Below are 55,851 nucleotides of genomic sequence, written 5' to 3'. Positions count from 1 at the left end.
CTCCGCATAAGGTTCAAAGCTGTAGGTATAAGCGTGCGCTGGCACGTCGCAGGTTAGGCCCGGATAGCGATTTTCCCGCCAGGTGCCGCCCAGCCGCCCGGCCTTTTCATATACGGTGAAATCTTCCCCCGCCTGGCGCAGGCGAATGGCGGCAAGGATGCCCGCCATGCCCGCTCCAATAACGGCGAAGCGCAGACCTTTGCGGCCCTGATCGATGGTCAAGTCACTCTCCTGTCGGTTATGTTTCTGACCATCATGATGATGCGACGGGCAACGCCGCACATCATGCAAATGGATCAGGTCTTGACCGACAGGCGAAGATCAGCCCCGCGCCGCCTTCCGCCCGGCCTGACGCCCGAAGAAAGTGCAGTCGGCAAGGCTGAGGCCAGAGCTATAACCATGACCCCATGCCGGAAGACCCGAAGTACAGCGCCCCGCCGCGAACAGGCCCGCCACCGGCGCGCCCGTCCGATCCAGCACCTCGCCATCGGTCGATGTCCTTAAGCCGCCCAGCGTGAAGAAGCTGAAATAGCTAGTCGCGAAATTCAGCTCCAGCGCCACGAACGGTCCCTGATCCAGCGGCGTCAGGATCGGCGCGCGCTTATGGAACAGCGGATCACGCCCCTCCCGCGCATGGGCGTTGTAGAAGGCCATGGTCGCGGACAACGTGCCCGGCGCCATTTCCAGTTCCGCTTCCACCTCTTCCCAGCTGTCGCCAGTCCCCGCGATCGTCATCCCCGCCATGGGCAACGGCTCGTCAAAATGGGCGATGTCGAGCAACAGGTAGACCCTGTCCCCCAACTGGTCGATCGCAGCGCGACTGACCCGGCCGTGATAGCAATCCTCATTGATGAAGCGTTGCCCCGCCTGATTGACGAACACGCCATAGGCCTGCGGTTCGGGCATGGTCCAGGGACAGGTGGTGAAGAACTGTTCCATATGGACGGCATCGCCACCCGCGCTGACGCCCAGTTCGATGCCCACGCCATCATCCTGATCGCCGATCGGGCTGCTGATCTTGAAGGTTTCCGCGCAATAGCGGCGGCGCATATCCTCGTTGAAGGCAAAGCCGCCTGTGCAGAGGATAACGCCCTTCGCCGCACGGACGAAGCGATTGACATTATCGATGCGCACGATGACGCCCACGACCCGCCGATCGTCATCCTGCACCAACGCCACCGCCCGCGCGTCCGTCGTCACCTCAACGCCAAGCGCCTTCGCCCGAGCCTCCAGCAGGTCGATGAGCGGCCGACCACCGCCCCAACCCATATGGGCGATCACATGCCCACGCGGGGCAGGCTTCGCTATCTCGCAAAAGGGCCATGCCGCTTCGCTACCCGACCAGATCAGGGTGGAATCGTCGGTAGGTTCGATATGCTTTCCGGGCAGATAATTGCCGCGATAGGGGATGCCCTGCTCCTTCAGCCAGGCATAGTGATTGAGCGACTCCTGCGCATAAAGATCGCACTTCGCCTCATCCGCGCACGGCCCGCCCGCCGCCTTCAGATAGGCGGCCATATCCTCCGTGCTGTCCTCAAACCCCGCCGCGCGCTGGGCATCCGTGCCGCCGCCGATATAAATCTCACCGCCCGACAGTGCCGACGCGCCGCCACTGCCCGAACCGCGCTCGAACAGCATCACCCGCGCGCTTGCCGCCGCCGCTTCGATTGCCGCGCACGCACCCGTCGCGCCAAAGCCGATCACCGCGACGTCGGTTTCGAAATCCCACCGCTCAACCTTGCTGGCGGGATAGGGGCGATGAAGCGAAATGTCGGTCACGAAAAGCTGTCCTCTCCTTATGCGATCGAGATCAGAAGGCCTTTGTCTGCCCCCCATCCACCATCAGCGTTTGGCCGGTGATATAACCTGCCGCGTCGCTTGCCAAGAAAACGGCGGCCGCGCCAATATCTTTTTCGCAATCGCCAATACGCTTCAGTGATACCTTGCTGATCTGCGTATCATAGTCTGCGGGCGCCCATTCTTTCCAGGCCATCACGCCCGGTGAATTGGCGAACGGGCAAATGATGTTCACCCGCACCGCCTCCGCGCCCCATTCGCTCGCCGCGACCTTGGAAATGGCGCGGATCGCTTCCTTCGCGGCGCAGTAAGACCCCTGCGTCGGAATAGCATCGAACGCCGCGCCGGTGGCGAAGTTGATGACCGATCCCTTGGCTTTAACCAGATGCGGATAGGCTTCGCGCATCAGCACGAAAGTCGGCCAAAAGCCGGTGTCGAAAGCAAGTTCCATCGCCTCATCGGTCGTTTCGGCCATCGGCAACTGGCGCGAAGCCTGCGCCGCGTTCACCAGCACATCCAAACCGCCGAAATGCCCGATCGCCGCCTCGATGATCTTCGGCAACTCCGCCCGCTGCGCCAGGTCGACGGCCAGGAAATGCGCCTCGCCCCCCAGTGCGCGCAACTCGGCCTCGGTCGCGCGGCCAAGCTCCTCCTCCCGATCAACGATCAGGACACGCGCCCCGGCCTTGACGAAGGCGGTTGCCACACCCTTGGCCACCCCGCGCGCGCCGCCGGTTACGATCGCTGCCTTGCCTTCCAGTGCCTTCATGTCCTGCTCCGATCCGCTCTCATTATGCGAAGTAAGCCCCGCCATTCACCGTCACGATGCTGCCGGTGGCAAAGCTGCCGTCATCGCCAGCCAGAAACGCCACGGCGCCCGCAATCTCGTCCGGATGGGCCAGACGCTTCATCAGGCTGTCCGCCGCGATCATGTCCTTCATTTCAGTAGGCAGCGTTGCGTAGATCGGCGTCTCGGTAGCACCGGGATTGACCGCATTAACCCGGATGCCGCGATCCGCCAGCTCCCGCGCCATCGCCCGCGTCATGCCCAGAACCGCCGCCTTGGCCGCGCAATAAGGGATAGGTCCATCGCCCTTCACGCCAGACGTCGATCCGATGTTGACGATGCTGCCGCCAGTCCCCTGTTCCGCCATCAACCGAACCGCCGCCCGGCTGCATTTGAACGTCCCGTCCAACGTCACGGCCAGCACCCCGGACCAGCCCTCATCCTCGCAATGGATCGTCTGATCGACGAAGGTCGTCGGCGCATCGCCTCGCGCAATTTGCTCAGCCCGCTCCCCCTGCGCCGCATAATAGCGGTCCATGCCGTCGCCCGCCGCGCTACCCCGCCCGGCATTGTTGACCAGCACATCGACGCCACCCAGCGCCTCCTTCACCTGCGCGAAGGCTGCATCCACCGAAGCGCTGTCCGCCACGTTGCAGGCAATCCCCACATGCGGCGCAGGCAGCACCGCGCCAGCCGCCGCCGCATCCAGGTCAAGTATCGCGACCGTCGCCCCTTCGGCAGCGAGCCGCCGCGCAATAGCCGCACCAATCCCCTGCGCGCCGCCGGTCACGACAGCGCGCTTTCCCTTCAGCCGTTCCATGGCGATCAATCCTCTACTTCAGGACGCCAGGCGACGCCGTTCACATGCGCGCCACCATCGGCAAAGAGGGTGTTGCCACTCATATAGCCGCCGCCCTCGCTAGCGAGGAACACCGCGATCGGACCAATATCCGCTTCCGCGTCGCCAAAGCGCCCGGCCGGAACCTGTTGCAGGATCGCCTGCGTCATCTCCGGATTGGCCGCGAAATAATCCTGCGCCTGCGGACTCGTCGCCGAAGGACAGATGGTGTTGCAGGTGATGCCGAACGGCCCCCACTCCACCGCCGCCGTCCGGGTCAGCGCCCGCATCGCTTCCTTGCTGGCATTATAGGCGACCGTGAACATATGCGCATTGACGCCGTTCAGCGATCCCAGATTGATGACCCGGCCAAACCCTTGAGCCTTCATGATCGGGAAAGCGGCCTTCATCGCCCAGAACACGGCATAATAGTTGAGGGCGAAGGAACCCTCCATCTCCTCATCCGTGTGCTTCTCGATCCGCTTGGGAAAGCTCGCGCCCGCATTGTTCACCAATATGTCGAGCCGTCCGAACCGCTGGTGCGCGGCCTCGACCATGGCTTCCACCTCGGCCCGCTGCGTCACGTCCGTACGGATGAAAAAGGCGTCGATACCATGCGTGTCGCGCAGATATTGCGCCTCTTCCTCGCCCTGATCTGCCTTGCGCTGAGCGATCGCGACATTCGCCCCGGCAGCGGCCAGCGCCCGCACGATGCCCTGACCAACACCCTGCCCACCCCCGGTGATGAGCGCCGTGCGCCCTTCCAGTAGCTTTGCCATATTATCTCTCCTTATAGTCTTGTGACCCTACCCGCCGCTCATGCGTCCAGCAGCGCATAATCCAGATAACCGACCCGATCGTCGCCACTGCCCGTGTAGAAGCTGGCCTTGTTGGCCTTATTGAGCGCAGCCCCCGTCTGGAAACGCTCCACCAGATCGGGGTTGGCGATGTAGAGATAGCCGAACGACACAGCCTCGGCCTTCCCCTCTGCGACCACCGCCGAAGCCTTCTCCAGGTTCAGGCCGCCATTCTCGATCACCGCGCCGCTCCAATTGGCGCGGACCAGCTCCAGCGCGTCCTGCCCTTCCAGCGGAATGTGGATCAGATGGCAGTAGGCCAGCCCCATGCCGTCGATAGCGTTCAACAACGCCGCATAGGTTTCATGCGGGTTCGCATCATCCATGCCGTTGAACTTGACGCCCGGACAGATGCGGAAGCCGACCCGGCCCGCACCCACGGCACTGGCGAGCGCCTCCAGCAACTCCACCACGAAACGAATGCGGTTCTCCACCGACCCGCCATAGCGGTCGGTCCGGTGATTGCTGTTCGATGACAGAAACTGCATCGGCAGGTATCCGCTGGCGCAATGCAGCTCGATCCCGTCCAGACCAGCGGCGATCGCGTTGCGCGCCGCCGTCACATATTCCGCAATGACGCCGGGAATCTCATCCGTTTCCAGCGCGCGCGGCACGACCGTTTCCACCGGAACGCCATCGGGGCCGGGGATCTTGTCCGGGCACTGAATGGCCGAAGGCGAAATCGTCTCTGCGTCCGCATCCTTGTTCGCCTGCACGGCGGCGCGGCCGACATGCATCAGCTGCATGACGATCTTTCCGCCCCCGCCATGCACGGCGTCGGCGACCTTGCGCCATCCTTCGACCTGCGCCTCACTATGGATGCCGGGCGTGCGCCAATATCCCTTGCCAACGGGCGAAGGCTGCGTCCCCTCCGTCACGATCAGCCCGGCGCTGGCGCGCTGGCGGTAATATTCGACCATGATGTCGGTCGGCACGTCGCCCGGTCCTGCCCGGTCGCGCGTCATCGGCGCCATGACGATCCGGTTGGACAGCGCAATGTCACCCAATGTCACGGGCGAGAAAATATCCGTCATGTTGATCAGCTCCGTACGCGCGGCTTGGGCAGCGGAGCGCCGCGCCGCATCGTTTCAATGAATTTTTCCAGCGGCGCGGGCGCATCGACCGGGCCGTCATGCGGCTGCCCATGCCGGTCCCAATAGCTTTTCCAGCTCGGGAACAGGTCGTGGAAGCTGCCATGATAGGGCTGCACGCCCGGCCAGCGCATCTTGCGATCACCGATCGGCGGCTTGTTGAGGTCAGTCGCATACCAATAAAGCGGCAAGCGGCGGCGGAAATACCAGCGGCCGTCGATCCGCTCATATTTGTCGAAATACATCATCTGCATGATGACCCATTCGGCGCCGGTCTCATGCTCATTCTTCGAATAGACGACGCCCTGCGCATGGTCGGGATCATCGAAATCGATAATGTGGCCGCCAATATGATGGGACGTGCCATCAAACTGCATCGAATGGGTTTCGTCGAACCAGTCGCGCAGCGCCTTCCGCCCCTGCTTGCCGCCGCCGACCTTCACATCTTCGGGGAACAGATTCACCCAGGCATCCGAGTCGCGCATGTCCAGCGCCAGCGAATATTTCGCGGCCAACTGCCGGATCGCATCCAGCGATTCCAACCGGTCTATGCGCGCAATCAGGCTCTCGTCCGCCACCCTCTCGATCCTTTCTATTTAGACCGTTTGTTTCCGCTTTCTCCCTGCCTCTGGAAATGCCAGAATAGCTCAAAGGTCATGACAAAACGGCTCAACACAAAACATCTGTCCCGTCCGGTGGCGACCCGTGTTCCCGTCGCCATCGCCCGCGATCTGCTGCGGCTGGTGGCGGAAATCGGCGTCGATCCCGCCGATCTTCTACGGCAGGCGAGCCTGTCCCACCTCATAGGGCCGCCGATCGGCGGAACCGCCGCGCAGCGCGGGCTTTCGCAGGATGATTTCACCCGCCTCTATGCCCATTGCACCTGGGCGCTCGATGCACAGGCAGCCCGTCAGGAAGGACGCGAGCCTCTGACCAAGGCGGGGGTGGACATGCTCTGCCACTGCATCATCACCTGCCGCACCTTGGCGGATGTGATTGATCGCACGGATCGCTTTTCCGAGCTTATCGGGCCGCGCGCAGGGCGGCTGCGGCTGAAGGTCGATGACGGCGTCGCACGGCTCGACATGGCGACCCCGCGCCATATCCGCAACGCCAGCGCCTATGTGTCCGACCTTGCGGGCCTTTCCACCTATTACCGGCTATTCGGCTGGCTGATCGGCGAGGATATCCCGCTGCTGGGCGCGGCAATGCGCTACCCGCCCCTGCTGGACGAACAGACCATTTCCTACCTCATGCCCGTACCCATGCAGCATGGCGCGCCCGAAAACAGCCTGCGTTTCCCGGCCAGCTATCTCGACCGCCCAGTGCTCCGCAGCCATCATGAACTGGAGCATCTGCTCGAACGCTTCCCCTTTGACGTCGAACAGCCGCAATCGCTCGACGCCCCGCTCTCCGAACGCATCCAGCACCTCTTCAGCGCCATGCTCGGAAGTGGCGAGGCGCCCGCAACCGCGTCCCAACTTGCCCGCCAGTTCAGCATCAGCGTCGCCACCCTGAAACGCCGCCTCGCCGATGAAGGCACCTCGCTCGTGCAGCTGAAGACAGAGGCCCGCCGCGCCCTCGCAACCCGGCTGCTGGACGACCCCCGCCTAACCATCACCGAAGTCGGCCGCCGCACCCAGTTCAGCGACACCGGCGCCTTCCGCCGCGCCTTCCAGCAATGGACCGGATCATCGCCTAGCCGCTGGCGCGAACTGCGCCAGGGCGGCGCGGCAGCTGATCGATAATGAGCGATCACAAAAGCGAATAGCAATAGTTACCGTCCGTCGATGGGAAATTCAGTCAACTCCGCCGATGATCCGCTTCGTGCGCATTAGCGCCCGCCACTACGCATATGCGGGTAAAATAGCGCCTAATGTTGTAAAAAGCGCATTGATCAAATGTTTTTTTCACCTATCCTGCGCGCCAAAGCTGCTCCCCGCATGACGGGTAAGCGGTACAAGGATTCGGAAAGGAAAGAGGATGCTGCTCAAGGACAAGGTCGTGATCGTCAGTGGCGTTGGCCCCGGCATGGGTCAGGCGCTGGCCCGGATAGCCGCAGCCGAAGGCGCGAGCGTCGTACTCGCCGCCCGTAACCAGGCCTTCCTCGATGAAGTGTGCAGCGACATCAAGGCAAAGGGCGGCAAGGCCATCGCCGTCACCTGCGACGTCAGCGATGAAGCCCAGTGCAAGACGCTGGCCGAACGCGCCGCCGCCGAATTTGGCGGGCGCGTCCACGGCCTCGTCAACAGCGCCTATTTCCACGGCGACTGGTGCTTTGTCGATAATGCCGACCTGGGCGACTTCGCCAAGGCGTTCGACGTCAACTGCCTCGGCGCCCTCCGCCTCACACGCGCCTGCGTCCCCTATCTGCGCGACGGCGGCGCGGTCGTGAACGTGTCCACCATGGCGACGGTCAATCCCTATGGCACCGAGGGCGGCATGGAAATGCCCTATGCGGCTGCGAAGGGCGCGCTCAACACGCTGAGCAAATATATGGCGTCCGACCTTGGCCGCCACGGCATCCGCGTCAACACCTGCCGCATGGGTTGGATTCATGGCGAGCCGGTCGAAGGCTTCATCGCCTCGCAGGTCGACGCCGGTTTCAAGCGTGATGACGTGATCGCAGGCGTTACCAAGAATATCCCCATCGGTATCATCCCGCCGGAAGATGACTGCGCCCGCGCCGTGCTGATGATGATCTCCGACTATTCGCGCGTCGTCAGCGGAGCATCGCTCGACGTCAACGGCGGCCAGTGGATGGCGCCATAATCCTCAAGGAGGTGCGCCCATGTTCAAATGCATTGCGCTGCTGAAACGCAGGCCGGATCTCTCGCGCGAAGACTTTATCGCTTATTATGAAACACATCACGCGCCCCTGATCCGGCGCCTGCTGCCGGACATAGTCGATTATCGGCGCAACTATGTGCAGTTGGAAGGCGCGTTCCTGTTCCCCGGCGCGGCGCCGATCGACTTCGACGTGATCACCGAAATCTGGCTCGCCGACCGCGCTGCCTATGACCGCTTCATCACCGCCGCCGTGCAAGAGGATATCGCCAACCAGATCGCGCAGGATGAGGAAAACTTCCTCGACCGCACGGCAACGCGCATGCTGGTGGTAGACGAAAAAGGCGCAGGCATGCCCCCCGCCCCCACCCCGCAAGCATTATTGGACGAGCGGGAAATCATACGCGGCCTGTCCCGCTTCGCCCGCATCCTCGACAACAAGCAATGGGACCGCTTGAGCGACGTTTTCGCGCAGGACATCAGCTTCGACTATGGCACCGGCGGCGACCAGCACGGCATGGCGGCGCTCACCGCCAACATGCGCCGCTTCCTCGACCGCTGCGGCGGCACGCAGCATCTCATCGGCAGCATCCTGGTCGATGTCGATGGCGACCGCGCGACGACCCGATCCTATGTGCAGGCCCGGCATCAGCGGGTGAACGACCCCGCCGGACCCATATTCGATTCCAACGGCGAATATGTCGATCAGTGGGAAAGGCGAGACGAAGGCTGGCGCATCGTCCGCCGCGACGCCATCTGGGCCGCGCATACGGGCGACCCGATGATCCTGCACGCTGAACCGGGCAATCTCGGCTGACACCCAACTTCCCCTCTCCCCTTTAGGGGAGAGGGTGGCGAGCGCAGCGAAGCCGGGAGAGGGACCTGCTCATTCCCCTCTCCCCAACCCTCTCCCCTAAGGGGAGAGGGAGCAAGTCGCTTGGACACAACCAACCATCTCAACTCACGCCACCTCGGCAAAGGGCAGGCACACGCTGTCGAACCCCAGCACATGCGCAACACGGCCCAATCCAACCCACGCCGCCACGCTATGCGCCAGGTCGACAATCTCCTCATCGGAAAACAGCGCATGCGCCCGCTCCCAGAAATCCTCATCCTGCGCGATCGACTTCGGCTCCTGCGCAAAGCGTTCGGCAAATTCAATCGCCGTCCGCTCGCGAGGACTGAAGACAGGCGACGTCCGCCAATTCTCGACCGCCGCATAAAAGTCCTCATCCGGCGCTGATCCATTGTCGGCAACCGTATGCCCCGGCCGCTGCCCCGATGCGGCAAACATCGATTGAACGTCCCGCGCCGCTCGGAACTGCTGGCAGATAACACAACCGTTGATCTGCGCCGTCCGTGACCGCGCACCTTCAAACTCTCGCAGCGACAACAGGCTGTGCTGATACACCGCTTTCGAAAATCCGCCCGCCGCACCCATGATCTCGCGCGCATAATTGCGCGATGCATAGCCATAGGGGTCGGCGGCATCCTGCTCGGGTAAGTCGATACGGATCATGGCATCTCTCCTTATGTCGCTGTCTTGTCGTTCACCCGCCCGCTATTCAATCCACGCCCGGCGCACCGGGAAATTGTGCATAATATTGCCCGGTCAGCATGCCGCCATCCACGGCAATCTCCGCGCCCGCCAGATAGGACGCCTCGTCGCTCGCCAGGAACAGGGTCGCGCGCGCCACTTCCTCGGGCGCGCCGACCCGTTGCAGCGGCACATTGCCGAACCGCTCGCTCACCTTTTCCCGCGTCGATCCGTCATGATTGGTCATCACCGTATCGACGCCGCCCGGATGCACCGAATTGACGCGAATGCCCCGATGGCCAAGCTCCAGCGCGGCGACACGGGTCAGCCCCCGCACGCCCCATTTGCTGGACGAATAGGCGGCAAGCCCGTTCGCGCCCTTCATGCCATCGACGGAGGAAATGTTGACGATCGCGCCCTTGCCACGGGCGATCATCCCCGGCGCAACGGCCTTGATGCCCAGAAATTCGCCGGTCAAATTGACCTTCAACACCCGCTCATATTCGGCAAGGCTCGTGTCCAGCAGCGTGCGGAACAGCAATATGCCCGCATTGTTCACCAATATATCGACCGGCCCAAGATCGGCTTCAACAGCGCCAACCAGTTCGGCCCAGCCCTGCTCACTCGTCACGTCATGATGATAGAAGCGCGCTGCGTCGCCCAGTTCGGTCGCCAGTTGCGTGCCCACCTCATCCAGCACGTCGGTGATGGCGACCTTCGCGCCCTCCTCGACAAAGAGGCGGCTGGTGGCGGCACCCATGCCGCGAGCGCCCCCGGTGATGATCGCAACCTTACCCTGCAAACGGCCCATGGCGCACTGCCTCTCCAACAAATTTTCCGCGCCGCGATACGCATTTTGACGTCTTTTCTTCGCAGGCATCTAGATACGCGTTGGTAAACCGGCGCAAGAACAAGGGCAACCGGAATCGGGCTTTGCTATCTGGATGGCGCCCTGATCAAGTTGGGGAAGGCTAGGGCGCTCGTCGATCCAAAGTGGCGATAGCCAATGGCTTATTGCGTCTTTCTCAGTTTCGCGCAGAGGCGCAGAGGACGCCGAGCGAGTTTCTCTCGGCGGCCTCTGCGTCTCTGCGCGAAATATCTCTATTTTCTGGTACACGCGGAGACGCGGAGACGCAGAGATAGCGCCTCCCGCTAAAGCCTTACTATAACGGCGCCATCTTCAACCCGAAGCCGGAATGAAAGCAGCCAAAGTCGCCCGCGCAACCCCTTCGCGTCTCCGCGTCTCCGCGTGAACCCCCATGACTCCGCTTAAAGCAGGGCTTAGCCATCGCCCCCTTTAGTGATCGACAGCCTCAGGGCGAAAGTGAACAAGGGGCAGTACCGATTTAAGGCACGATGCTACAAAGCGGACGACGATGAACAGCACTCTAAAAGAGGCTTGGGAAACTGATGAAGCTTAAATCAGCACTGGTTGAACCGGAATGAGGTGGCCTTTGGCTCTATTCGCCTTATCCACAGCGGCTTGCGATAATCGCCCCGATCAGTGGGACGCATTCGTCTATCCTGACCGTGACGATCTCACGAAGCATGAGGAAATAGCGGGGTTCAAAACCTTCGAGCTTTGCCAGCAGGCCGCAATTGGACGGTTAAGAAGTTTATCTGATCCCGATGCGGGCGATTATGAATGCGGGTACAGGTGCGAGCCGCGCGCCGATCTAGACGGAATCAATGTGTGCGAAGAAACCCGGAAATAAACCGGGTTTGCGAGGTCAGCTTCGCCCCAAGTATAACGGCAGGGACCGCAATCGCGCCCCTGCCCTCACGACATCAAGCCCCAGCGGGCATCTCACCCCAGGCCAGATAACGCGGCGTGCCATCCTCGCCAATCTCTTCGGTCAGGATGGACGTGACGCGGCTCACCGACTCCGCGATCCACCAGCGCCCGTCCTGTTTGCGGTAAACATCCTGATATTCCACCGCGAGCCGGGTCACCGATCGCGTGGCAAGGATGATCGTCCGGAAATTGAGCGACCACAGCCCACGCGCTTCATCCGCGCTCACCAATTCAATATCCGCATTGGTCGCATGGTGAATGTCATAAACGCCGCCTGCCATCGCCATTTTCTGGAATATGGCGATGAACTCGTCGCGATCCGTGAATAGCGGGAAATTTTGGTAATCCAGCCTTATGCCCTGCGGCAGAAACGTCTCACGCAACTCGTCCACCAGCTTCAGGTCGCAGGCGCGCAGGTAACGCGCCTTCAACTGACGGATGGCGTTGACGTCCTCCAATGCCGTCACGCGGGCGGCAAGCTCTTCCAGATTGATCGACATGATACTCTCCTCAGGGGTTGAACCTCCCCCCGTTTTTCTGCGGTTGGACAGATCGACCGTCCCGACCTGTTTTTAGGGCGCTTCTCGCGTAATCTTTGCGATGCCAGCCTCATATTTCAAGTTATGGACGGATACCGACGTTTCCACCCGCTGGACGCCCGGCATCGGCCGGATGCGCTCCGTCACCAGGTCGTTCAATTGCTCGATATTGGTGAATAACCCCATCGCCAACAGACTATAACGGCCCAGCAGAACGATGACGCAGGTGATTTCCGGAATGTCGGATAGACGGCGCGCCAATTCCGACACATGGGATGGATCGGCATCGATCCCCAGCATGCAAAGGTTGGGCGACCCCGCCATGCGGAAATCGGTGACGACGGTGAACTGGATCAGCCCTTCATTCTGCAACCGCTTGACGCGTGTACGAATGGTGCCCTCCGTCACGCCCAGTTCGGCGGCGATGGCGCGGTTGGAAATGCGCGCGTCGCGGGCGAGCTTTTCGACGATCCCCTGGTCCAGCTTGTCCAGGCGTGCCCAATCAGCCTTCCCGGTCACAGCGGCACCACGTTGAATTCATATTTCACGATATCCACCGCCACCCCTGATGTGATGTGAACGACCCCCTCCACGCTGGCGATATGCTCAAACAACATCTCCTGCACCTCGCCAAAATCCCGCAGCGCGACGAGCAATTCCACATCATGGTCGCCGCTCATGACATTGACGCTCAGCACTTCGGGAAGATCGGCCAGATCGCGGCCGACCTCCTGAACATTGCGGCCCTGGACCTTCACGCCCAGGGCGATGATCACATTATAGCCATGGGCCGCAAAATCGGTGACGGCAACGACGCGCATCGCTTTCCCGTCGTCCATCTTTTGCAGCCGGGCTGAAATCGTGGCAGCGGTAACGGACAGCCGTTCGGCAATTTCCTGATTGGTTGCGCGGCCGTTGGTCCGGAGTATCTCTATGATATTCGTATCGAGAGTATCCAGCGATGGCGGCGTCGTTTTCCGCCCGCTCCTGATCTGCATTCTTGCCCCGCCTTCAAAAATGTAGCCGGTTCAATAGCGCGCACTTGCGGGCAGCACCAGTGTCAAAGCTGATGCCGCCGCAATTTGCGCGGCTATCTACCGCTCATCCTACCGTGTTTCGGCGGGATGCAGCGCCTTACGAAGGGCAGCGATCGCGTCGCGCTTCATCTGGCGGACTGGCGCGGCGTCGGGCGTCACGTCAAAACCATGATAGGCCCCCGGATAGACGTGCAGTTCCGCCGCGACGCCGGCTTCGATCAGCCGCCGGGCATAATCCATGTCCTCCACCAGGAAGAGATCGAGCGCGCCCACGCAGATGAAGGCGGGCGGCAAACCAGCCAGGCTCTCCGCCCGCGCGGGGGCCGCGTAGGGCGATACGTCCGCCGATCCGGGCTCCTTACCCAGCAGGGATCGCCAGCCAAAGGCGTTGGCCTGCGGCGTCCACACGAATGCGCCCAGATGTTCGGGCTGGCGAGTGATGCAGGTACGGTCGTCCAGCATCGGATAGATCAGGTTCTGGTGCGCGATCGCCGGGCCACCCCGGTCACGTGCCAGCAGCGCGAGGGCCGCAGCCAACCCGCCGCCCGCGCTTTCGCCGCGAATGGCGATCCTCTTGAGATCGACGCCTAACTTGGCCGCGCCGTCATGCAGCCATTGCAGCGCCGCGTAACAATCCTCGACCGCGCCCGGCGCCACCGTCTCCGGCGCGAGCCGATAATCAACCGAAACGACGAGGGCGGAAGCGGAAAGCGTAAGCTCGATGTTGGAAAGGTGATTGGTACGCACCGACCCCAGCACATAGCCGCCACCATGGATGTGCAGGATCGCGGGCAGAGTCCCTTGCGCATCGGCCGGACGATAAATCCTGACCAGCAGCTCATGCCCATCGGGCGCCGCAATCCGCTCCTCCCGCCATTCAACACCACTATCCTGCGGCTCGGGCGCCATCGCCGTCATCTGCTCCATACCCTCGCGGATCGCAGGCAGGCTCTCTGCCGTGATGTCCAGCGCCGGCATGAAATCCAACCCCGGCAACAGGGTGGGGTCGATCAAGTCACGCATCATACTCTCCTATTTTTCCTATTTTTCCTATTTCTTGTTTTTCAGTGCGTTCTTTTCACCACTTCCTTCACGCAATCCACCGCCCACTTTGCCCGTTGATGGGCGTTGAAGCCTTTGTCGATGGCGTATTGCTGGGGTATTTCGACGCTGATTGGGGTGTTGGGGTTGAGGGCGTGGAGGAACGCTGGGATGTTGAACGCGCCTTGTCCGGGGAGTTGGCGCTGGATGCCGGCTTCGCGTTCGAGTTCGCTGGGATCGATGGTTGTTGGGCCGTCGGAGATCTGGGCGATGGCGATGGCGGGATGGGCAAGGAGGGGGAAGCTGGTTTGGGGTTCGGGTCCACGCATGATGTGGAGGAGGTCGGCTGTGACCTTGATGTCGGATCGGCCGGAGCGGGCTATTTCGTCGAGGGCGGCGCTTAGGCTTTGGACCTGGGAGGGGGGATAAAATTCGATAGCGAGCGCGATGTCGAACTTTGCGGCGAGTTCGGCGAGTTCGTCGAGCCTTTCGGTGCGGCGGATGGGATCGCGATCGTAGCAGAGCACATTGGCAAGCGGCGCGCCGAGCGCTGCGCCGGTTTCGAGCGCGGGGGCGAAGCTGGCGGGATCGGTGCGGCCTGCCATGGTGAAGGGGTAGAGGAGGTCGACGCTGACCCCGGTGGCGGCGAGCGCGGCGCGGGTCTGGCGCAGCGCTTGCGGGTCGCGCACCAGGTCGTAGCTGGGCATGGCGGGCAACACCTCCATGGAATGGAGGAACGGGCAGATGCCTTGGCAGCCCACCTCTGCGGCGATCTCGGCAAGCTGCCAGGGGGTGGTGTCGGTGACGGTGATATGGTCGAGCGACAGGCGTCTATCGGCCATATCCTCTCCTCTTGTTGGTTGGCTGGCCTGCCGGGGTGGCCTCGTGCGGCCGCCCCGGCATGGGGTCAGGCGCGTTCTTTCAGCATGTCGAGCGCGACATCGACGATCATGTCTTCCTGTCCGCCGACCATCTTGCGACGGCCGAGTTCAACCAGGATGGCGCGGGTGTCGAGGCCATAGGTTTCGGCGGCCTTTTCCGCGTGGCGCAGGAAGGAGGAATAGACCCCGGCATAGCCAAGCGCGAGGGTTTCGCGATCGACCCGGACCGGCCGGTCCTGCAAGGGACGAACGAGGTCCTCGGCCGCGTCCATCAGCGCATTGACGTCGCAGCCATGATTCCAGCCCTTGCGCTCGGCAGCGGCAATGAACACTTCGAGCGGCGCGTTGCCAGCGCCCGCGCCCATGCCGGTGAGCGACGCGTCGATCCGCACCGCACCGCATTGGGCGGCGACGATCGAGTTGGCGACGCCAAGCGAGAGATTATGGTGGGCGTGGATGCCGCGCTGGGTCTCGGGCTTCAACACCCGGTCATAGGCTTCGAACCGGGCCTTGACCCCGTCCATGTCGAGCGCGCCGCCGCTGTCGGTCACATAGACGCACTGCGCGCCATAGCTTTCCATGAGCAGGGCTTGGCTAGCGAGCTTGTCCGGCTCGATCATATGGCTCATCATCAGGAAGCCTGAGACGTCCATGCCAAGATCGCGGGCAATGCCGATATGCTGCTTGGAGACGTCCGCCTCGGTGCAATGGGTCGCGACCCGCACCGAGCGCACGCCGATATCATAGGCGCGGCGCAGTTCCTCGACCGTGCCGACGCCGGGCAGGATCAGCGTGGTGAGCACCGACTTGGTCAGCACCGAGGCGACCGCTTCGAGCCATTCCCAATCGGTATGCGCGCCAAAGCCATAGTTGAAGCTCGCGCCATTGAGGCCGTCGCCATGGGCGACCTCGATCGCGTCGACGCCTGCATCGTCCAGCGCCTTGGCGATCGATTTCACATGGTCGATGCCATACATGTGGCGGATGGCGTGCATGCCATCGCGCAGGGTGACGTCCTGGATATAGAGCTTGTCGCCCGCCTCGACGTTGAATGTGCTGGTCATGTCTTGATACTCCGTGGGCGCGCGCTTCAAGCGGCGACCGTCTTGCCCTGGGCGATGCGCTGCGCGAGCAGCTCGCCGGTCGCCTTGGCGGCGGCGGTCATGATGTCGAGATTGCCCGAATAGCTGGGGAGATAGTCGCCCGCCCCTTCGACCTCGAGCAGGATCATGGTCTTGATCCCGGTGAACTCGCCGCGGCCAGGAATCGTGAGCTTGTTATTGTCGCCAAAGCGCTCGAACTGCACGTCCTGCTTGAGGCGATAGCCTGGCACATAGGCCTGCACCTTTTTCACCATCGCTTCGACCGAGGCGCGGATGGTTTCCTCGTCGGCGCCTTCGGACAAAGTGAACACCGTGTCGCGCATGATCATCGGCGGTTCGGCGGGATTGAGGATGATGATCGCCTTGCCCTGCGCCGCGCCGCCGACCTTTTCGATGGCGCCAGCAGTCGTGCGGGTGAACTCGTCGATATTGGCGCGGGTGCCAGGGCCTGCCGAGCGCGAGGAGACCGAGGCCACGATCTCGGCATAATGCACCGTCGCGACCTGGCTGACGGCGGCGACCATCGGGATCGTTGCCTGGCCGCCACAGGTCACCATGTTGACGTTCCCGGCGTCGAGATTGGCTTCACCATTGACCGTGGGGATGGTGTAGGGGCCGATCGCGGCGGGGGTGAGGTCGACGACCTGCTTGCCGTCCTTGCGCAGCGCTTCGTCATGCACCTTGTGGGCGTAGGCCGAGGTTGCGTCGAACACGATGCCGATCTCGGGGTAAACGTCCATCTTCATGAGGCCTTCAAGCCCCTCATGGGTGGTGGCGACGCCGCGCTCGCGCGCCATGGCGAGCCCTTCGGACGCCTCGTCGATGCCGACCACGGCCACCAGCTCCATATTCTGCGGATATTTGATCATCTTGATCATGAGGTCGGTGCCGATATTGCCCGACCCGATGATCGCCGCCTTGACCTTGCCCGTCATCAGATACTCCTCACAGCATCGCGTGCCAGCGATACCCTCTTCATAAATCTTCAGATAAAGCGCGCGGTGCAGCTGCCAACCCCGTGGAGCTGCATCTCGAACACATCTCCCGCCTGTGCCGGTTCGAGCGGCACCAGGCTCCCTGACAATATCACATCGCCGGCGTCGAGCGTTACCCCATAGGCGCCGAGCGTATTGGCGAGCCAGGCGACCGCTTGCGCTGGCGAACCCTGCACCGCATGGCCATGGCCTTCGGAGAGCGGCTGCCCGTTCTTGGTCACGGTGACGTGGAGATTGGGGAGGTCATGGTCACGCGGGTTCGCGCGGGCCTCGCCCAGCACATAGACACCGCAGGAGGCATTGTCGGCAACGGTGTCGACGATGCCGATCTTCCAGTCCTGGATGCGGCTGTCGACGATCTCGAAACAGGGGACGATGCTCTGTGTCGCGGCGATCACGTCCTCGGCCGTGACGCCCGGCCCCTTGAGGCTGTCTTTCAGGATGAAGCCGATCTCGGCCTCGGCGCGCGGCGCGATCAGGCCGTTTGCCGCGACATCGATATCGCCCTCGATAAACATCCGGTCGGTCAGGAAACCGAAATCGGGCTGGTGCACGCCCAGCATGTCCTGCACGGCCTTGGAGGTAACGCCGATCTTCTTGCCGATGACCTTTTCGCCGTCCGCCTTGCGCTTGTCGAGCGCGCCCAGCGAGATCGCATAGGCATCATCGATCGTCAGCTCAGGGTGCCGCGCGATGAGCGGCGGCACGGTGCGCTTGTCCCGCAGCGCGCGGTAGAGCTCGTCCGCCAATGTTTCGTTCAGCGTCTCGCTCACAGATAGGCTCCGTCCTGGAAGATGAGGGGATCGACCGCGTCGGACAGACGCACCGCCTTGACCCGGGCGATGACGATGCTGTGGGTGCCAAAGGGGGTCATGCTCTCGATCGTGCAGGAGAGGTTGGCCTGCGCTTCATCGAGGATGGGGAGGCCATGGGCATCGGGGGTCCATTGCCCCACGCCAAAGCGTGCCTCGCGCGCCACCGCACCTCCGAATGCTGCCGACACTTCGCGCTGGTGGCGCGAGAGGAGGTTGATGCTGACCGGGCAGCCGGGCGAGAGATGGGCGTGGATGCCGGCCGTCTGGTTGACGCAGACGAGCACGGCGGGCGGGTCCATGGTAAGCGAGGTGATCGAGGTTGCGGCCATGCCGACCGGCGTCTTGCCCTCGCCCAGCGCGGTGACGATCGCCACGCCCGAGGGCAGGCGGCGCATCGCGCCCTTCAGACCAGCGGTGACATCGACGGGCTCTGGAACAGGCACGGATTGCGCAGGAGCAGCGTCAGCCATTCTTCAGGAAGTCCAGTGAGTAGCGGTTGAACTCTTCTGTCCGCTCGACCTGCACCCAATGGCCGGTCTGCGAGAAGGTGAGGCAGCGAACGTCAGGGCAGGCGTCGAGGAAGAGACGCGCGTGGCTTTCGGGGCAGAATTCGTCATTGAGGCCCCAGAGGACGAAGATGGGCTGGGTGACCTCGCCCAGGCGCGGCCCAAGGTCGGGGGTCTTGACGCGGGCGAGCACATCCTTGGGCTGGGTGCGCGCGACCGCGAAGCGTTCCTCGACCAGCGCGTCGGTGATGTGGTGCGCGGACGAGGGATGCATGAGGTTGCCGATCAGGCGGCGCTGTTCCTCGATGTTGAATTCAGGGCTGCCAAAGCCCGAGCGCATCTTGGCGATGCCGGGCATGGTGAAATAGCTTGATTGTTCAGCCACGCAGCCCGGCGCCATCAGGACGAGCTTGCCGATGGTGAACTCGGGATGGTCGAGCGCGATCTGGAGGGCGATGCCGCCGCCCAGCGAGTTGCCGATGAGGTGGCCGCCGCTGATCCCATGCTGGCCAAGCGCATCGAGCAGGGTCTGGGTAAACAGCTCGAGCGGATAGTCGGTCTCGGGCTTGGACGAGGCGCCATAGCCGATGAGGTCGGGCAGGATGACGCGATAGCCCGCATCGGCGAACACTTGCGCATTGTTGCGGAAGTTGGACGCGCCCGACGCGCCGGGACCGCTGCCATGGATGAAGATGACGATGGGCGCATTGGCTGGCGCGCCCGCAATTTCCGCGATCGAAATCTCATAGCCGCCCGCAACATTGTAGCTCTTGCGGATCAATTCACTGCCCATGGGCAATCCTCTTTTTTTGCCTGTGCCAGATGCCGGTGACCGACGCCGATCAGATGCCAGATGGTCAGATGCCAGATGGTCAGATGAAGGTGAAGGCGGGCGGTTCGCCATTGATCGTGCCGATGACGTCGCTGGTGCGGTTGGCCGGGTCATTGGCGACATGGGCGCGCGCGGCGTGGAGGTCGAGCCAGGGCTGGAGGATCGGGCTCGACATATAGACCGCCCGGCCGCCCAGCAGCTTGACCATGCCGTCGGCGAGCTCGGCCATGCGGCGCACGACGCTGGCGGACTGATAGGCAAAGAGCGCGCGCTTTTCCATCGGCACCGGCTCGTTGCGCTCGGCATAACCCATCAGCTCGTTGAACGTGGTCCTGTGCGTCAGTTCCATCTCATTGGTCTCGGCGATCGCGCGGGCGATGGCGGCGTGGAGATGGGGGTCGGCCTTGGACGCCTTGCCGGTGTTGGTCGAGACGCGGCTGCCCATGATCTCCATCGCAGCGCCAGTGGCGGCGCGGATGCCGCCAAAGGCGGCGCTGGAGACCGAGCGGATGAAGAGCTGCGCCCAGGGGATGCGGTAGAGCGGGGAGGTGTTGGTTTCCTGGCCCGGATTGGTCCCGGCAAAGCCGTCGCTGGCCCTGTGGGTGCGATGTTCGGGCACGAACACGCGCTCGACGAGGATGTCGAAGCTGCCGGTGCCCTGGAGGCCGAACGTGTCCCAGGTGCCCTCGATCACCTGATAGTCGGAACGCGGCAAGAGGAAGGTGCGCATGTCGGGCGGGCCGCCATCGGTGTCGAAGTTGATCGCGCCAAGCAGCACCCACCCGCAATGGGAGGAGCCCGACGAGAAGCCCCAGCGGCCCGAAAGATAGAAGCCGCCTTCGACCTTTTCCACCTTGCCGACCGGCTGATAGGTGGAGGAGACGAGCATGTCGGGGTTATCGCCCCACACTTCCTTCTGCGCCTCGTCATGGAAGAGGGCGAGTTCATAGGGGTGGCAGCCCAGCACGCCGTAGATCCAGCCTGTCGACATGCAGCCTTGCGCCAACGCCTTCTGGATCTCGAAGAAGACATTGGGGTGCATCTCATAGCCGCCGTAGCGCTTGGGCTGGAGCACGCGGAAGAAGCCGGCCGCCTTCATCTCGGCGACGGTCTCGGGGGGCACGTCATGGGCGATGGTGCAGGCGCGCGCGCGCTGGCGCAGCACCGGGATCATCGCCTTGGCCTTAGCGATCAGGCTTTCGGGCGAAGGTATCCCGGCATTCGCCTCGTCAATGGGTCGGCTTGCTACTGCCCCGGTCATGATCTTCTCCATTGTAGGCGACTCTGCTTCAGATTTGCTATATGCGTAGATTATGTAAACTGCTATTACGCAAACTGTCAAGGCAAACAGGGCTTGCGCATTTGGGCCGTTGCTTATAGGCGGATTGGGAACGAATTGCCATAAGCTCGTGAGCGCGCTTAACTGCGCCTCCCCCAGCAAGTGCAAAACAGGCGGCAGCGCTTGCCATATGCGTATGGGGAAGGTCATTTTGCAACGCTCTGCGGCAGAGCATGGCTGGCAGACAGGAAAGAAGGCGAGGCGCTTGAAATGGCAGTGATATCGCTAGGCTATGTGGTGATCGAGGCGCGGGAGCTCGGGCCGTGGCAGGATTTTGCCTGCAATATCGCAGGACTGATGGCGGCTCCTTCGCCGGACGAAGACGTCGCACTGTTCCGCATGGACGACCGGCCCTGGCGCCTCATGGTGCAGAAAGGCGCGGCCGACCGCTTCGTGGCGCCGGGCTGGGAATGCGCGAATCGTGACGCCTTCGAATCGGTGCTGACCCGCCTCGAGGCAGCAGGCCGTCCGGTGGAACGGGCGGGCGTCATGGAAGCACGTGGCCGTCAGGTCTATGAACTGGCCCGTTCATCGGACCCTGCGGGCAATCCGATGGAAATCTTCTACGGCCGCTTCGTCGACTATGCCCCCTTCGTCTCGCCCGCAGGCGTCAGCCGTTTCGTCACCGGCAGCCCGGACGGCGCGGACGGCGACATGGGGATGGGCCATGTCGTGCTGACCGCCCCCAATTTCGACGAGACCCACAGCTTCTACAAGGACGTCATGGGCTTTGGCGACACCGACCTTGGCCGCTTCTACCTGATGGGCGGCGGCGCAGACGATCCGGGCGTGGGCTTTGCTTTCCTGCACTGCAACCCGCGCCATCACAGCCTGGCGCTCGGCCAGCTGCCTGAAAGCCCCAATGGCGCTGTCCACATGATGCTCGAGGTCGGCTCCCTTGAGGATGTCGGCCGCGCCTATGACCGGGTCTTGAAGAGCAAGGGCAAGGTGCCGCTCTCGGCGACGCTTGGCCGTCATGTCAACGACAAGATGACCAGCTTCTACATGCAGACGCCGGGTGGATTTGACATCGAATATGGCTGGAACGGCCTGGTAATAGACCCGGCGACATGGGTCCCCACCACCAGCCTTTCTGTAAGCGACTGGGGCCATAAATGGGCTCATGAGCAGGACTGACGCAAAAGGATGACTGACATTATGCTCGACAAGCGCATGACGGTGGACGACATCGTCGACCAGATTTCCGACGGGATGACCATCGGCATCGGCGGGTGGGCCACGCGCCGCAAGCCCATGGCGCTCATTCGCGCCATCGCCCGGTCGAACCTGAAAGACCTCACCGTCATGGCGGGCTATGGCGGCATGGACATCGGCCTGCTCGCCGCCACCGGCAAGATCAAAAAGCTGGTCTTCGCCTTTGCCAGCCTCGACCATTATCCGCTTGAGCCGCATTTCCGCAACGCCCGCCAGGCAGGCAGCTTCGAGGTGCTGGAGCTGGACGAAGGCATGTATCATTGGGGCCTGCGCGCAGGCGCGATGAAGCTGCCCTTCCTGCCGACCCGCGTCGGCATCGGCACCGACATCATCACGCAAGACGGCTTCGACTTCAAATTCGTGAAGAGCCCCTATGCCGATGGCGAGGAATTCGTCGCCATGCCCGCGCTGGTGCCCGACATCGCGCTGATCCACGCCCACCGTTCCGACGAGCGCGGCAACCTCCTGACGCTGAGCAAGGACGCGCTGTTCGACGAACTGCTGGTGCGTGCGGCAACCAGGAGCTACGCCACGGTCGAGAAGATCGTACCGACGGCGCAGCTCGATATGAAGAAGAACAGCCGCTACAATCTGGTCGAGCGGGCGATGATCACCGGCGTGGCCGAGGCGCCGCTGGGCGCGCATCCGTCGAGCGCCGATCCCGACTATCAGCTCGATCTCAAGCACATCAAGACCTATGTCGAAAGCGCCGCCTCGCCCGAAGCGTGGGCCGAGTATAAGGCGAAATATATCGACGTGTCCGAAGCTGATTATCAGGCAGCGATCGGCGGCGCGGACGCCGTCAAGCAACTGCCCGTCCCCATTTACTGAGCGAGACTGACATGACCCAGAATAGCTATTCGCTCGCCGAACTGGTCATCGCCGCCTGCGCCGAAGTCTGGCGCGACGATGGTGAAGTGATGGCGACCGGCATCGGCCCCCTGCCCCGCATCGGTGCGGGTCTGGCCAAGCTGAGCTTTGCGCCCGCGATCCAGACCACCGATGGCGAGGCCTGGTACACCAGCGAGCCAGTCGGCCCCGGTAAGCGTACCGCCGAGCCTGAGTTCGAAGGCATCGCCAATTATGACCGCGTGTTTTCCGCGCTGTGGAGCGGACGCCGTCACGCACTGGTCGGGCCGGTGCAGATCGACCGCTTCGGCCAGGCGAACATTTCGGTGATCGGCGATCATAAGAAGCCCAAGGCAGCGATGCTGGGCGCGCGCGGTTTTCCGGGCAATTCGATCAGCCATCCCAACAGCTTCTTCTTCCAGAACCACAACAAGCGTGCGTTCGTGGAAGGCGAAGTCGATTTCGTCTGCATGGCGGGCTACAACCCGGCGCGCTACCGCAATGGCGGTCCGCCCCAGGGTCTGGACCTGCGCCGCATCATCACCAATTTGTGCGTGATGGATTTTGGCGGCCCCGATCACCAGATCCGCGTGATCTCGCTGCATCCGGGCGTCACCTTCGAGGAGGTACAGGACAATACCGGCTTCCCGCTGGCAAAGGTCGATGGCGAAATCCCGACCACCCCTGCACCGACGGCCGAGCAGCTGGAACTGATCGCCAAGATCGACCCGAACAACGTCCGTGCCACCGTGTTCAAGGACAACCCGGCCGGAGACAGAAGGGCAGCCTGAGATGAACGAGACCGACCGCCTGGTCGAACCGCAGCAGGTCGACATTGTTTACGAGACGGACGAGCCGGTCACCTATGAGGTGATCGACAACGTCGCATGGATCATGATGAACCGTCCGGGCTTCAACAATGCCCAGAACGGCCAGATGACCTATGCGCTTGATGACGCGTTCGTGCGCGCCGTGAACGATGACGATGTGCGCGCGATCGTGCTGGGCGGCAACGGCAAGCATTTCTCGGCAGGCCACGACATCGGCACGCCCGGCCGCGACGTGCACCAGCATTTCGAGAACCGGCTGCTGGTGCCCGGCCATGTCAACAAGCCCGCCGCTGAATTGCTCTATACCCGCGAGAAGGAGCAATATGTCGGCATGTGCCGCCGCTGGCGCGACGCGCCCAAGCCGACCATCGCGATGGTGCAGGGCGCGTGCGTCGCGGGCGGGCTGATGCTCGCCTGGGTGTGCGACCTCATCGTCGCCACCGACGACGCCTTCTTCCAGGACCCGGTCAACCGCATGGGGATACCGGGCGTTGAATATTTCGCCCATGCCTATGAGCTCCCCCCGCGCGTCGCCAAGGAATTCCTCCTTTTGGGCGAACGAATGAGCGCGCAAAGGGCCGAGAGCTTCGGCATGGTCAACAAGATCGTCTCGCGCGAGGCGCTGCGCGAGACCGTCGCGGGACTCGCGGCCAAGCTGGTGGCGCAGCCGCGCCTCGGCAACTGGCTCACCAAGCAGGCGATCAACCATGTCGAGGAGCTGATGGGCAAGAGGAACGCGATGGAGGCGCAATATCATATGCACCATTTCGCCCATGCCCAGAATGACCTGGTCCAGGGCAGCTCGATCGCGGGCCTGGACGCCAAGAAGATGGCGGAAGCGAATAAGAAACAGGCGAGCGAATGATGGGCGATCCGCTGCACACCATATTGACCGAACGGCTTGGCTGCCGCTGGCCGATCATCCAGACCGCGATGGGCTGGGTCGCCGAGCCTTCGCTGGTGATCGGGTCGAGCAATGCAGGCGCGTTCGGTTTTCTGGGCGCAGCGGTGATGACGCCGGACGAAGCGCGCGAAAAAATCCTCGCCGTGCGCAAAGGCACCGACAAGCCCTTCGGCGTCAACTTCCACAGCTTTCAGCCCGGCGCCGACCAGATTGTCGAGCTGATCCTCGCCAACAAGGATCAGGTGCGCGCGGTCAGCTTTGGCCGTGGCCCCAATACCAAGATGATCGGCCGTTTCAAGGATGCGGGCATCCTGTGCATCCCCACCGTCGGCGCGGTCAAACATGCGCAGAAGATGGTCGAACTGGGCGTCGACATGGTCAATGTACAGGGCGGCGAAGGCGGCGGGCATACGGGGTCGGTGCCGACCACCGTGCTGCTTCCCCAAGTATTGGACGCAGTGAACGTGCCGGTGATCGCCAGCGGCGGCTTTGCCGACGGGCGCGGCCTTGCCGCCGCGCTTGCCTATGGCGCGGTCGGCATCGCCATGGGCACGCGCTTCCTGCTGACCAAGGAAAGCCCGGTGCCTGACAGCGCCAAGGCGGAATATCTCAAAGCCTCGACCGACCGGATCGTCGTCACCACCAAGCTCGACGGCATCCCGCAGCGGATGGTCCGCACCAAGCTGATGGACCGGATCGAAAAGTCCGGGTCATTGGGCATGTGGCTGCGCGCGATCGAGGCGGGCATGGCGATGAAGAAGCAGACCGGCGCGAGCTGGATGGATTTCATCAAGTCGGCGCGCGGCATGACCGCGCATGGCGCGATGCCATTGAAGCAGGCGATGATGGCCGCGACCATGCCGATGCTGATCCAGAAGGCGGTGGTCGATGGCGACATCGAACATGGCGTGATGGCGACCGGCGTCGTGGGCGGGCGGATTAGCGAGGTCCCGACCTGCCAACAGCTGGTCGACCGCATCGTCGAAGAGGCGCATGACCGCCTGGCCGCGCTCGCCGCGATGGGCCGCGAAACCGCCAGCGCCGCCTGAGGAAAAGGGACTTAAAAGATGCCGATCACGCTGACCATCAAGGGCGCCATCGCCGAAATCCTGTTCGACCATCCCCCGGTCAACGCCTTCGACACCAAGGGTTGGGAATCGATCCCGGCCATGGTTTACGAAGCTGCGGCGAACGAAGATGTGAAGTGCATCCTGATCCGCGCGGAAGGCCGGGGCTTCTGCGGCGGCGTCGACATCAAGGAGATGGCGGCCCACCCCGAGCGCATCGCCAAATTGAACAAGGATAATTACCTGACCTTCAAGGCGATCCGCGAATGCGCGATCCCCGTGGTGGGCGCGCTGCATGGCTTCGTTATCGGCGGCGGCGTCAATATCGCGGGCGCGTGCGACGCGCTGATCGCGGCGGAGGGGGCCTATTTCTCGCTGCCTGAGATCGATCGCGGCGCGATGGGCGGCGCGGCCTTCATGAGCCGCATGCTCCCGGTCCAGATGGTGCGCGCCAATTTCTTCACCGGCGGGCGCATTCCGGTGGAAGACGCCTACCGTCACGGTTCGGTGCACAAGGTGGTGCCGCTGGAGCAGCTCAGGGACGAGGCCTACGCCTTTTGCGAGGTGATCGCGTCCAAGAGCCGCGCCGCGCTGGTCATCGCCAAGCAGGCGCTCAACCTGATCGAGCCCACCGACCCCTCGGCCCATTACCGGATCGAACAAGGCTTCACGCTCGAAATGTACATGCATGAAGACAGCCAGAAGGCGCGCGACGCCTTCGTGGAGAACAAGGGCGCGGCGAAATTCTGATGGACCTCACTTACACCCCCGAGCAGCAGGCGTTCCGCGCCGAAGTCCGCGCCTGGCTCGAAGCCCATGTGCCCGGCGAGCCGCTGGAGCATTTCGACGCCACGCGCGAGGGTTTCGAGGCCCACCGCCAATGGGAAAAGACCCTGAAGTCCGGCGACTGGGGCATGGTGACATGGCCCAAGGAATATGGCGGGCGCGGCCTTGACCTCATCCAGTGGCTGATTTTCGAGGAAGAATATTATCGCGCGGGTGCGCCGGGCCGCGTCAACCAGAATGGCATTTTCCTGCTGGGTCCGACGCTGATCGAATTCGGCACCCATGAGCAGAAGCAGCGCTTCCTGCCCAAGATGGCGTCGGGCGAGGAAATCTGGGCGCAAGCCTGGTCCGAACCGATGGCGGGCTCAGACCTTGCCGGCGTGCGCGCGACGGCGGTTCGGGATGGCGACGACTATATCCTCAACGGCCACAAAATCTGGTCGAGCCGCGCGGTGTTCGCCGACTGGGCCTTCGGCTTGTTCCGCGAGCCGGGCTCCGAGCGCCACAAGGGAATGAGCCTCATCTTCTTCCCGCTGAACGCGCCGGGCGTGACGGTCAACGCGATCAAGAAGATCAACGGCCATGTCGGTTTTGCCGAGATTTTCCTCGAAAATGTCCGCGTCCCCGCCTTCAATCGCCTCGGCGACGAGGGTCAGGGCTGGCATATCTGCATGGCGACAGCAGGCTTTGAACGCGGCCTCATGCTGCGCTCGCCCGCCCGCTACCAGGTGGCGGCAAGCAAGCTTGCGGAACTGTGGCAGGCGAACAAGGAAACCGCCGACCCCGCGCTCGAAGCCGATGTCGTGCGCGCGCACATGAATGCCGACGCCTATGCGCTCAACATCTACCAGACCGCATCGCGGCTGATGGCGGGCGCCAAGATCGGGCCGGAAGCCTCGACCAACAAGATTTTCTGGTCGGAATTGGACATTCACCTGACGCAAACCGCGCTCGCCATATTGGGGCCGCAGGCCGAACTGACGCACGAAGCGCCCGGCGCTGGGGCCGTCGACTGGATCGACGACTATATCTTCGCGCTCGCCGGACCCATCTATGCGGGCTCCAACGAGATTCAGCGCAACATCATTGCCGAGCGCATGCTCGGCCTGCCGCGCTAAGGGGGAACAGAGAAATGGATTTCACCCTCAGCGATGAACAGCTGATGTTCGCCGAGACGGCGCGAACCCTGTTCGCCGACAGCTGCACGCCCGATCATTGGCGCAAGATGATGGAAGCGGGCGTCGCACGCGACGATGCGCGCTGGGCCTCGATCGTCGAGACCGGCCTCACCCTGGTGCTGCTGCCCGAAGAAGCGGGCGGCATCGGGCTTGCCGAGACCGACTTTGCCCTGATCGCGCAGGAGGCCGGTTATGTTGCTCTGCCTGAGCCGCTGATCGAGAGCGCAGGCGTCGCCGCGCCCTTGCTTGCCGCGTTGGCACCCGAGCATGAACTGCTCAGCGATCCCAATGCGACGATCGCCATCCAGCATCCGTCGAACCCCTATGTCGCCAATGCCGACAGCGCAGGCGGCATCCTCCTGCATGCCGATGGCGAGGCCTGGCTCGCCACGCCCGATCAGGTGACGCTGACGGCGCAGCCGAGCATCGATCCCTTCCGCCGCCTCTTTTCGGTCGAGTGGAGCAAGGAGAAGGCGACGGCTCTGGGCAAGGCCGACTGGGACCTCGCCTTCGACCGCGCCGCCCTCTTCAACGCCGCCTTTGGCCTCGGCCTTGCCCAGCGTTCGGTCGACCTCGCCGTCGATTATGCCAAGGAACGCCAGCAGTTCGGCAAGCCCATCGGCAGCTATCAGGCGGTCAAGCATCACCTGGCGTCCGCCCAGGTCGCGATCGAGTTCGCCAAGCCCGTGATCGCCGCCGCCGCCGCCGAAATCAGCGCGCGCGACACGCAAGCCCGCGCCCGCGTCAGCCATGCCAAGCTGGTCGCGCTCGAAGCCGCCGACAAGGCCGCCCGAGCCTCGATCCAGGTGCATGGCGCGATGGGCTATAGCTGGGAGGTGGACGTCCACCTGTTCCTGAAACGCGCCCTTGCCCTGACGCAAAGCTGGGGCACCCCCGCCACTCACCGCGCGCGCATCGCCACGCGCATCTTCACCCAGCCCATGGGGCCGGACCAGACCTTTGCCAGAGACGCTGGACAAAAGCAGGAAGCTTGAACATGCCTGAAGCCTATATCGTCGATGCCGTCCGTTCGCCCATCGGCCGCAAGAAGGGCAGCCTCGCCGCCGTCCATCCCGCCGACCTTGGCGCGCACCCGATCCGCGAACTGGTGAAGCGCACCGGCATCGATCCGGCGGGCGTCGATGACGTGGTGTGGGGCTGCACCGAAACCATCGGCGGACAGGCGGGCGACATCGGTCGCACCGCTTGGCTGGTCGCTGGCCTGCCTGAAGAAGTGCCCGGCGTCACCGTCGACCGCCAGTGCGGCTCCTCCCAGCAGGCCGTCCACTTCGCCGCGCAGGGCGTGATGAGCGGCACGCAGGATCTGGTCGTCGCGGGCGGCAGCCAGGCGATGAACCAGATTCCGATCATGGCGGCGATGATCGCTGGCGCGGCATATGGCTTCGACAGCCCCTTCCACGGGTCGAAGGGCTGGGTCGAGCGCTATGGCATGGAAGAGGTCAACCAGATCAAGTCCGCCGAGATGATCGCCGACAAATGGGGCATCAGCCGTGAAGCGATGGAGCAGTTCGCGCTCGCGTCGCACCAGCGCGCGCAGGCGGCCTGGGACAATGGCTGGTTCGACAAGGAAGTGGTGGCGCTTGAGGGCCTGGCCCGCGACGAAACTATCCGCCCGACCACATCGTTGGAGGGCCTCGCGTCATTGAAGCCGGTCAATGAAGGCGGCATCATCACCGCAGGGGTAGCCAGCCAGAATTGCGACGCCGCCGCCGCGCTGCTGATCGCCAGCGAGCAGGCGGTGAAGGACCATGGTCTCACGCCCCGCGCGCGCATCCATCACCTGTCGGTTCGCGCCGCCAACCCGGTATGGATGCTGACCGGCCCCATTCCGGCGACGCAATATGCGCTCAAAAAGGCGGGCATGAGCATTGCCGACATCGACCTTTTCGAATGCAATGAGGCGTTCGCCAGCGTCACCATGGCCTGGATGAAGGAACTCGCTATCCCGCACGAAAAGGTCAATGTGCAGGGCGGCGCGATCGCGCTTGGTCACCCGATCGGCGCCACCGGCGCGCGGCTCATGACGACGCTTCTCAACGCCCTTGAGCGCACCGGCGGCCGCTATGGCCTCCAGACCATGTGCGAAGGCGGCGGCCAGGCCAACGTCACCATCATCGAGCGGCTCTGACGGGAAAGCGCGTCCCATGCCCGCCTACGCCTATCAGGGGATCACCCCCGTGGTCGATCCATCGAGCTACGTCCATCCGCTCGCCTCGCTGATCGGTGACGTGATCGTCGGGCCGGGCTGCTTCATCGCGCCCGGCGCCTCGCTGCGGGGCGATTTCGGGCGGATCGTGGTGGAAGGCGACAGCTCGATCCAGGACAATGTGTCGGTCCATGCCAACCAGCTGCGCGACACCATCATCCGCCGGGGCGCGACCATCGCCCATGGCTCGATCATCCATGGCTGCGAGATCGGCGAAAATGCCCTGATCGGCATGAACGCGGTGATCCTCGACAATGCGGTGATCGGCGCGGAAAATCTCGTCGCCGCCCTTGCCCTCGTCAAGTCCGACACGGTGACGCCCGAGCGCAGCCTGGTCGCGGGCAATCCCGCCAAGGTCGTCAAGAGTTTCGAGCCGCAGCAGGTGACCTGGCGCAACAATGGCGAGGGGGAGTATCAGAAGCTCGCCCGCGCCGCGCTCACCGAGCTTGTCGAAGCGCAGCCGCTCAGCCAGGCGACCCCGGAGCGGCTAAGCCAGCGCAGCCAGTCAGAGGCCGTCGCCGTGCGGCTTTCGGGCGCAACCGCGCAACTGCGCGAAGAGCGCGCCGCTCAAGATGCTATAGCCAAGGAGTAAGACAAAGTGGGTATCTGCGAAGGACGTGTTGCGATCGTGACCGGGGCGGGCAATGGCCTTGGCAAAGCCTATGCGCTGGGCCTCGCCGCACAAGGCTGCAAGGTCGTCGTCAATGACCTTGGCGTCGGCACCCATGGCGAGGCAGGCGCGACCAAGGGCGCGGCCGAGCAGGTCGTGGACGAGATCCGCGCGATGGGCGGGGAAGCCGTCGCCAACACCGACGACGTCGCTGAATGGGAATCGGGCAAGCGCATGGTCGAGCAAGCCCTCGACAGCTTCGGCGCGCTTCATGCCGTGGTCAACAATGCAGGCTTCGTGCGCGACCGCATGTTTTTCACCTGCTCCCCCGAAGAATGGGATGCAGTGATCCGCGTCCATCTGCGCGGCCATTTCTGCACCTCGCGTCACGCCGCCGAATATTGGCGCGCTGAGGCGAAGGCCGGTAACCCGGTCGATGCGCGCATCATCAACACGACCTCCGGCGCAGGCCTGCAGGGCTCGGTCGGCCAGTCGGCTTATTCGACGGCCAAGGGCGGCATCGCGACGCTCACCCTGGTGCAGGCCGCCGAGCTGGGCCGTCTCGGCATCACCGCCAATGCGCTCGCGCCCAATGCCCGCACCCGCATGACCAATACCGGCGCGTTCGACATGGACGCAAAGGAAGGCGAGTTCGACCTGTTCGCGCCCGAAAACATGGCCCCGCTGGTCGCCTATCTCGTCTCCGAACAGTCGAAGGGGGTGACCGGTCAGGTGTTCGAGCTGAAAGGCGGTCAGGTCTTCCTCTCGCAGGGCTGGACCGACAGCCCCGCCTTCGACAAGGGCGCGCGGATTGAAGCGAGCGAGATGGACGCGATCGTGCGCGGGCTCCTCCAGACCCGCGAGCCTGCAAAGCCCGTTTACGGAGCCGCCTGATGGACTTCGCGCTCAGCGACGACCAGCGCGCGATCCAGGAAACGGCGCGTGACTTCCTGACCGACGCCGCCAACCCCGACGTCATCCGCGCCGCCGTCGAAGGGGCGAGCGGGTTTGACGAGAGCCTGTGGGCCAGCCTCACCGAAATGGGCTTTACCGGGCTCATGATCCCGGAAGGCTTTGGCGGCCTGGGCCTGGGCGCGGTCGAAATGGCGCTGGTGCTCGAGGAAACCGGCCGGGTGCTCGCACCCGTCCCCTTCTTCGAGACCGCCGTACTTGCGGTGCAAGCGGTGCTCGCCGCAGGCAGCGAAGAGCAGAAGGCGGCGCTGCTGCCCCGCCTCGCGTCGGGCACGCGCGCCAGCTTCGCGGGCACCGCAAGCCGCCCGACCCTGTCGAACGGCAAGCTGACCGGCACGGCGGAGTTCGCAACCTTCGCCCATGTCGCGCAGCTGATCGTCGTGGCCACCGCCGACGACAGCCTCGTCGTGCTGGAAGCGGACGCCCCCGGCCTTGCCATCGAAGCACTCCCCAGCCTCGACCGCACCCGCCGCTTTGCCACGCTGAGCTTCGATTGCGACGTGACCGACGCCATGATCCTCGGCGCGCCCGGCAGCGCCAAGGCCGCAATCGAACGCACCCTCACCATCGGCGCAGGCCTGCTCGCCGCCGAACAGACCGGCGGCATGCAGTACAGCCTCGACGCCACGGTCGACTATGCCAAGCAGCGCGTCCAGTTCGGCCGCCTCATCGGCTCCTTCCAGGCCTACAAGCATATGCTCGCCGACATGATGCTGCTCGTCGAAGCCTCGCGCTCGGCCGCTTATTATGCCGCCGCCGCGATCGACGAAAATGGCGAGGAACTGGCCGAAGCCGCCCATGCCGCGCGCGCCTATGTCACCGACGCCTATTGCTCGGTTTCGGGCGATGCCATCCAGCTCCATGGCGGCATCGGTTTCACCTGGGAACATCACGCCCACCTCTATTTCAAGCGCGCCAGAGCTTGCGCCAGCTGGCTCGGAACCCCCGACCAGCATCGCGAAGCGCTCGCCAAGATCATCATGAAGGACGCCGCATGACCCCGACCTCGCCTGTTCCCCCCTATCCGACCCCGCTCGGCATGCTCAAGGGCAAGACCGTGGTCGTCACTGCGGCCGCTGGCACCGGCATCGGCTTTGCCGCCGCCAAGCGCGCGGCGGAAGAAGGGGCAAAGCTCCTCATCAGCGACTTCCACGAACGCCGCCTCAATGAAGCGGCCGACCGCATCGCCGACGAAGCCAAGGTCGAGCGCCCCGCTGTATTTGTGTGCGACGTCACCAGCGAGGAAGCCGTGCAGGGCTTGCGCGATGCATCGCTCTCCGCATTGGGTAAGGTCGATGTCCTCATCAACAATGCGGGCCTGGGCGGCGAGGCCGACATCGTCGACATGACCGACGAGCAGTGGGCGCGCGTGTTCGACGTGACGCTGACCTCGCTGTTCCGCATGACCCGCGCTTTCCTGCCGTCGATGTACGCCAACAAGTCGGGCGTCATGGTCAACAACGCCTCGGTGCTGGGCTGGCGCGCGCAAAAGGGCCAGGCTCATTATGCCGCCGCGAAAGCAGGGGTCATGGCCTTCACCCGCTGCGCCGCGATCGAGGCGGCCGAACATGGCGTGCGCATCAATGCGGTCTCGCCAAGCCTTGCCATGCACCCGTTCCTCGCCAAGGTGACGACCCAGGAAGCATTGGACAAGCTCGTCGAGAAGGAAGCCTTCAAGCGCCCCGCCGAGGTCTGGGAAATCGCCAACGTCATGATGTTCCTTGCCTCTGATCTCTCCTCCTACATGACCGGCGAGATCGTCGCGGTCTCCAGCCAGCGGGCCTGACGCGATGGCAACCATCTTCGAAACGCCGCGCGCGCTGCTGGGGCAGGAGGGCGTCAAGCTCGACACCGCCGATTGGCTCACCATCGACCAGTCACGCATCGACGCCTTTGCCGACTGCACAGGCGACCATCAGTGGATCCATGTCGATCCGGTGCGCGCCAAGGACGGTCCGTTCGGCGCCACCATCGCCCATGGCTATCTGACGCTTGCCCTCGTCAACCTGTTCATGCCGCAGATCATCGAGGTCCGCCGCTTCTCCGCAGGGGTCAATGTCGGCATGGACAAGACCCGCTTCCTCAGTCCAGTGGTCGTGGGCTCGCGCATTCGCGGTACCGGCGAGATCGTCTCGGTCGAGGAAGTGAAGGGCGGCGCCATTCAGGCCGTGATCCGCGTCACCGTCGAGATCGAAGGACAAGACAAGCCCGCCTGCGTGGTCGACACCATCAACCGCTATTTTCCGGAAAGCTGAGCTTGGGCGCCGCCCTCGCCCTCTGCCTTCTCGCCGCCAATCCCGTTGGAGCCAAAACCATGCCTGATCCCGTCAAGATGGAAGCCGCCGTCCACGCCTATGTCGCCGCGTTCGAGGCGGGCAGCGCCGACCAGGTGGCCGCCCTCTATGCCCCAGACGCGACGGTCGAAGACCCGATCGGCTCCCCCATCCACCATGGCCGCGAGGCGATCCGCGCCTTCTATGCCGAGTCCATGAAGACCGGCGCGAAATTGAAGCTTGAAGGCCCGGTCCGGGTCGCGGGCGACTATGCCGTCTTCCCCTTCTCGGTGAACCTCAACTATGATGGCGGCCACAAGCGCATCGACGTCATCGACACCTTCCGCTTCAACGAAGCCAATGAGGTCGTCGAAATGCGCGCCTATTGGGGTCCCACCAACATGCACGGCTTTTAATCCAAGGATCGATACACATGCGTGAAGCAGCCATCATCTCCACCGCCCGCACTGGCGTCGGCAAAGCCTATCGCGGCGCGTTCAACGACACCGAAGCGCCGTTCATGTCCTCGCATGTCGTGGACGCCGCCATCGCCCGCGCCGGGATCGATCCCGCCCGCGTCGATGACGTGTATCTGGGCGTCGCCAACCAGTGGAACACGCAAAGCTACAATGTCGGCCGCCTGACCGTCCACGGATCGGTCCTGCCCGACACCACCGCCGGCTTCTCGATGGACCGCAAATGCTCGTCTGGCCTCAACGCGCTCGCCTTTGCTGCGCGCGGCATCATCGCCAACGAGATCGACTGCGCCGTCTCGGGCGGCGTCGAGAATGTCTCGCTCACCATCGACAAGCATTATCCCGCCTTCCGCAACCGCTCCGAGTTCATCAAGGCGCGCGATCCCAACGCCTATATGGTGATGATCGAGACCGCCGAGATCGTTGCCGAGCGTTACGGCATTTCGCGCGAGGATCAGGACCGGTTCGCCGCCCAGTCGCAGCAGCGCGCCGCCGCCGCCCAGGCAGCAGGCAAGTTCGATGACGAGATCGTGCCGATCACGGTCACCAAGGCCCTGTTCGACAAGGAAGGCAATGAGACCGGCAAGGAAGAGCTGACCCTGACCAAGGACGAGGGCATCCGTGCAGGCACGACCTATGAAAAGCTCGCCGAACTGAAGCCCGTGTTCAAGAACGGCTCGGTCATCAAGGAAGGCAAGCATGTCACCGCAGGCAATGCCAGCCAGCTGTCCGACGGCGCCTCGGCCCAGGTGGTCATGGACCTCGCCACCGCGCAGAAGGAAGGCCTGCCCATCCTCGGCATCTATCGGGGCTTCCAGGTCGCAGGCTGCGGCGCGGACGAGATGGGCATCGGCCCGGTGTTCGCCATCCCCAAGCTGCTCGAGCGCACGGGTCTGAAGATCGACGACATTGGCCTGTGGGAACTCAACGAAGCCTTCGCCAACCAGGCGATCTATTGCCAGCGCACCCTCGGCATTGACCCCGAAAAGCTCAACGTCAATGGCGGCGGCATCGCCATCGGCCATCCCTTCGCCATGACCGGCAGCCGCCTCGTTGGCCATGCCCTCATCGAAGGCAAACGCCGCGGCGTCAAATATGTGGTCGTCTCCATGTGCGTCGCGGGCGGCATGGGCGCGGCCGGTCTGTTCGAGGTCGCCTGATCCATGCAACTCGCCTTCGCCCCTGAACTCAAAGCCTTCCGCGAGGAGGCCGCGAGCTGGCTCAACGAACAGCTCGCAGGCCCGTTCAAATCCATTCGCGGCCAGACCAACCAGGTCGATAATGTCGAGGAACGCCGCGCCTGGGAAGCAGCCCTCGGGGCTGCGCGCTGGAGCGTCGTGGGCTGGCCTGAGCAATGGGGCGGGCGCAATGCCTCGATCGCGCAGCAGATCATCTTCGCCGAGGAATATGCCCGCGCGAAAGGTCCGCCGCGCGCCGGGCATCTGGGCGTAGAACTGCTCGGCCCCACGCTGCTCGCCATGGGCACCGAGGAGCAAAAGGCCCGGTTCCTCCCCGACATCGCCCATGGCCGCGCCATCTGGTGCCAGGGCTATTCCGAACCCGGCGCGGGCTCCGACCTTGCCAACGTCAAGACCAAGGCCCGTCTCGAAGGCGACAAATACATCATCGACGGGCAGAAGATCTGGACCTCGATGGGCACCATCGCCGACTGGTGCTTCGTGGTTGCCCGCACCACGCCGGGCAGCGTCGGCAACAAGGGTCTCTCCTTCCTCATGGTCCCGATGGACCAGCCCGGGGTCGATGCCCGCCCGATCCGCCAGATGACCGGCGAGGCCGAGTTTGCCGAGGTGTTCTTCGATGGCGCGCAGGCGCTCGCGATCGACCGCATCGGCGAAGAAGGCGAAGGCTGGAAGGTCGCCATGGCCCTCCTTGGGTTCGAACGCGGGGTCTCCACGCTGGCCCAGCAGATGCACTTCCGCAACGAACTCGATGAGATCATCGCCATCGCCAAAGCCAACGGCAAGGCACAAGACCCCCTCACCCGCCAGAAGATCGCCACCGCCCATGCGGGCCTCAAGATCATGCGCTACAACGGCCTGCGCATGCTCTCCGACGGCGAAGGCGCAGACCTCTCCGGCGCCGCTTACACCTACAAGCTCTACTGGTCCCGCTGGCACGTCGCCCTCGGCGACCTCGCCATGGAGGTCATGGGCCAACCAGGCGAAATCGGCGTCAACGACGAACGCATGGGACCCCTCACCACCATGCACCTCATGTCTCGGTCCGACACCATCTATGCCGGAACAGACCAGATCCAGCGCAACATCATCGCTGAACGCGGACTAGCTATGCCAAGAGAACCTAGAGGGTGAGGAATATCCGGCGGCCCCATAAGAGCCGCCGGAGCCACCCGATCAGATGATCTTCGATTCTTGCAGTTCGGCGATGCGCGCTTCGTCATAGCCAAGCTCACCCAGAACCTCGGCGCTATGTTCGCCCAGAAGCGGCGGCGCGCGGCGGATCGTCGCCGGAGACTCCGACATATTAGCCAGCGGACTTCCGATCAGATCGACCGTACCGACCTCCGCCCAAGGATGCGGCGTCGTCACCCGAAGACCGCGATGCTGGACCTGCGGATCTTCCCAAACCTCAGGCAGCTCATTGTAGCGCGCGGCGGGAATGCTCACCTCATCGAACTTCGCCTGAAGCTCTTCAGAGGTGAAGCCACGGCTCCATTCATTGATGATGTCCATCAGCTCCAGACGGTTCAACTTGCCGCGCTTGAAATTCTCATCGAAGCGGGGATCCTGATATAGTTCAGGCTGGCCCATCAGCACCGTCAATCGCCGCCAATGCTCGTCGCCGCCAGCGGTGAGATACAGCATGCCATCCTTGGTATGAATGAGATCGGCGGGACCACCGCCATTGCCGCCATTGCCCAGGCGTGGCGGGACCACGCCACTCAGCAGATAATCCTGCATGATATGGCTGACCATCGCCACCGAACTATCCAGAAGGGCGATATCGATATGCTGCCCTTCACCAGTCTGGTTACGATGCTGGAGTGCCGCCAATATGGAAATGGCGACATTATGGCCGGTGATGAAATCAACGAGGCTCGGTCCCGCCTTGAGCGGCCCGGCTCCCGGTTGCCCATCCGGAATGCCGGTGACGGCCATCATCCCGCCCGTCGCCTGAAACAAACCATCATAGCCCGGCCGCGCAGCCATCGGCCCCGTCTGGCCAAAGCCTGTCACCGAACAATAGATAAGGCGCGGGTTGATCGCCTTCAGGCTCTCATAATCCAGCCCGAACCGCTTCAGATCACCGACTTTGTAATTTTCAATCAGGACGTCGGCCGTCTCCACCAGCTTGCGCAGGATTTCCTGCCCCTCGGGCTTGCTATGGTTCAGCGTAATCGACCGCTTGTTGCGGTTAGCCGCCGTGAAAAAGCCCGCTTGGCGGACATTCATTCCATCTTTGCCCTTCACCTCGGCAAGACCATAGACCCGGCCATCGTCTCCGACGCCCGGACGTTCCACCTTGATCACGTCGGCGCCCAGGTCGCCCAATATCTGCGCGCCCACGGGTCCGGCCAGCACGCGAGTCATGTCGATGACGCGGATGCCTTCGAGGGCTGCCTTCTTATTGCTCATAGTCGCCTGCCCCTCCAAATTGATATGCGTAGCATTGGGCGGCCCTTTATCCACTTTTCCGTCAAAGCGCCAGACGACAGGCCGCGAAACTTGCAGCCGAACGGCGAAAAATCTGCTGTTTCAAAACAGCGGAAATGGCTGGATCGCCCACCATCACGCAAAGGGTGCCAGCCCGGTGAGGATCAGCCGCACCAGATCCGCCTGCCCCTTCGCCCCCGTCTTTTCATATATCCGCTTGGAATAGTTACGCGCCGTTTCCGTGGTCAGATTAAGCTGCTCACCCGCTCCAACGATGCTCTCGCCCAAACTCAGCGCGTGAGCGAGTGCCGCCTCGCTGCCCGACAAACCATGCAGCGCCGCCAAAGTCCCCGCCGCCGCCTGCGCAGGTTCGCGACGGGCGGTACGCGCTATGCCGATCACAGCGGGCAAGGCGCACGGTTCGCTCAGCGCTAGGTCCGACTTGCGCAGCAGCAGGTCGATATCCCTGCTATCGTCGATCCGGATTACCCGCGTCGCGCCCGGCGGCGCCGACGCCATTTCCGCGCAGGCCCGGTTGAGCGCATGGGTAGCGTCGGGCAACAACTGCAACCGCCGCTCCGGACTTGGCCCCGGCTTGATCGTAAAGGCCAGAATCGCCTCGGCCGCAGGATCAGCGGCCATCACCCGACCGCCCCAATCGAACGCCAGTTGCGCGACGCCCAACCGCGACAGCGCGCCCTGCGCCATGGCAACCTGCAATCGCGCCTCGATCAATGCCACCAGCGTCCGCAGCGCCGCAGCGAAATGCGGGGCAATGCTCGACAGCACGGCAACGGCAGACGCAGAAAAATCCTCCCGCTCTCTCACCAGCAGGAAATGTGCATCGGCCACCCCGCCCGCTGCCACGCGCAGCCATCGGCCATAGCGGATGTTCATTTCATTCAGCGCCTCGCGCTGCCGCGCCAGTTCATCCGCGTCATCATAATTCAGCATCTCGTCCAGCGCATAGACGCGCCCCGGACGCAGCGATCCATAAGGATGCAGGCGCAAGGCTTCCAGACGCCGGAAATCCAGAGGCGGCTCCTGCGACGCACGCGGGGCGGCGATGTGGATGACGGTCGGTTCCTGCTCAGGCATGGCATTGGCCAGTGAGACGATCAGGAAAGCCCGCCGCGCATAGGTGCGCCCCACCAGATTGCGGATAAAAGCGCCAAAAGGCGGGCTTTCATGAATACCGTCCACCAGAGGCAGGAACAGCTCATTCTGATCAGCCCAGAGAGAACCCATGTCTACCCTCTCCCATATGGGAGAGGGACCGTCAAGCCGAGCGGGCCGGACTTAACAGCGCGCCAGCAGCGCCTGCGCTTTTTTTAGATGAGGCCGGTCGATCATCTTGCCATCCAACGTCAGGACCCCGGCGCCGGGATTGGCCGCAAAGGCATCGACTACCGCCTGTGCCCGCGCAATCTCCTCTTCCGATGGCGTAAAGGCGGCATTGATCACGGGAACCTGATCAGGATGCACGGCCATCATGCCCAGAAAACCGTCGCGCGTGCCTCGCTGCGCATAGGCCGCGAGACCGTCCAAATCCCGAATCGCCGGATACACCGTCTCGATCGGCGCCACATCAGCCGCGCAGGCGGCAAATAGCGTGAGCGCACGCGCCATCTCATAAGGTGGAGTATAGCTGCCATCGGCATGCCGCGCGGAAAGGGCGCCAATCGCGGCAGGCAAATCTTCCGCACCCCAGGTAAGGCCCGCCAGCCGCCCCGCCACATCGCCATATTCACCCAATCGGAAGATCGCCTTGGGCGTTTCCGTGGCAATGGGCAGTATCAGCGCCCGGTCATCGCCCCTTTGGCGCAATCGTTCATCCAAATCCCCGATCGACGCCGCACCCTCTGCCTTGGGCAACATGATCCCGGCGGGGCGGCCATCGATCACCGCGTCGAGGTCGGCATCGATCAGTCCGCTATCAATCGGATTCACCCGGACGAAAAGCATGACTTCGCTGTCCGCAGCTTCCTTCAGGAACGCCGCAACCTCTTTCCGCGCGCCTACCTTGGCGCCGATGGCGACAGAATCCTCAAGGTCGAGGATCAGGGCGTCCGCGCCACTTCCCAACGCCTTGCGCATTCGTTCGGGCCTGTCACCCGGTACGAACAACAATGATCGCAAGCGCCCCGACCGGGGGGTTCCAGTTTCATCACCCATCAGGCGGCTACCTCCTGTTTGACCGCAGCATAAAGCGTCGTGCGCAGTCCGGCAAAACGCCGCGCCGCCGCGACTGTGCGGTGGGGAAATTGCCCGTGCGCGCCACCTACGGCCCGCGTGATCGACTCGTCCATCAACACCCCGCCCAAATCATTGCTCCCGCACCAAGCATGCCTTCTTCACCCAGCTTGACCCAACTTGCCGCGACCAGCGGCAGCCCTGACCCCTGCAGCCCACCAAATCAAGCTTTTGACGCCCTGGATGCCAAGATCACCGATTTTCCCCTTGCCCCGAGCGCCATCCCATGCACAAAGCTTGCCAATTGCCTCGGCCGCGCGAGTATTTTACTCGGCGCTAACCATGTCGCAGCAAGGGTGAGTAATGGACGACGTCGTGATTCAGGATAGACAGAGCGCCAGTACGCGCATGTCCGCTCAGGAAGTGAGCGACGGCCTATCCGTCGTCTCCATCGCCAAAAGCTATGACAAGCGCGCCGTCCTGACCGACGTATCGCTGACGGTGGGCAAGGGCGAGGTGGTCGGCCTGCTCGGCCCGAACGGCGCGGGCAAGACGACCTGCTTCTATTCCGTCATGGGTCTGGTGCGCCCGGATCATGGCCGCATCATCCTTGACGGTGAGGACATCACCGGCCTGCCCATGTATCGCCGCGCTATCCTGGGCCTTGGCTATCTACCGCAGGAAACGTCCATCTTCCGGGGCCTCACCGTCGCCCAGAATATCAGTGCCGTGCTGGAACTGGCGGAGCCCGACAAATCCGCCCGCGACGCTCGCCTTGCCCAATTGCTCGACGAATTCGGGCTCACCCGGCTCGCTAACTCGTCCGCCATGGCGCTGTCCGGCGGTGAACGCCGCCGCTGCGAAATCGCCCGGGCGCTTGCCGCCAATCCGTCCATCGTCCTGCTCGACGAGCCTTTCGCGGGCATCGACCCCCTGTCCATCGCCGACATTCGCGACCTTGTGAAGCAGCTCAAGACGCGGGGAATCGGCGTCCTCATCACCGACCATAATGTCCGCGAGACGCTGGAAATCGTCGATCGCGCCTGCATCATCTATGGCGGGCAGGTGCTCTTCACCGGCAGCCCGACCGAACTGGTCGCCAATGCCGAGGTCCGCCGCCTCTATCTGGGCGAGAATTTCTCGCTCTGAGATGACTGGTCCCCGCCCTTCCCTTCAGCATGACAGCAAAGGGTTTGGCTGATGGCGCTCGGGCCTCGTCTCGACCTGCGGCAAAGCCAGTCGCTGGTTATGACGCCGCAGCTTCAACAGGCGATCAAACTGCTGGCCCTCTCCAATCTCGAAATCGACGCCTTCGTCGCGGCTGAGCTTGAAAAAAACCCGTTGCTGGAGACGGGCGGCCCCCTCGATAACACTCCCGCCGCTGATGGCATAGACGCGCAGATCGACCTCCCATCGCTCGCTCCCGAAACCGGCGCAGTTGACGCCCTGATCGGTCAGGGCCACGCCGAGTCCGACGCACCGCTTGATGTGGATTACACCGCCGAAACCTTCATCGACGATGGCCCGTCCGACCGCGCCGTCAGCGCCGTGGGATCAGGCGGCTCCGACATGCTTCAGGGCGGCGGCGAGGCCATAGACTTCGACAGCTTCGCCAACCCCGACCTTGGCCTGCAAGAACATCTGATGGATCAGGCCCGCAGCGCTCTTGATGGCATGGACCTGCTCATCGCCACGCAATTGATCGGCCAGATTGACGAGGCGGGCTATCTGGAAGCCAACCTCCTCGAAACCGCCCACGCTCTCGGCGTCCCGCTCGCGCAGGCGGAAGAGGTGCTGGACGTGATCCACAGCTTCGATCCCACCGGCGTCGGCGCCCGCTCACTCGCCGAATGCCTGACGCTTCAGGCTAAGGAGGCGGATCGCTACGACCCCTGCATGGCAAAGCTGCTCGACAATCTCGACCTGCTGGCCCGTGGCGCCCTGCCCCAACTGCGCCGCATCTGCGGCGTGGATGAGGACGATATGGCCGACATGATCCGCGAACTGCGCGGCTATGATCCAAAGCCTGGCCTGCGCTATTCCACCGATCGCGCCGCGCCTGTGACCCCCGACATCTTCGTCAATCCGGCGCGCGATGGCTGGTCGATCGAAATCAATAGCGCAACCCTCCCCCGCCTGCTCATCAACCGCAGCTATTATGTGGAACTCGCATCCGGCCCGCAGAACCGCGCGTCAAAGGCGTGGCTCGCCGACTGCCTCGCCAGCGCCAACTGGCTGGTGAAGGCGCTCGACCAGCGGCAAAAGACGATCATCAAGGTCGCGACCGAAATCGTCCGCTGCCAGGAAGATTTCTTCCGCAAAGGCGTCGCGCATTTAAAGCCCCTGACGCTCAAAATGGTGGCCGAAGCCATCGGCATGCACGAATCCACCGTCAGCCGCGTGACGTCGAACAAATATCTATCCTGCCCGCGCGGCGTCTATGAGCTCAAATATTTCTTCACCAGCGGCGTCGCGGCGGCCAGCGGCGACGGCGCCGTGTCCGCCGAAGCGGTAAAAAGCCACATCAAGGCCCTGATCGCCACCGAAGCGCCCGACGCGATCCTGTCCGACGACACGCTAGTCGATCTGCTCCGCGCCAAAGGCATGGACCTCGCGCGTCGTACGGTTGCGAAATATCGAGAGTCCTTGGGAATAGGCTCCTCGGTGCAAAGGCGCCGCCAAAAAGCGCTTCAAGGCAAAGCTGCCTAACCCACCACGCCCATTTAGTTGAACCTGTCGCAGGGCCGGACCGCCAGCACACAAACCCCACCTCCGTTCGGGCTGAGCCTGTCGAAGCCCTTCACTTCGGTTTAAATGCTGGATTCAAGAAGTAGAGCCCTTCGACAAGCTCAGGGCGAACGGACGTTATTTCCACGAAAATCAAACCAACCCCAACCGCGCCAACTCCCCCAGCATCGCGGGCGGCATAGCGTCCAGATCATCCTCCTCGCCCGACCCCAGATCAGGCGGCGCGTCCTTCTCTTCCAGATAGCGCCACCCCTGATGCGCCCGCTTCGGCGCACCGCGCACCGCGATCAGTCGCGGCTCCAGCCTGATCCAGAACCGCCCCTGCCCCGTTTCCTGAAACCCGATCAGCGGACTGCGCCCCACCAGCCGGTGCTGATGTATCCAGTAAAGCGACCCGCCCTCCATCTCCGTCACCCGCTTCGGCAAATAACGCGTGGTCAACCGCGCCTCTTCGCCATGACTTTCCAGCCAGGCGCGCAGCGTCGCAGGGCTTTCACTGCCAAAGGCGATCTTGGTGAGATGAAGCGGCATCAGCAGAAGATGGGCGCTGAACGCGAACGGTCAAGCCCCGTCACAAACCCCAGATCGTCGCCAGCCCCAGAAAGGAAAAGAAGCCCATCACATCGGTCATTGTCGTCACGAACACTGCCGAAGACACCGCCGGATCGATATCGAACCGGTCGAGCGTCACCGGCACCAATATCCCGGCAAGTCCCGCGACCAGATTGTTAATCAGCATCGCCATGGCAATGACAAGGCCAAGGTCATGATTGCCGTAGATCAACCCCACCGCGACGCCGATCAATATTCCCAGCGCCGTACCATTGGCGCTCGCAATCCGAAACTCTCGTGCAATCTGCCGGATCGTGTTGGAACTGGTCAGCTGATTGGTGGCCAGCGCGCGCACCGCCACCGCCATGGTCTGCGTCCCTGCATTCCCGCCCATGCCGGATACGATCGGCATCAGCACCGCCAGCACCACATATTTGGAAATCGTTTCCTGAAACAGCCCGACCACAGACGCCGCCAGGACCGCCGTGCCCAGGTTCACCACCAGCCAGGACAGCCGCGTCCGCACCGTTTCCAGGATCGGCTGGTTGATGTCGCCCTCGCCCGCACCCGACAGGCGCAAGATATCCTCGCCCGCTTCCTCGGAAATGATGTGAACGATGTCATCGACCGTGATCATACCGACCAGCCGCCCGCTCGCATCCACGACAGCGGCGGAGATCAGCGCATATTTCTGGAAGCGCAGCGCCACTTCTTCCTGATCCATATCGACCGGGATCAGCGTCTGTTCGCGCTTCATGACATCCGCCATCGCGATCGCGCGCGGACAGGTCAGTATCCAGCTCAGCTGACAGGTGCCGATCGGCTTGTGCGCCTCGTCCACCACGAAGATTTCCCAGAAATCCGTCGTCAGGTCACGATTGTCGCGCAGATAGTCGATCACCTGGCCGACCGTCATATGTTCGGGCACCGCGACCAGATCGCGCTGCATCAAACGACCGGCGGACTCCTCCGGATAGGCCAGCGCGCTTTCGATCGCCGCGCGATCTTCCGGCTCCATCGCATCGAGGACGGCCTGCTGATCGGCCTCCTCCATATCCTCGATGATCGCGACGGCATCGTCGGTGTCGAGTTCAGCGGCAAAGTCCGCGACCTGCTGCGGCTCCAGCGCGTCGAGCAAGTCGTCGCGCACATAGTCGTTCAGCTCGGACAGCACTTCCGCGCCGACCAGATCGCCCAGCGCCGCCGCCACCTCGCCACGCCGGTCTGACGGGGTAAGCTCCAGAAGGTCGGCAATATCCGCCGGGTGCAGCGGCGACACCAGCTCGCGCGCCCGGTCGCGGTCGTCATCCTCCACCGCGTCCAGCACGGCGGAAACAAAGTCCGGCCTCAGCCGGTCGTCCTCATCATGACGGGATTCCGCCTGTTCGACGGCCTTTTCGTCAACAGGCAGTTCGTCCGGCCGGGGTTCGGCCATATCGGCTCGCTCGCTCATCGCGTCCCCTACTGTCCGGTTCCTGTAACATTTGGCTGCTTTTGCTCATGAACGGGATAAATGCAATGCCTCAAAGATTGATTGAGGCGCTTCCATCCCGGTCCTAACGCTCTATATGGACCAACATTTCCCCACTCCCCCGAAAGAGGAGATTTTCATGGCCGACGAAACGCTTACCCTCACCCTCGACAGCGGCGGCGACGTCGTCATCAAGCTGCGTCCCGATCTGGCGCCCGGCCATGTCGAACGCATCACCCAGTTGGCGAAGGAAGGCTTTTACGACGGCGTCGTGTTCCACCGCGTCATCGCGGGCTTCATGGCGCAGGGCGGCGATCCGACCGGCACCGGCATGGGCGGGTCGAAGCTGCCCGACATCAAGGCTGAATTCAGCCGCGAACCGCACGTCCGCGGGGTCTGCTCCATGGCCCGCTCGTCCAACCCGAACAGCGCGAACAGCCAGTTCTTCATCTGCTTCGACGACGCCACCTTCCTCGACGGCCAGTACACCGTCTGGGGCGAAGTCACTTCCGGCATGGAACATGTCGATGCCCTGCCGAAGGGCGAACCGCCCCGCACGCCGGGCAAGATCCTGAAGGCGACCGTTTCCTGATCAGGCGCGAGGGCGAGCGGAGTAATGTCCGCTCGCCCCGATATCATCGCGCCGCTGAGGCGTTGTTCCCGACCTCAGTCTCGCCCTCAACCGGCGCGACATAAGGCCCGATCGTCTCGATATGCCACCGCCGGTCGGCTTCGCTGGCCCCCGGCACGTCATTGACCCGGCGCAGCGTCACCTGACGCAGCATATACCAGGGCTTCCCATTGGCCGCGAGCCGCCCGTAAACCTGCACCGGCACCGTCACGTAAAGCGACCCCGCCGCGCCCTCCATTTCACTGGGCGCCCCGACATGCGCATGGATTTCGCTGAAATTCCGGAACCGCCGGGCAAAGGCCTCGTCATCCTCCGCACCAACCGCGCCTGTCTGGTTCCAAAGGTCCTGCGCATCGTCGAAGCGGCGTTCCTCCAGCAAGCCATAATAGCCCTGCACGACCTGCGCAGCGCCCTGCGGCCCCTTGGGGTCGATCGACCCTTCCTCGATCGGTGCGGCATCCGGCGGCAATCCACCCGGCGTGCCCGGTTCAGGCGGCCTCAACGGCTCCAGCACCTCCTGCGCCTCGGCGCGGAAGCTGTTTTCCACCTGCGTCGCATTGGCGCCGTTGGCGAGATTGTCGATCGCGCTTTCCTCCCGCCCGTCACAGGCGGCGAGCGAGAGGCATGCGATTAGCGTTACAGCGCCCCACCCAGCCCGCATCAGCGACGCAGCGTCCCGCGCCAGTGGTTCCCATCAGAACTGCCATTGCCGGAGCTGGAACCTGAGCTGGAACCCGATCCAGACCCGGATCGTCCACCACCCCAACTTCCACGCGGGCTACCCGCGCGCGGCTGGCTCTGAGTTGCCGGAGGAGCGGCCGTGGCATCATTCCTGTCCCGCCCGCGCCAGCGCCCATCTCTCACGGGGCGCCCGTCGCGATAGAGCCGACCATCTTGTGGCCGCGCCAAACTGCCGCGCCAATGATCGCCTCGTTCATTGCGACGGCCTTCCCAATAGCGGCGCTGATCATCGTTCCAGCGATGGCGTCGGCCACCACGATCAAACACATAATAGCCGCTGCCGGGATAATAATAATCCCCGTACCATCCATAGCCGGGGCCGTAATAGCCCGAACCATAATAGCCGGGGCCATAATAATCGTCGTAATAGCCACCGCCATAATAGCCTGATCCCACGCTCACGCCGCCATAATAGCCGTCATCATAGGCGCAGCCGCCCAGTGCCACCGCACTGGCAAGGCTAATCGCAGCCAGAAACTTCTGTCCGGACCACGTCATTGCCTTTCTCCTTTTCTCCAATACAGACAGGATAACGTCTGCAGGTTGAATTGGTTGTGAATGAAAGCCGAACTCTGTTCGTCGCGTGTCGGTATTCATGTTCATCCGACCTTCATCTTATTGGATAGATTAACATTTCTGACAGCGGGCACGTATCGACGCGCCCCTTATTATCGGCTCGCGCCTCCCTTTATGGGGAGGTCAGGGGTTCGGGGCGGCATTGGACTGCTAGCCGTCCCGAATTCCCCCTCACCCGCTGTTGCGCAGCGCCGTGGCGATGGCGTTGATCGACAGTTCGATCCCTTCCTTGATGCGCGGATCATCCTCCCCGCCGCGATGCCGCTTCATCAACTCCACCTGCAACAGGTTCAGCGGCTCGATATAGGGCAGCCGCAACCGGATCGATTCATCCAGCTTCGGATTCTTCTCCAGCAACCGCGATTGCCCGCTCGCCGCCAACAGCCCATCATGCGTCAGCTGCCATCCCTCACGAATACGATCGAAAATCGCCCCACCCGCCACCTGATCCTCGACCAGCGGCAGATAATGCGCGGCAATCCCCAAATCCGACTTCGCCAGCACCATCTCCAGATTGGCGAGCGCCGATTGCAGGAAGGACCAGCTCTGCGCCATGTCCGCCAACAACGCCTTGTCCTTGAACGCCGCAAACGCCTGCCCCATGCCATACCATCCCGGCAGCATGACGCGCGCCTGCGCCCAGCTGAACACCCAGGGAATCGCCCGCAAATCCTCGATCCGCGTGCTCTTGGTCCGGCTGGCGGGCCGCGACCCGATCTTCAGGCCCGAAATCTCCTGGATCGGCGTCAGCTGGCGGAAGAATTCCTTGAACCCCTCCGTCCCATAAACAAGGTCCCGATAGGCCGCGAAAGCCGTCTTGGACAGCTCGTCCATAGCCCCCGCAAAGCGCGCCGCGTCCTGATCGGAAATCCCCTCCGGCTCCAGACTGGCGAGCAGAGTCGCGCTCGTCATCGCCTCCAAATTGGTCATCGCGACATCGCGCGTGCCGAACTTCGCCGCGATCACCTCGCCCTGTTCAGTGATCCTGATGCGCCCCTGCACCGTTCCGCGCGGCTGCGCCTGTATCGCCGCAAAGGATGACCCGCCGCCACGCCCGACGGCGCCGCCCCGGCCATGGAACAACTGCATCCCCGTTCCCGCCTCCTCGAACACCGGCGCCAGCGCCTTGCTCGCCTGATACAGGCCCCACGTCGAGGTGATATAGCCGCCATCCTTGTTGGAGTCGGAATAGCCGATCATCACTTCCTGATGACCCCGCTCGCGTACCACGCCCGCAATCTCCGGCAGACCGAAATAGGCCGCCATGATGTCTGGCGCCGCCTCAAGGTCGGCAATCGTCTCGAACAGCGGCACCGCCATGATCGCCGCCTGCGCCGGGCCGCCATCCCTGCCCACGCGCCACAACCCCGCTTCCTTCAGCAGCAGGTTGACTTCCAGCAGGTCCGAAACGCTCTCCGCCTTGGAAATGATGTAGTGGCTGATGCAGGCAGGCCCGTACGTCCTGTGCGCATCCGCCGCCGCCTGCACGATCGCCAATTCGGACGCCGTCTCCTCCGAATATTCCGAAAAGCGCGACCCCAGCGGCCGATTGCTCGCCAACTCCCCGCGCAGCAAAGCAACCCGCGCCTCCTCATCCAGCGCGGCATAATCCTCCGCCACGCCCCCAACCTTCAGCAACTCGGCAACGACGCGTTGATGCACATCGCTATTCTGCCGCATATCCAGCGTCGCAAGGTGAAAACCAAACGTCTCCACCGCCCGGATCAGCCGCCCCAGCGCCCCGCCCGTCGCCAGCGCGCCATCACCCTCACTCGCCAGCCCCTGCGCCACCGTAACCAGATCACGCCGCAAATCACCGGGCAGCGCATAGGCCTCGCCCGTCAACCGCGAAGGACGCGGTGGCTCCTTCCCAACCAACGCCCGGTAGGTCGCCGCCAGCCGCGCATAAATGCCCGACAGCGCCCGGCGATAAGGCTCATCCCCCCGGCTCGGCGAGCTGTCCCCGCTCGCTTCCGCCAGATCCAGCACCGCCTGCGGCACCTGCGCGAGTTCCGTCGAGAGCGACAACTCAGCCCCCAGCGCATGCACCGCATCCAGATAATAAGCGACCGCCGCCTCACACCCGCGCCCCAGCGCCGACCGCAACTGCGGCGCCTGCACGAACGGATTGCCGTCCCGGTCCCCGCCAATCCAGTTTCCTACCCGCAGGAAGCTGGGCGGCCGCCCCCCCAGCACCCGCTCCCACCGCGCATACAGCGCAGGCAGCACCGGCAGAAACACGTCCCGGAAATAGGTCAGGACATTGTCGATCTCATCCTGCACGAACAGCTTCTGCCGCCGCAGCGGTCGCGTCTGCCACAGCAGAGCGATCTGCCGCGCGATCGCCTCGTCCAGATTCTCGCCATCCCCCGTCTCGCTGTGCCCCGCATCCTTCAGCAGCATCAGGTCGGCGATACGATTCTTGTGATCGATCATGCTCTTGCGCCGCACCTCGGTCGGGTGGGCGGTCAGCACCGGCACGATCAGCGCATGGTCGAGCAGCGCCATCACGGCATCGCGACCGATCCCATGCGATTCCAGCCGCTCGATGGCCGAAGCCACATCAGCATCGGGATCGGCCGCCACCCCCTGCCGGTCCTCGGCCAGATTGGCGAGCATCGAAAACAGCATGAACCCGCGCACGAACGACAATGTGTCGTCCAGGCTCAGCGCCTCCAGCCCTGTATCCACCACATCGGCGCCATGAATGCCCCGCGCCCGGTCCACAGAGGCAGAGCGAATATATTCCGTCTGCCGATAAAGCCGCTCGCCGCCATAAGCCCGGATCACATCGCCCAGCAGACGGCCGAGATAACGAATGTCCGGATTTTGCGTGACCGGAGGAACAGGGGATGAAAGAGTCGCCATGAGATCGATGCTGCGCCGCAACAACCTATGGGTCAAGGGAATCTGCGCTGTCGGGCCTCCTCCCCTCCTCCCGCGCACTTACCTCTCACCCGTTCGGGCTGAGCTTGTCGAAGCCCTCCACTTCTCAAGAAGTAAAGCCCTTCGACAAGCTTAGCCCGAACGGAGAAGTGAGACACACCCACACCACCCTTGCGCGAATCCCACCGCTTGGGCCAAAGGACAGATGTGACCGCCACCATCAGCATAGGAACCGACGGCAACGGCAACCCCGTTCCGATCGACGTCGAGGAATTGCTCGCCACCCGCCTGCTCGTTCAGGGCAATTCGGGTTCCGGCAAATCACACCTCCTCCGTCGCCTGCTGGAGGAAAGCGCCGCCCTCGTCCAGCAGGTCGTGATCGATCCCGAAGGCGACTTCGTCACGTTGGCCGACGAATATGGCCATGTCGTCATCGACGCGGGCGACTATAATGAACGCGAAATCGTCAAGATGGCCGCGCGCATCCGCGAACATCGCGCGTCGGTGGTCCTCAGCCTCGAAAGCCTCGAACTCGAAGCGCAAATGAAATGCGCCGCCACCTTCCTCTCCACCCTGTTCGACGCCCCGCGCGACCATTGGTATCCCGCCCTCGTCGTGGTGGACGAAGCCCAGATGTTCGCCCCCGTCGCCGCCGGTGACGTCTCCGACGAAGCCCGCCGCCTTTCCCTCGCCGCCATGACCAACCTCATGTGCCGTGGCCGCAAGCGTGGCCTTGCTGGCGTCATCGCCACCCAGCGCCTTGCAAAGCTGGCCAAGAATGTCGCCGCCGAAGCGTCCAACTTCCTGATGGGCCGCACCTTCCTCGACATCGACATGGCCCGCGCCGCCGACCTGCTCGGCATGGAGCGCCGCCAGGCCGAACAGATACGCGACCTTGAACGCGGCCGCTTCCTCGCGCTTGGCCCCGCCATCTGCCGCCGCCCCGTCGCGGTGAAGATCGGCACGGTGAAGACCAGCACGCGCGGCGGCACGCACAAGCTGATGCCGCCCCCCGCAGCCGCGACCGAAAATATGCAGGAACTGCTCTTCGCCAGCGCAGGCGACGAAGACACGCTGCCCCCTCCGCCACCCCGCGCCGAACCCCCGCCGCTCCCCGCCGAAGAACTGATGCGCGCCCTCGCCGCCGCGCCCCTCGCCAAGCCTGCCGCGCCCGAACTGGATTTCGGCCAGAATGAGCCCGTGGTCATCGCGGTCCTTGAAGAAATCGTCGCCGACCTGGGCGAAGCGCAGCCCAGCGTCGCCACCCTCTATCAGGATTTCGGCGTCCGTTGCCGGATGAAGGGCCTGCGCACACCGCCGCTCGACCTTGCGGCCTTCCGCAAGCGCTTCGCCATGGCGCAGGCGGGCATGTTAGACGCCGCCGATCCGCGCTGGGACGACGCGATGAAGGCCGCCCAGCCCCTGCCCGAAGACATGCTCGCCCCCTTCCTCCTCATCGCCCGCGCCGCGATGCAGGGCCTGCCCTGCCCCGACGATACCGCCCTCGCCCGCGCCTATGGCACCAGTTCGCCGGGCCGCGTCCGCCGCCTCATCGACTATATGGAAAAGATCGGCGTCATCGTCGCCCGCACCGACTTCGGTGGCCGCCGCTCGATCGGCGTGCCGCATCTCGGCCTCTCGACAGCGGCAGCCGAAGGATGAGCGTCTCTGTCCTCTTCGTCTGCCTCGGCAATATCTGCCGCTCGCCCCTTGCCGAAGCCGCCCTGCGCGCCGAAGCGGAAAAGGCGCGCCTTCAAGTCGAGGTCGATTCCGCAGGCACCGGCGACTGGCACGTAGACTGCCCGCCGGACAAGCGCGCCCAGGCCGTCGCCCTGCGCAACGGCATTGACATATCCACCTATCGCGGCCGCCAAGTCACGCCGGACGATTTCCACCGCTTCGACCATATCTTCGCCCTGGACGCGGAAAACCTCAAAAACCTCCGCTGCATCCGCCCCTCCGATGGCACCGCCGACCTCCGCCTCCTCATGGACCTCGTCCCCGGCCGCGAAGGCAGCAGCGTCACCGACCCTTATTTCGGCGAAGATGAAGGCTTTGACGAGACATGGGAAGATGTCACAAGGGCTGCCCGCGCCCTGATCGAACGGCTGCAAGACTGATTTTTTCACGCGGGGGTGCGGAGACGCGGAGGCAAACCAGCCCGCGCAGCGCATCCCTCAAAACCTCACGCCAAACGCGAAGCCAGCAAGACACACCAACTCACCTCACACGCACCCTCTCCGCGTCTCCGCGTGAAATAATTTCCGCGCAGAGGCGCAGAGACCGCAGAGCAACGCCAACGAAACCCTCTGCGAACTCTGCGCCCTTGCGCGGAAATCAAGGCCCACAACAGCCGTTCAAGCAACCACCTTCACCCGCGCCCGATAAGCATGCAGCAGCGGCTCGGTATAGCCATTAGGCTGCGCGACCCCCTCAAACACCAACGCCCGCGCCGCCTGAAACGCCAGACTGCTCTCCTCCCGCCCGCTCATCGGCTGGTACAACGGATCGCCCACATTCTGCGCATCGACCTTAACCGCCATCCGCCGCAGCGCCGCCTCGACTTCCTCAGCCGAACACACCTCATGCAGCAGCCAGTTGGCGATATGCTGCGAAGAAATCCGCAACGTCGCCCGGTCCTCCATCAGCCCCACATCATGAATGTCCGGCACCTTGGAACAGCCCACGCCCTGGTCCACCCAGCGCACGACATAGCCCAATATGCCCTGCGCATTATTGTCCAGCTCATCGCGAACATCCTGCGCCGACCAGTTCACCCCCGCCGCCAGCGGCAACGTCAACAACGCGTCCAGCCCGGCAACGGGCTCAGCCTTCCGCTCCGCCTGCCGAGCAAATATATCGACCTCATGATAATGCGTCGCGTGCAAAGTCGCCGCAGTCGGCGAAGGCACCCAAGCCGTATTCGCCCCCGTCATCGGATGGCCGATCTTCTGCTCCAGCATATCCGCCATCCGATCGGGAGCCGCCCACATGCCCTTGCCGATCTGCGCCCGCCCAGACAGCCCGCAAGCCAGCCCGATCTGTACATTGCGATCCTCATATGCCTTGATCCACGCCGCGCCCTTCATCTCACCCTTCCGGACCATCGGCCCCGCGCGCATCGACGTATGGATTTCGTCACCCGTGCGATCCAAAAAGCCCGTATTGATGAACACGATCCGGTCCCGCACCGCATGGATGCACGCGGCAAGGTTGGCCGAAGTCCGCCGCTCCTCATCCATCACACCGACCTTCAGCTGATGCCGCTCCAGCCCCAGCAGATCCTCGATCGCGTCGAACAGATCATTGGTGAAGGCGACTTCCTCCGGCCCATGCATCTTGGGCTTCACAATATAGATGCTGCCCGCCCGGCTATTAACGAAGCTCCCGTTCCGCCGAATGTCGTGCAAGGCAATCAGGCTGGTAACGATCCCATCCAAAATCCCCTCAGGCGCCTCCGCCCCATTGGCCAACCGCACCGCAGGCGTCGTCATCAAATGCCCGACATTGCGCACGAACAGCAAAGACCGCCCCGGCAACGTAAAGCCGCTTCCGTCGGGCGCAACATAGCTGCGGTCCCCATTCAACCGCCGCGTCATCATCGCGCCATTCTTCTCGAAACTGTCCTCCAGATCGCCCTTCATCAGCCCCAGCCAGTTGGCATAGGCCGCGACCTTGTCGACAGCATCTACCGCCGCAACCGAATCCTCCAGATCGCAAATGGTCGACAGCGCCGCTTCCAGCACAACGTCCGCCAGACCCGCCGGGTCATCCCGACCGATCGGATGCCCCGCATCGATCACCAGTTCGATATGCAGCCCATGATGGCGCAGCAGGATATTGTCCCCCGCCCGCCCAGCGAGCTGCGAAGCGTTCCGCAAAACCGGCACACCACCCGTCCACTGCGCCCAGCTTCCCTCCGCCAGAGGCACCGCCCGGTCGAGAAAAGCCTTCGCCCAAGCAATCACCTGTGCCCCACGCGCCGGATCATAACCCTTGCCCGCCGCCGCGCCCGGGATCGCATCCGTCCCATAAAGCGCGTCATAAAGGCTCCCCCACCGCGCATTGGCGGCATTCAGCAGGAAGCGCGCATTCAGGATCGGAACGACCAACTGCGGCCCCGCCAGCGTCGCCAGCTCCTCATCCACCCGGCCAGACCCGATCGAAAAGGGCGCTGGTTCCGGCACCAGATAGCCGATCTTCGTCAGGAAAGCCCGATACGCCTCCGCATCGAAGGGCCGCCCAGCACGCGCCCCATGCCAATCATCGATCTGCATCTGCAACGCATCGCGTTTGTCCAGCAAAGCGGCATTACGCGGCGCAAAGCGCTCGAAAATCGCCGACGCCCCGGCCCAGAACGCCTCCGCCGCAGTCCCCGTCCCCGGCAGGACGTCCCCATCGATAAAGCGCGCAAGCTCGGCGGCAACCATAAGGCCCGATTTTTCGATCATGCCGTCCATGGGGCAACTCTCCATCAAAATAGTGCGCGAACACCCATAGACCCACCGTCATCCTCACACTAGACGACAAAGGATCAAAGCATCTGTTCCTCACAGGAAAAGATCATGGACCCCGACTATCTACTCTTTGCCCGCACCGTCGAAGCAGGCAGCCTTTCCGCAGCTGGCCGCCTCCTCAGCATCTCGCCCGCGATGATGTCCAAACGCCTATCCCGGCTGGAGGCCCGCCTCGGCGTCCGCCTCATCCACCGCACCACCCGCCGCCTTGCCCTGACGGAGGAAGGCGCCAGCCTGCACCGTGACCTTGTCGCCATCCTCGACGCCATTCAGCAGGCCGAAGACCGCGTCGCCAACCGCCATCGCACCGCATCCGGTCCGCTGCGCATTTCGGCTCCCACCTCCTTCGGCCGCCTGCATGTGGCGCCTCATGTCGGCCGCTTCCTGGATCTGCATCCGCACGTCGACCTCGAACTCAACCTGTCCGACGCTTATGAAGACCTGCTTGCCGAGCGCATCGACGTGGCAGTCCGCATCACCAGCGACATTCCTCTCCATCTGGAGGGACATCATCTCGCCACCAACCGCCGCATCCTCTGCGCCAGCCCCGCCTATCTTGCCGCGCATGGCATTCCGGACAAGATCGCCGACCTCCCCCGCCACCGCCTGCTCGCGGCCGATGGACAATTGCCATGGCGGCTCGTCAACGGCCGCGCGCGCAAGCTGATCGACGGCCACAGTCATGTCCGCACCAACAGCAGCGAAATCGTGCGCGAACTCGCCCTCACCGGCGTCGGGATCGCCTTGCGCTCGCTCTGGGACGTGGGCGACCTGATCGCGGAAGGCAGCCTCATCCGCGTCCTCGATAGCTGGGAAGGCCCCGCTGACCTCGCCGTTCACGCCGTCCACCCCCGCGCCGCAGGCCGTCCCGCCGCCGTAGACGCCTTCATCGCCTTTCTGCGCGAAACCTTCCGCGATGCATCGTGGAACCGGGGCGGCTGATAGCAAGAAGCACCCATGGAACGCGCACGCAACTCCCTGAAAAGCGCAGAAATTCGCTTCTGAAATCATTTCCCACGTTGCTGTCAAAAAACAGAAGCTTTCCGAAGTTAACCTGCGTAATGGCAGCGGGAAACAGGCCGATGTTATCGTTCGAGCCATAAGAAATTGAGAGAGGATAAGGGCCATGCGCCCCAATGACGCATCACATTTTTCCGCCTGCGCTGCCCAGGAAGCGCGCCAAGCCAGGGAAGCCCGCCTGCGCGGCGCCGACCAGGCAACCATCGCCCTCCACAATGAACGCGCCGTCCGCTACCAGGCCATGGCCCTCCGCCTCCAGCGAGAGCGCGGCGCGAAGCTGAACTGATTGCCAGACCCCATCCCCTCTCCCCTTCAGGGGAGAGGGTGCCGAGCGTAGCGAAGGCGGGAGAGGGGACTGTTAGCAACCCACGTTGCTCCCCTCTCCCCGGCCCTCTCCCCTGAAGGGGAGAGGGAGCAAGTTACCTCACCCAACCACCCATCACCCACCCCCTTGCCCAACCCCAACAGCTCCGCTATCGCCCCGTCACCCGGGCAACCCCTGGGGAAATGATCGCGCCGGTGCCTCGAAAGAGGCTTAAAAGGGAACATGGTAAGGAGGCGCCCGCCTCCCCAAGCCAGGGCTGTCCCTGCAACTGTAAGCGGCGAGCGCGATGCACATCGCCCCACCTCACAGGTAGGATGGGGCAAGTCACTGGGCCGGACGCTAAATCCTGCGAGGCCCGGGAAGGCCGTGCATCAAGCGATGACCCGCGAGCCAGGAGACCTGCCAGCGTCTGGTCGCTCTTGCCTTGGTCCAGGGGATGGCTGCGGCACGGTAGTTTCCGTCTGAGCGACGAACGAGCGGCAAGAGGCCGCTTCGGTGACGTTGGCGGTCGCCTTGGGGGCGTCCGATCGCCCGCGCGCGCCGGTCGTCGTCGGGCGACAGGTCTCTTGCCGGATGTCGCCAGACGCCCGGA

General features: G+C 63.5%; 57 protein-coding genes and 1 riboswitch (1 of these 58 running past the window's edge). Of the genes, 27 read left to right on the top strand and 30 right to left on the bottom strand.

What is annotated here, in order from left to right; genetic code table 11:
* From ACZ5TB_RS13925 to ACZ5TB_RS13895, 7 genes are all read right to left on the bottom strand, one after another.
* Positions 1-222, bottom strand: partial view of a flavin-containing monooxygenase gene (locus ACZ5TB_RS13925; protein WP_464793038.1) — the beginning only. Its footprint begins 1,275 nt before the window's first position; the window shows 222 of its 1,497 coding nt (coding positions 1-222); its start codon is at positions 220-222; its stop codon lies off the left edge, out of view.
* A 99-nt stretch (positions 223-321) separates the two neighbouring features.
* A complete protein-coding gene (locus tag ACZ5TB_RS13920; RefSeq protein ID WP_464793037.1) occupies positions 322-1,779 on the bottom strand; it encodes an FAD-dependent oxidoreductase in 1,458 nt (485 codons plus the stop codon).
* A gap of 31 nt (positions 1,780-1,810) precedes the next feature.
* Positions 1,811-2,566 carry an SDR family NAD(P)-dependent oxidoreductase gene (locus ACZ5TB_RS13915; protein WP_464793036.1) on the bottom strand — a complete coding sequence of 252 codons (756 nt, stop codon included), beginning with the start codon at positions 2,564-2,566 and terminating at the stop codon, positions 1,811-1,813.
* Between the two features lie 22 nt (positions 2,567-2,588).
* Positions 2,589-3,404 carry an SDR family NAD(P)-dependent oxidoreductase gene (locus tag ACZ5TB_RS13910; protein ID WP_464793035.1) on the bottom strand — a complete coding sequence of 272 codons (816 nt, stop codon included), beginning with the start codon at positions 3,402-3,404 and terminating at the stop codon, positions 2,589-2,591.
* Between the two features lie 5 nt (positions 3,405-3,409).
* Positions 3,410-4,201 (bottom strand): SDR family NAD(P)-dependent oxidoreductase, encoded by a 792-nt coding sequence (locus ACZ5TB_RS13905; RefSeq protein ID WP_464793034.1) that lies wholly within the window; start codon positions 4,199-4,201, stop codon positions 3,410-3,412.
* A gap of 38 nt (positions 4,202-4,239) precedes the next feature.
* Positions 4,240-5,313, bottom strand: coding sequence for an alkene reductase (locus tag ACZ5TB_RS13900; protein WP_464793033.1), 1,074 nt, complete (start codon positions 5,311-5,313; stop codon positions 4,240-4,242).
* A 5-nt stretch (positions 5,314-5,318) separates the two neighbouring features.
* Complete coding sequence (locus ACZ5TB_RS13895) at positions 5,319-5,948, bottom strand: nuclear transport factor 2 family protein (protein WP_449468788.1); 630 nt, start codon at positions 5,946-5,948, stop codon at positions 5,319-5,321.
* 78 nt (positions 5,949-6,026) lie between these two features.
* Here ACZ5TB_RS13895 and ACZ5TB_RS13890 point away from each other — a divergent pair, with 78 nt between their 5' ends.
* The 3 genes from ACZ5TB_RS13890 (at position 6,027) to ACZ5TB_RS13880 (ending at position 8,974) form a co-directional block, all read left to right on the top strand.
* On the top strand, positions 6,027-7,118 hold the full coding sequence (locus tag ACZ5TB_RS13890; RefSeq protein WP_464793032.1) for a helix-turn-helix transcriptional regulator: 1,092 nt from the start codon (positions 6,027-6,029) through the stop codon (positions 7,116-7,118).
* A 235-nt stretch (positions 7,119-7,353) separates the two neighbouring features.
* Entirely contained in the window at positions 7,354-8,142 is a 789-nt protein-coding gene (locus tag ACZ5TB_RS13885) for an SDR family oxidoreductase (RefSeq protein WP_464780496.1), read from the top strand.
* 19 nt (positions 8,143-8,161) lie between these two features.
* On the top strand, positions 8,162-8,974 hold the full coding sequence (locus ACZ5TB_RS13880; protein WP_464793031.1) for a nuclear transport factor 2 family protein: 813 nt from the start codon (positions 8,162-8,164) through the stop codon (positions 8,972-8,974).
* Positions 8,975-9,118: 144 nt separating this feature from the next.
* Here ACZ5TB_RS13880 and ACZ5TB_RS13875 read toward each other — a convergent pair whose 3' ends face one another.
* From ACZ5TB_RS13875 to ACZ5TB_RS13815, 13 genes are all read right to left on the bottom strand, one after another.
* A complete protein-coding gene (locus ACZ5TB_RS13875; protein ID WP_449468780.1) occupies positions 9,119-9,676 on the bottom strand; it encodes a carboxymuconolactone decarboxylase family protein in 558 nt (185 codons plus the stop codon).
* Positions 9,677-9,722: 46 nt separating this feature from the next.
* Positions 9,723-10,505 (bottom strand): glucose 1-dehydrogenase, encoded by a 783-nt coding sequence (locus ACZ5TB_RS13870; RefSeq protein WP_464793030.1) that lies wholly within the window; start codon positions 10,503-10,505, stop codon positions 9,723-9,725.
* Positions 10,506-11,482: 977 nt separating this feature from the next.
* On the bottom strand, positions 11,483-11,989 hold the full coding sequence (locus ACZ5TB_RS13865) for a nuclear transport factor 2 family protein (protein WP_464793029.1): 507 nt from the start codon (positions 11,987-11,989) through the stop codon (positions 11,483-11,485).
* A gap of 72 nt (positions 11,990-12,061) precedes the next feature.
* Positions 12,062-12,547 (bottom strand): Lrp/AsnC family transcriptional regulator, encoded by a 486-nt coding sequence (locus ACZ5TB_RS13860; RefSeq protein WP_464780502.1) that lies wholly within the window; start codon positions 12,545-12,547, stop codon positions 12,062-12,064.
* The gene (locus ACZ5TB_RS13855; RefSeq protein ID WP_464793028.1) at positions 12,544-13,026 is read right to left on the bottom strand and encodes an Lrp/AsnC family transcriptional regulator; all 483 of its coding nucleotides are present in this window, start codon (positions 13,024-13,026) and stop codon (positions 12,544-12,546) included. The genes ACZ5TB_RS13860 and ACZ5TB_RS13855 overlap by 4 nt, the downstream gene beginning before the upstream one ends.
* 108 nt (positions 13,027-13,134) lie before the next feature.
* Positions 13,135-14,091: an alpha/beta hydrolase gene (locus ACZ5TB_RS13850; RefSeq protein WP_464793027.1), complete on the bottom strand. Its 957-nt coding sequence runs from the start codon at positions 14,089-14,091 to the stop codon at positions 13,135-13,137.
* Between the two features lie 38 nt (positions 14,092-14,129).
* Positions 14,130-14,948, bottom strand: a complete 819-nt coding sequence (locus ACZ5TB_RS13845) for a sugar phosphate isomerase/epimerase family protein (protein ID WP_464793026.1) — start codon at positions 14,946-14,948, stop codon at positions 14,130-14,132.
* A 65-nt stretch (positions 14,949-15,013) separates the two neighbouring features.
* The gene (gene dmpG / locus ACZ5TB_RS13840; protein ID WP_464780127.1) at positions 15,014-16,051 is read right to left on the bottom strand and encodes a 4-hydroxy-2-oxovalerate aldolase; all 1,038 of its coding nucleotides are present in this window, start codon (positions 16,049-16,051) and stop codon (positions 15,014-15,016) included.
* A 26-nt stretch (positions 16,052-16,077) separates the two neighbouring features.
* Entirely contained in the window at positions 16,078-17,025 is a 948-nt protein-coding gene (locus ACZ5TB_RS13835; protein ID WP_464792659.1) for an acetaldehyde dehydrogenase (acetylating), read from the bottom strand.
* 50 nt (positions 17,026-17,075) lie between these two features.
* Positions 17,076-17,858, bottom strand: a complete 783-nt coding sequence (locus ACZ5TB_RS13830; RefSeq protein ID WP_464792660.1) for a fumarylacetoacetate hydrolase family protein — start codon at positions 17,856-17,858, stop codon at positions 17,076-17,078.
* A complete protein-coding gene (locus ACZ5TB_RS13825) occupies positions 17,855-18,370 on the bottom strand; it encodes a flavin reductase family protein (protein ID WP_464792661.1) in 516 nt (171 codons plus the stop codon). The genes ACZ5TB_RS13830 and ACZ5TB_RS13825 overlap by 4 nt, the downstream gene beginning before the upstream one ends.
* Positions 18,363-19,199: an alpha/beta fold hydrolase gene (locus tag ACZ5TB_RS13820; RefSeq protein WP_464792662.1), complete on the bottom strand. Its 837-nt coding sequence runs from the start codon at positions 19,197-19,199 to the stop codon at positions 18,363-18,365. The genes ACZ5TB_RS13825 and ACZ5TB_RS13820 overlap by 8 nt, the downstream gene beginning before the upstream one ends.
* 79 nt (positions 19,200-19,278) lie before the next feature.
* Positions 19,279-20,499 carry an acyl-CoA dehydrogenase family protein gene (locus ACZ5TB_RS13815; RefSeq protein ID WP_464792663.1) on the bottom strand — a complete coding sequence of 407 codons (1,221 nt, stop codon included), beginning with the start codon at positions 20,497-20,499 and terminating at the stop codon, positions 19,279-19,281.
* A gap of 288 nt (positions 20,500-20,787) precedes the next feature.
* On the opposite strand from ACZ5TB_RS13815, the gene ACZ5TB_RS13810 reads away from it, so the two are divergent.
* Genes ACZ5TB_RS13810 through ACZ5TB_RS13730 form a run of 17 tightly spaced genes read left to right on the top strand, consistent with a single transcriptional unit; the run spans position 20,788 to position 36,297 of the window.
* Positions 20,788-21,714: a VOC family protein gene (locus ACZ5TB_RS13810; protein ID WP_464792664.1), complete on the top strand. Its 927-nt coding sequence runs from the start codon at positions 20,788-20,790 to the stop codon at positions 21,712-21,714.
* A 9-nt stretch (positions 21,715-21,723) separates the two neighbouring features.
* The gene (locus ACZ5TB_RS13805) at positions 21,724-22,623 is read left to right on the top strand and encodes a CoA transferase subunit A (protein WP_464792665.1); all 900 of its coding nucleotides are present in this window, start codon (positions 21,724-21,726) and stop codon (positions 22,621-22,623) included.
* An 11-nt stretch (positions 22,624-22,634) separates the two neighbouring features.
* Positions 22,635-23,432 (top strand): CoA-transferase subunit beta, encoded by a 798-nt coding sequence (locus tag ACZ5TB_RS13800; RefSeq protein WP_464792666.1) that lies wholly within the window; start codon positions 22,635-22,637, stop codon positions 23,430-23,432.
* Between the two features lies 1 nt (position 23,433).
* Complete coding sequence (locus ACZ5TB_RS13795) at positions 23,434-24,336, top strand: enoyl-CoA hydratase (RefSeq protein ID WP_464792667.1); 903 nt, start codon at positions 23,434-23,436, stop codon at positions 24,334-24,336.
* Complete coding sequence (locus ACZ5TB_RS13790; RefSeq protein WP_464793255.1) at positions 24,336-25,424, top strand: NAD(P)H-dependent flavin oxidoreductase; 1,089 nt, start codon at positions 24,336-24,338, stop codon at positions 25,422-25,424. The genes ACZ5TB_RS13795 and ACZ5TB_RS13790 overlap by 1 nt, the downstream gene beginning before the upstream one ends.
* Positions 25,425-25,442: 18 nt before the next feature.
* Positions 25,443-26,192 (top strand): enoyl-CoA hydratase family protein, encoded by a 750-nt coding sequence (locus ACZ5TB_RS13785; protein ID WP_464792668.1) that lies wholly within the window; start codon positions 25,443-25,445, stop codon positions 26,190-26,192.
* The gene (locus ACZ5TB_RS13780; RefSeq protein WP_464792669.1) at positions 26,192-27,346 is read left to right on the top strand and encodes an acyl-CoA dehydrogenase; all 1,155 of its coding nucleotides are present in this window, start codon (positions 26,192-26,194) and stop codon (positions 27,344-27,346) included. The genes ACZ5TB_RS13785 and ACZ5TB_RS13780 overlap by 1 nt, the downstream gene beginning before the upstream one ends.
* A 14-nt stretch (positions 27,347-27,360) precedes the next feature.
* Positions 27,361-28,401 carry an acyl-CoA dehydrogenase family protein gene (locus ACZ5TB_RS13775; RefSeq protein WP_464792670.1) on the top strand — a complete coding sequence of 347 codons (1,041 nt, stop codon included), beginning with the start codon at positions 27,361-27,363 and terminating at the stop codon, positions 28,399-28,401.
* A gap of 2 nt (positions 28,402-28,403) precedes the next feature.
* A complete protein-coding gene (locus ACZ5TB_RS13770) occupies positions 28,404-29,555 on the top strand; it encodes an acetyl-CoA C-acetyltransferase (RefSeq protein ID WP_464792671.1) in 1,152 nt (383 codons plus the stop codon).
* A gap of 16 nt (positions 29,556-29,571) precedes the next feature.
* Entirely contained in the window at positions 29,572-30,225 is a 654-nt protein-coding gene (locus ACZ5TB_RS13765) for a gamma carbonic anhydrase family protein (protein WP_464792672.1), read from the top strand.
* 6 nt (positions 30,226-30,231) lie between these two features.
* Positions 30,232-31,137, top strand: coding sequence for an SDR family oxidoreductase (locus ACZ5TB_RS13760; RefSeq protein ID WP_464792673.1), 906 nt, complete (start codon positions 30,232-30,234; stop codon positions 31,135-31,137).
* Positions 31,137-32,213: an acyl-CoA dehydrogenase family protein gene (locus tag ACZ5TB_RS13755; protein WP_464792674.1), complete on the top strand. Its 1,077-nt coding sequence runs from the start codon at positions 31,137-31,139 to the stop codon at positions 32,211-32,213. Before ACZ5TB_RS13760 ends, ACZ5TB_RS13755 begins: the two co-directional genes overlap by 1 nt.
* Positions 32,210-33,001, top strand: a complete 792-nt coding sequence (locus tag ACZ5TB_RS13750; RefSeq protein WP_464792675.1) for an SDR family oxidoreductase — start codon at positions 32,210-32,212, stop codon at positions 32,999-33,001. The genes ACZ5TB_RS13755 and ACZ5TB_RS13750 overlap by 4 nt, the downstream gene beginning before the upstream one ends.
* A gap of 4 nt (positions 33,002-33,005) precedes the next feature.
* The gene (locus ACZ5TB_RS13745; protein ID WP_464792676.1) at positions 33,006-33,470 is read left to right on the top strand and encodes a MaoC family dehydratase; all 465 of its coding nucleotides are present in this window, start codon (positions 33,006-33,008) and stop codon (positions 33,468-33,470) included.
* A 59-nt stretch (positions 33,471-33,529) separates the two neighbouring features.
* Positions 33,530-33,904 (top strand): steroid Delta-isomerase, encoded by a 375-nt coding sequence (locus ACZ5TB_RS13740; protein ID WP_464792677.1) that lies wholly within the window; start codon positions 33,530-33,532, stop codon positions 33,902-33,904.
* Between the two features lie 17 nt (positions 33,905-33,921).
* Entirely contained in the window at positions 33,922-35,124 is a 1,203-nt protein-coding gene (locus ACZ5TB_RS13735) for an acetyl-CoA C-acyltransferase (RefSeq protein ID WP_464792678.1), read from the top strand.
* A gap of 3 nt (positions 35,125-35,127) precedes the next feature.
* Positions 35,128-36,297: an acyl-CoA dehydrogenase family protein gene (locus ACZ5TB_RS13730; RefSeq protein ID WP_464792679.1), complete on the top strand. Its 1,170-nt coding sequence runs from the start codon at positions 35,128-35,130 to the stop codon at positions 36,295-36,297.
* A 42-nt stretch (positions 36,298-36,339) separates the two neighbouring features.
* Here the strand turns inward: ACZ5TB_RS13730 and ACZ5TB_RS13725 are convergent, their stop codons facing one another.
* The 4 genes from ACZ5TB_RS13725 to ACZ5TB_RS13710 form a co-directional block, all read right to left on the bottom strand.
* Entirely contained in the window at positions 36,340-37,581 is a 1,242-nt protein-coding gene (locus ACZ5TB_RS13725) for a CaiB/BaiF CoA transferase family protein (protein ID WP_464793025.1), read from the bottom strand.
* A gap of 153 nt (positions 37,582-37,734) precedes the next feature.
* Positions 37,735-38,847 (bottom strand): helix-turn-helix transcriptional regulator, encoded by a 1,113-nt coding sequence (locus ACZ5TB_RS13720; RefSeq protein WP_464780103.1) that lies wholly within the window; start codon positions 38,845-38,847, stop codon positions 37,735-37,737.
* A 51-nt stretch (positions 38,848-38,898) separates the two neighbouring features.
* Positions 38,899-39,774 carry an HpcH/HpaI aldolase/citrate lyase family protein gene (locus ACZ5TB_RS13715; RefSeq protein ID WP_464793024.1) on the bottom strand — a complete coding sequence of 292 codons (876 nt, stop codon included), beginning with the start codon at positions 39,772-39,774 and terminating at the stop codon, positions 38,899-38,901.
* Positions 39,774-39,923, bottom strand: a complete 150-nt coding sequence (locus tag ACZ5TB_RS13710; protein ID WP_464793023.1) for a hypothetical protein — start codon at positions 39,921-39,923, stop codon at positions 39,774-39,776. The genes ACZ5TB_RS13715 and ACZ5TB_RS13710 overlap by 1 nt, the downstream gene beginning before the upstream one ends.
* 232 nt (positions 39,924-40,155) lie before the next feature.
* Here ACZ5TB_RS13710 and lptB point away from each other — a divergent pair, with 232 nt between their 5' ends.
* A complete protein-coding gene (gene lptB, locus ACZ5TB_RS13705) occupies positions 40,156-40,941 on the top strand; it encodes an LPS export ABC transporter ATP-binding protein (RefSeq protein WP_464789627.1) in 786 nt (261 codons plus the stop codon).
* A gap of 51 nt (positions 40,942-40,992) precedes the next feature.
* A complete protein-coding gene (gene rpoN, locus ACZ5TB_RS13700) occupies positions 40,993-42,501 on the top strand; it encodes an RNA polymerase factor sigma-54 (protein ID WP_464793022.1) in 1,509 nt (502 codons plus the stop codon).
* A 171-nt stretch (positions 42,502-42,672) separates the two neighbouring features.
* On the opposite strand, the gene ACZ5TB_RS13695 is transcribed toward rpoN, so the two are convergent.
* Positions 42,673-43,071, bottom strand: a complete 399-nt coding sequence (locus ACZ5TB_RS13695; RefSeq protein ID WP_464793021.1) for a DUF1489 family protein — start codon at positions 43,069-43,071, stop codon at positions 42,673-42,675.
* Positions 43,072-43,111: 40 nt separating this feature from the next.
* A complete protein-coding gene (gene mgtE / locus ACZ5TB_RS13690) occupies positions 43,112-44,545 on the bottom strand; it encodes a magnesium transporter (protein WP_464793020.1) in 1,434 nt (477 codons plus the stop codon).
* A gap of 157 nt (positions 44,546-44,702) precedes the next feature.
* On the opposite strand from mgtE, the gene ACZ5TB_RS13685 reads away from it, so the two are divergent.
* Positions 44,703-45,155, top strand: a complete 453-nt coding sequence (locus tag ACZ5TB_RS13685; protein WP_464780096.1) for a peptidylprolyl isomerase — start codon at positions 44,703-44,705, stop codon at positions 45,153-45,155.
* Between the two features lie 43 nt (positions 45,156-45,198).
* On the opposite strand, the gene ACZ5TB_RS13680 is transcribed toward ACZ5TB_RS13685, so the two are convergent.
* The 3 genes from ACZ5TB_RS13680 to ppc form a co-directional block, all read right to left on the bottom strand.
* Positions 45,199-45,855, bottom strand: coding sequence for a hypothetical protein (locus tag ACZ5TB_RS13680; protein WP_464780095.1), 657 nt, complete (start codon positions 45,853-45,855; stop codon positions 45,199-45,201).
* Positions 45,855-46,433 carry a hypothetical protein gene (locus ACZ5TB_RS13675; RefSeq protein ID WP_464780094.1) on the bottom strand — a complete coding sequence of 193 codons (579 nt, stop codon included), beginning with the start codon at positions 46,431-46,433 and terminating at the stop codon, positions 45,855-45,857. Before ACZ5TB_RS13675 ends, ACZ5TB_RS13680 begins: the two co-directional genes overlap by 1 nt.
* 249 nt (positions 46,434-46,682) lie before the next feature.
* Complete coding sequence (gene ppc / locus ACZ5TB_RS13670) at positions 46,683-49,379, bottom strand: phosphoenolpyruvate carboxylase (protein ID WP_464793019.1); 2,697 nt, start codon at positions 49,377-49,379, stop codon at positions 46,683-46,685.
* A gap of 225 nt (positions 49,380-49,604) precedes the next feature.
* Between ppc and ACZ5TB_RS13665 the strand changes: the two genes are divergently transcribed.
* Positions 49,605-51,059, top strand: coding sequence for a helicase HerA domain-containing protein (locus tag ACZ5TB_RS13665; RefSeq protein WP_464793018.1), 1,455 nt, complete (start codon positions 49,605-49,607; stop codon positions 51,057-51,059).
* On the top strand, positions 51,056-51,517 hold the full coding sequence (locus ACZ5TB_RS13660) for a low molecular weight protein-tyrosine-phosphatase (RefSeq protein ID WP_464793017.1): 462 nt from the start codon (positions 51,056-51,058) through the stop codon (positions 51,515-51,517). The genes ACZ5TB_RS13665 and ACZ5TB_RS13660 overlap by 4 nt, the downstream gene beginning before the upstream one ends.
* Positions 51,518-51,754: 237 nt before the next feature.
* Here the strand turns inward: ACZ5TB_RS13660 and ACZ5TB_RS13655 are convergent, their stop codons facing one another.
* Positions 51,755-53,857, bottom strand: coding sequence for a malate synthase G (locus ACZ5TB_RS13655; protein ID WP_464793016.1), 2,103 nt, complete (start codon positions 53,855-53,857; stop codon positions 51,755-51,757).
* Between the two features lie 105 nt (positions 53,858-53,962).
* On the opposite strand from ACZ5TB_RS13655, the gene ACZ5TB_RS13650 reads away from it, so the two are divergent.
* Together ACZ5TB_RS13650 and ACZ5TB_RS13645 are read left to right on the top strand one after the other, a co-directional pair.
* Complete coding sequence (locus tag ACZ5TB_RS13650; protein ID WP_464793015.1) at positions 53,963-54,856, top strand: LysR family transcriptional regulator; 894 nt, start codon at positions 53,963-53,965, stop codon at positions 54,854-54,856.
* A gap of 184 nt (positions 54,857-55,040) precedes the next feature.
* A complete protein-coding gene (locus tag ACZ5TB_RS13645; RefSeq protein ID WP_464793014.1) occupies positions 55,041-55,220 on the top strand; it encodes a hypothetical protein in 180 nt (59 codons plus the stop codon).
* Positions 55,221-55,434: 214 nt separating this feature from the next.
* A riboswitch (cobalamin riboswitch) is annotated at positions 55,435-55,680 on the top strand.
* Positions 55,681-55,851: the final 171 nt, after the last annotated feature.

Source organism: Sphingobium sp. TomTYG74 (assembly GCF_055393875.1).
Note: the sequence above shows the minus strand (reverse complement) of the source record. Positions and strands in the feature narration are given on the sequence as shown.

What these genes read in the sequence shown, in the direction of transcription:
- ACZ5TB_RS13915 (WP_464793036.1), bottom strand. Translation starts at nt 2,566, where the DNA reads ATGAAGGCACTGGAAGGCAAGGCAGCGATCGTAACCGGCGGCGCGCGC.
- ACZ5TB_RS13910 (WP_464793035.1), bottom strand. Translation starts at nt 3,404, where the DNA reads ATGGAACGGCTGAAGGGAAAGCGCGCTGTCGTGACCGGCGGCGCGCAG.
- ACZ5TB_RS13905 (WP_464793034.1), bottom strand. Translation starts at nt 4,201, where the DNA reads ATGGCAAAGCTACTGGAAGGGCGCACGGCGCTCATCACCGGGGGTGGG.
- ACZ5TB_RS13900 (WP_464793033.1), bottom strand. Translation starts at nt 5,313, where the DNA reads ATGACGGATATTTTCTCGCCCGTGACATTGGGTGACATTGCGCTGTCC.
- ACZ5TB_RS13890 (WP_464793032.1), top strand. Translation starts at nt 6,027, where the DNA reads ATGACAAAACGGCTCAACACAAAACATCTGTCCCGTCCGGTGGCGACC.
- ACZ5TB_RS13885 (WP_464780496.1), top strand. Translation starts at nt 7,354, where the DNA reads ATGCTGCTCAAGGACAAGGTCGTGATCGTCAGTGGCGTTGGCCCCGGC.
- ACZ5TB_RS13880 (WP_464793031.1), top strand. Translation starts at nt 8,162, where the DNA reads ATGTTCAAATGCATTGCGCTGCTGAAACGCAGGCCGGATCTCTCGCGC.
- ACZ5TB_RS13875 (WP_449468780.1), bottom strand. Translation starts at nt 9,676, where the DNA reads ATGATCCGTATCGACTTACCCGAGCAGGATGCCGCCGACCCCTATGGC.
- ACZ5TB_RS13870 (WP_464793030.1), bottom strand. Translation starts at nt 10,505, where the DNA reads ATGGGCCGTTTGCAGGGTAAGGTTGCGATCATCACCGGGGGCGCTCGC.
- ACZ5TB_RS13865 (WP_464793029.1), bottom strand. Translation starts at nt 11,989, where the DNA reads ATGTCGATCAATCTGGAAGAGCTTGCCGCCCGCGTGACGGCATTGGAG.
- ACZ5TB_RS13855 (WP_464793028.1), bottom strand. Translation starts at nt 13,026, where the DNA reads ATGCAGATCAGGAGCGGGCGGAAAACGACGCCGCCATCGCTGGATACT.
- ACZ5TB_RS13850 (WP_464793027.1), bottom strand. Translation starts at nt 14,091, where the DNA reads ATGATGCGTGACTTGATCGACCCCACCCTGTTGCCGGGGTTGGATTTC.
- ACZ5TB_RS13845 (WP_464793026.1), bottom strand. Translation starts at nt 14,948, where the DNA reads ATGGCCGATAGACGCCTGTCGCTCGACCATATCACCGTCACCGACACC.
- dmpG (WP_464780127.1), bottom strand. Translation starts at nt 16,051, where the DNA reads ATGACCAGCACATTCAACGTCGAGGCGGGCGACAAGCTCTATATCCAG.
- ACZ5TB_RS13835 (WP_464792659.1), bottom strand. Translation starts at nt 17,025, where the DNA reads ATGACGGGCAAGGTCAAGGCGGCGATCATCGGGTCGGGCAATATCGGC.
- ACZ5TB_RS13825 (WP_464792661.1), bottom strand. Translation starts at nt 18,370, where the DNA reads ATGGCTGACGCTGCTCCTGCGCAATCCGTGCCTGTTCCAGAGCCCGTC.
- ACZ5TB_RS13820 (WP_464792662.1), bottom strand. Translation starts at nt 19,199, where the DNA reads ATGGGCAGTGAATTGATCCGCAAGAGCTACAATGTTGCGGGCGGCTAT.
- ACZ5TB_RS13815 (WP_464792663.1), bottom strand. Translation starts at nt 20,499, where the DNA reads ATGACCGGGGCAGTAGCAAGCCGACCCATTGACGAGGCGAATGCCGGG.
- ACZ5TB_RS13810 (WP_464792664.1), top strand. Translation starts at nt 20,788, where the DNA reads ATGGCAGTGATATCGCTAGGCTATGTGGTGATCGAGGCGCGGGAGCTC.
- ACZ5TB_RS13805 (WP_464792665.1), top strand. Translation starts at nt 21,724, where the DNA reads ATGACTGACATTATGCTCGACAAGCGCATGACGGTGGACGACATCGTC.
- ACZ5TB_RS13800 (WP_464792666.1), top strand. Translation starts at nt 22,635, where the DNA reads ATGACCCAGAATAGCTATTCGCTCGCCGAACTGGTCATCGCCGCCTGC.
- ACZ5TB_RS13795 (WP_464792667.1), top strand. Translation starts at nt 23,434, where the DNA reads ATGAACGAGACCGACCGCCTGGTCGAACCGCAGCAGGTCGACATTGTT.
- ACZ5TB_RS13790 (WP_464793255.1), top strand. Translation starts at nt 24,336, where the DNA reads ATGGGCGATCCGCTGCACACCATATTGACCGAACGGCTTGGCTGCCGC.
- ACZ5TB_RS13785 (WP_464792668.1), top strand. Translation starts at nt 25,443, where the DNA reads ATGCCGATCACGCTGACCATCAAGGGCGCCATCGCCGAAATCCTGTTC.
- ACZ5TB_RS13780 (WP_464792669.1), top strand. Translation starts at nt 26,192, where the DNA reads ATGGACCTCACTTACACCCCCGAGCAGCAGGCGTTCCGCGCCGAAGTC.
- ACZ5TB_RS13775 (WP_464792670.1), top strand. Translation starts at nt 27,361, where the DNA reads ATGGATTTCACCCTCAGCGATGAACAGCTGATGTTCGCCGAGACGGCG.
- ACZ5TB_RS13770 (WP_464792671.1), top strand. Translation starts at nt 28,404, where the DNA reads ATGCCTGAAGCCTATATCGTCGATGCCGTCCGTTCGCCCATCGGCCGC.
- ACZ5TB_RS13765 (WP_464792672.1), top strand. Translation starts at nt 29,572, where the DNA reads ATGCCCGCCTACGCCTATCAGGGGATCACCCCCGTGGTCGATCCATCG.
- ACZ5TB_RS13755 (WP_464792674.1), top strand. Translation starts at nt 31,137, where the DNA reads ATGGACTTCGCGCTCAGCGACGACCAGCGCGCGATCCAGGAAACGGCG.
- ACZ5TB_RS13750 (WP_464792675.1), top strand. Translation starts at nt 32,210, where the DNA reads ATGACCCCGACCTCGCCTGTTCCCCCCTATCCGACCCCGCTCGGCATG.
- ACZ5TB_RS13745 (WP_464792676.1), top strand. Translation starts at nt 33,006, where the DNA reads ATGGCAACCATCTTCGAAACGCCGCGCGCGCTGCTGGGGCAGGAGGGC.
- ACZ5TB_RS13740 (WP_464792677.1), top strand. Translation starts at nt 33,530, where the DNA reads ATGCCTGATCCCGTCAAGATGGAAGCCGCCGTCCACGCCTATGTCGCC.
- ACZ5TB_RS13735 (WP_464792678.1), top strand. Translation starts at nt 33,922, where the DNA reads ATGCGTGAAGCAGCCATCATCTCCACCGCCCGCACTGGCGTCGGCAAA.
- ACZ5TB_RS13730 (WP_464792679.1), top strand. Translation starts at nt 35,128, where the DNA reads ATGCAACTCGCCTTCGCCCCTGAACTCAAAGCCTTCCGCGAGGAGGCC.
- ACZ5TB_RS13725 (WP_464793025.1), bottom strand. Translation starts at nt 37,581, where the DNA reads ATGAGCAATAAGAAGGCAGCCCTCGAAGGCATCCGCGTCATCGACATG.
- ACZ5TB_RS13720 (WP_464780103.1), bottom strand. Translation starts at nt 38,847, where the DNA reads ATGGGTTCTCTCTGGGCTGATCAGAATGAGCTGTTCCTGCCTCTGGTG.
- ACZ5TB_RS13715 (WP_464793024.1), bottom strand. Translation starts at nt 39,774, where the DNA reads ATGGGTGATGAAACTGGAACCCCCCGGTCGGGGCGCTTGCGATCATTG.
- lptB (WP_464789627.1), top strand. Translation starts at nt 40,156, where the DNA reads ATGGACGACGTCGTGATTCAGGATAGACAGAGCGCCAGTACGCGCATG.
- rpoN (WP_464793022.1), top strand. Translation starts at nt 40,993, where the DNA reads ATGGCGCTCGGGCCTCGTCTCGACCTGCGGCAAAGCCAGTCGCTGGTT.
- ACZ5TB_RS13695 (WP_464793021.1), bottom strand. Translation starts at nt 43,071, where the DNA reads ATGCCGCTTCATCTCACCAAGATCGCCTTTGGCAGTGAAAGCCCTGCG.
- mgtE (WP_464793020.1), bottom strand. Translation starts at nt 44,545, where the DNA reads ATGAGCGAGCGAGCCGATATGGCCGAACCCCGGCCGGACGAACTGCCT.
- ACZ5TB_RS13685 (WP_464780096.1), top strand. Translation starts at nt 44,703, where the DNA reads ATGGCCGACGAAACGCTTACCCTCACCCTCGACAGCGGCGGCGACGTC.
- ACZ5TB_RS13680 (WP_464780095.1), bottom strand. Translation starts at nt 45,855, where the DNA reads ATGCGGGCTGGGTGGGGCGCTGTAACGCTAATCGCATGCCTCTCGCTC.
- ACZ5TB_RS13675 (WP_464780094.1), bottom strand. Translation starts at nt 46,433, where the DNA reads ATGACGTGGTCCGGACAGAAGTTTCTGGCTGCGATTAGCCTTGCCAGT.
- ppc (WP_464793019.1), bottom strand. Translation starts at nt 49,379, where the DNA reads ATGGCGACTCTTTCATCCCCTGTTCCTCCGGTCACGCAAAATCCGGAC.
- ACZ5TB_RS13660 (WP_464793017.1), top strand. Translation starts at nt 51,056, where the DNA reads ATGAGCGTCTCTGTCCTCTTCGTCTGCCTCGGCAATATCTGCCGCTCG.
- ACZ5TB_RS13655 (WP_464793016.1), bottom strand. Translation starts at nt 53,857, where the DNA reads ATGGACGGCATGATCGAAAAATCGGGCCTTATGGTTGCCGCCGAGCTT.
- ACZ5TB_RS13650 (WP_464793015.1), top strand. Translation starts at nt 53,963, where the DNA reads ATGGACCCCGACTATCTACTCTTTGCCCGCACCGTCGAAGCAGGCAGC.
- ACZ5TB_RS13645 (WP_464793014.1), top strand. Translation starts at nt 55,041, where the DNA reads ATGCGCCCCAATGACGCATCACATTTTTCCGCCTGCGCTGCCCAGGAA.